At 64.1% G+C, this 56707-nt stretch carries 56 protein-coding genes (2 of these 56 only partly in view); 36 read left to right on the forward strand and 20 right to left on the reverse strand.

All coding sequences use genetic code 11. The features are described from left to right. The 12 genes from J2Y63_RS00495 to J2Y63_RS00550 form a co-directional block, all read left to right on the forward strand. Positions 1-604, forward strand: partial view of an SDR family NAD(P)-dependent oxidoreductase gene (locus tag J2Y63_RS00495; RefSeq protein WP_435264432.1) — the 3' portion only. Its footprint begins 158 nt before the window's first position; the window shows 604 of its 762 coding nt (coding positions 159-762); its start codon lies beyond the left edge, outside the window; its stop codon occupies positions 602-604. A gap of 132 nt (positions 605-736) precedes the next feature. Beyond that, on the forward strand, positions 737-1855 hold the full coding sequence (locus J2Y63_RS00500; RefSeq protein WP_435264433.1) for a branched-chain amino acid ABC transporter substrate-binding protein: 1119 nt from the start codon (positions 737-739) through the stop codon (positions 1853-1855). 68 nt (positions 1856-1923) lie between these two features. Beyond that, entirely contained in the window at positions 1924-2874 is a 951-nt protein-coding gene (locus J2Y63_RS00505) for a branched-chain amino acid ABC transporter permease (RefSeq protein ID WP_256115183.1), read from the forward strand. A gap of 3 nt (positions 2875-2877) precedes the next feature. Continuing rightward, a complete protein-coding gene (locus J2Y63_RS00510) occupies positions 2878-3873 on the forward strand; it encodes a branched-chain amino acid ABC transporter permease (protein ID WP_256115182.1) in 996 nt (331 codons plus the stop codon). Next, positions 3849-4673, forward strand: a complete 825-nt coding sequence (locus J2Y63_RS00515) for an ABC transporter ATP-binding protein (protein WP_435264434.1) — start codon at positions 3849-3851, stop codon at positions 4671-4673. Before J2Y63_RS00510 ends, J2Y63_RS00515 begins: the two co-directional genes overlap by 25 nt. After that, on the forward strand, positions 4612-5313 hold the full coding sequence (locus J2Y63_RS00520; RefSeq protein ID WP_435264435.1) for an ABC transporter ATP-binding protein: 702 nt from the start codon (positions 4612-4614) through the stop codon (positions 5311-5313). The genes J2Y63_RS00515 and J2Y63_RS00520 overlap by 62 nt, the downstream gene beginning before the upstream one ends. 21 nt (positions 5314-5334) lie before the next feature. Continuing rightward, positions 5335-6102 (forward strand): SDR family NAD(P)-dependent oxidoreductase, encoded by a 768-nt coding sequence (locus tag J2Y63_RS00525; protein WP_435264436.1) that lies wholly within the window; start codon positions 5335-5337, stop codon positions 6100-6102. A 115-nt stretch (positions 6103-6217) separates the two neighbouring features. Beyond that, a complete protein-coding gene (locus J2Y63_RS00530) occupies positions 6218-6802 on the forward strand; it encodes a helix-turn-helix domain-containing protein (protein WP_435264437.1) in 585 nt (194 codons plus the stop codon). Between the two features lie 30 nt (positions 6803-6832). Then, the gene (locus J2Y63_RS00535; RefSeq protein ID WP_435264438.1) at positions 6833-7597 is read left to right on the forward strand and encodes an SDR family NAD(P)-dependent oxidoreductase; all 765 of its coding nucleotides are present in this window, start codon (positions 6833-6835) and stop codon (positions 7595-7597) included. Between the two features lie 394 nt (positions 7598-7991). Then, on the forward strand, positions 7992-8180 hold the full coding sequence (locus J2Y63_RS00540; RefSeq protein WP_256115176.1) for a hypothetical protein: 189 nt from the start codon (positions 7992-7994) through the stop codon (positions 8178-8180). A gap of 25 nt (positions 8181-8205) precedes the next feature. Beyond that, positions 8206-9495, forward strand: a complete 1290-nt coding sequence (locus tag J2Y63_RS00545) for an LLM class flavin-dependent oxidoreductase (RefSeq protein ID WP_435264439.1) — start codon at positions 8206-8208, stop codon at positions 9493-9495. Between the two features lie 176 nt (positions 9496-9671). Continuing rightward, entirely contained in the window at positions 9672-11063 is a 1392-nt protein-coding gene (locus tag J2Y63_RS00550) for an FAD/NAD(P)-binding protein (RefSeq protein ID WP_435264440.1), read from the forward strand. A 234-nt stretch (positions 11064-11297) separates the two neighbouring features. On the opposite strand, the gene J2Y63_RS00555 is transcribed toward J2Y63_RS00550, so the two are convergent. Then, positions 11298-12521: a M24 family metallopeptidase gene (locus tag J2Y63_RS00555; RefSeq protein WP_435264441.1), complete on the reverse strand. Its 1224-nt coding sequence runs from the start codon at positions 12519-12521 to the stop codon at positions 11298-11300. A gap of 196 nt (positions 12522-12717) precedes the next feature. On the opposite strand from J2Y63_RS00555, the gene J2Y63_RS00560 reads away from it, so the two are divergent. The 5 genes from J2Y63_RS00560 to J2Y63_RS00580 all read left to right on the forward strand — a co-directional run bounded on the left by J2Y63_RS00560 (position 12718) and on the right by J2Y63_RS00580 (position 17706). Beyond that, the gene (locus J2Y63_RS00560) at positions 12718-14244 is read left to right on the forward strand and encodes an ABC transporter substrate-binding protein (protein WP_435264442.1); all 1527 of its coding nucleotides are present in this window, start codon (positions 12718-12720) and stop codon (positions 14242-14244) included. A 96-nt stretch (positions 14245-14340) separates the two neighbouring features. After that, positions 14341-15294, forward strand: a complete 954-nt coding sequence (locus J2Y63_RS00565) for an ABC transporter permease (protein WP_435265021.1) — start codon at positions 14341-14343, stop codon at positions 15292-15294. Further along, the gene (locus J2Y63_RS00570) at positions 15291-16151 is read left to right on the forward strand and encodes an ABC transporter permease (protein ID WP_435264443.1); all 861 of its coding nucleotides are present in this window, start codon (positions 15291-15293) and stop codon (positions 16149-16151) included. The genes J2Y63_RS00565 and J2Y63_RS00570 overlap by 4 nt, the downstream gene beginning before the upstream one ends. Continuing rightward, the gene (locus tag J2Y63_RS00575; protein WP_435264444.1) at positions 16148-16957 is read left to right on the forward strand and encodes an ATP-binding cassette domain-containing protein; all 810 of its coding nucleotides are present in this window, start codon (positions 16148-16150) and stop codon (positions 16955-16957) included. The genes J2Y63_RS00570 and J2Y63_RS00575 overlap by 4 nt, the downstream gene beginning before the upstream one ends. Beyond that, positions 16954-17706, forward strand: a complete 753-nt coding sequence (locus J2Y63_RS00580) for an ABC transporter ATP-binding protein (RefSeq protein WP_435264445.1) — start codon at positions 16954-16956, stop codon at positions 17704-17706. The genes J2Y63_RS00575 and J2Y63_RS00580 overlap by 4 nt, the downstream gene beginning before the upstream one ends. 50 nt (positions 17707-17756) lie before the next feature. Here J2Y63_RS00580 and ssuD read toward each other — a convergent pair whose 3' ends face one another. Together ssuD and J2Y63_RS00590 are read right to left on the reverse strand one after the other, a co-directional pair. After that, the gene (ssuD, locus tag J2Y63_RS00585; protein WP_435264446.1) at positions 17757-18926 is read right to left on the reverse strand and encodes an FMNH2-dependent alkanesulfonate monooxygenase; all 1170 of its coding nucleotides are present in this window, start codon (positions 18924-18926) and stop codon (positions 17757-17759) included. A gap of 165 nt (positions 18927-19091) precedes the next feature. Continuing rightward, complete coding sequence (locus J2Y63_RS00590) at positions 19092-19295, reverse strand: hypothetical protein (protein ID WP_435264447.1); 204 nt, start codon at positions 19293-19295, stop codon at positions 19092-19094. Between J2Y63_RS00590 and J2Y63_RS00595 the strand changes: the two genes are divergently transcribed. The 8 genes from J2Y63_RS00595 to J2Y63_RS00630 all read left to right on the forward strand — a co-directional run bounded on the left by J2Y63_RS00595 (position 19270) and on the right by J2Y63_RS00630 (position 26223). Continuing rightward, on the forward strand, positions 19270-19425 hold the full coding sequence (locus J2Y63_RS00595; protein ID WP_435264448.1) for a PLP-dependent transferase: 156 nt from the start codon (positions 19270-19272) through the stop codon (positions 19423-19425). The two genes, J2Y63_RS00590 and J2Y63_RS00595, sit on opposite strands and share 26 nt — an antisense overlap. Before the next feature lie 70 nt (positions 19426-19495). Next, positions 19496-19927, forward strand: coding sequence for a PLP-dependent transferase (locus tag J2Y63_RS00600; protein ID WP_435264449.1), 432 nt, complete (start codon positions 19496-19498; stop codon positions 19925-19927). Then, positions 19881-20063, forward strand: coding sequence for a PLP-dependent transferase (locus J2Y63_RS00605; RefSeq protein ID WP_435265022.1), 183 nt, complete (start codon positions 19881-19883; stop codon positions 20061-20063). The genes J2Y63_RS00600 and J2Y63_RS00605 overlap by 47 nt, the downstream gene beginning before the upstream one ends. 289 nt (positions 20064-20352) lie before the next feature. Next, entirely contained in the window at positions 20353-21357 is a 1005-nt protein-coding gene (locus tag J2Y63_RS00610) for a sugar ABC transporter substrate-binding protein (protein ID WP_435264450.1), read from the forward strand. A gap of 69 nt (positions 21358-21426) precedes the next feature. After that, positions 21427-22962, forward strand: a complete 1536-nt coding sequence (locus tag J2Y63_RS00615; protein WP_435264451.1) for a sugar ABC transporter ATP-binding protein — start codon at positions 21427-21429, stop codon at positions 22960-22962. After that, complete coding sequence (locus J2Y63_RS00620; protein WP_435264452.1) at positions 22952-23998, forward strand: ABC transporter permease; 1047 nt, start codon at positions 22952-22954, stop codon at positions 23996-23998. The genes J2Y63_RS00615 and J2Y63_RS00620 overlap by 11 nt, the downstream gene beginning before the upstream one ends. A gap of 1 nt (position 23999) precedes the next feature. Next, complete coding sequence (locus J2Y63_RS00625; RefSeq protein WP_435264453.1) at positions 24000-24977, forward strand: ABC transporter permease; 978 nt, start codon at positions 24000-24002, stop codon at positions 24975-24977. A gap of 31 nt (positions 24978-25008) precedes the next feature. Then, positions 25009-26223: an SfnB family sulfur acquisition oxidoreductase gene (locus J2Y63_RS00630; RefSeq protein WP_435264454.1), complete on the forward strand. Its 1215-nt coding sequence runs from the start codon at positions 25009-25011 to the stop codon at positions 26221-26223. A 121-nt stretch (positions 26224-26344) separates the two neighbouring features. On the opposite strand, the gene J2Y63_RS00635 is transcribed toward J2Y63_RS00630, so the two are convergent. Further along, positions 26345-27556 (reverse strand): acyl-CoA dehydrogenase family protein, encoded by a 1212-nt coding sequence (locus J2Y63_RS00635; protein WP_435264455.1) that lies wholly within the window; start codon positions 27554-27556, stop codon positions 26345-26347. A 193-nt stretch (positions 27557-27749) separates the two neighbouring features. Here J2Y63_RS00635 and J2Y63_RS00640 point away from each other — a divergent pair, with 193 nt between their 5' ends. After that, positions 27750-29165 (forward strand): LLM class flavin-dependent oxidoreductase, encoded by a 1416-nt coding sequence (locus J2Y63_RS00640; protein ID WP_435264456.1) that lies wholly within the window; start codon positions 27750-27752, stop codon positions 29163-29165. A gap of 49 nt (positions 29166-29214) precedes the next feature. Beyond that, positions 29215-30663, forward strand: a complete 1449-nt coding sequence (locus J2Y63_RS00645; protein WP_435264457.1) for an FAD/NAD(P)-binding protein — start codon at positions 29215-29217, stop codon at positions 30661-30663. A 14-nt stretch (positions 30664-30677) separates the two neighbouring features. Here the strand turns inward: J2Y63_RS00645 and J2Y63_RS00650 are convergent, their stop codons facing one another. Together J2Y63_RS00650 and J2Y63_RS00655 are read right to left on the reverse strand one after the other, a co-directional pair. Further along, positions 30678-31178 (reverse strand): nucleoside deaminase, encoded by a 501-nt coding sequence (locus J2Y63_RS00650; RefSeq protein ID WP_435264458.1) that lies wholly within the window; start codon positions 31176-31178, stop codon positions 30678-30680. Between the two features lie 117 nt (positions 31179-31295). After that, the gene (locus J2Y63_RS00655) at positions 31296-32210 is read right to left on the reverse strand and encodes a LysR family transcriptional regulator (protein ID WP_435264459.1); all 915 of its coding nucleotides are present in this window, start codon (positions 32208-32210) and stop codon (positions 31296-31298) included. Positions 32211-32363: 153 nt separating this feature from the next. On the opposite strand from J2Y63_RS00655, the gene J2Y63_RS00660 reads away from it, so the two are divergent. The 4 genes from J2Y63_RS00660 to J2Y63_RS00675 are packed head-to-tail and all read left to right on the forward strand — an operon-like array spanning position 32364 to position 36650. Next, on the forward strand, positions 32364-33380 hold the full coding sequence (locus tag J2Y63_RS00660; RefSeq protein WP_435264460.1) for an amino acid ABC transporter substrate-binding protein: 1017 nt from the start codon (positions 32364-32366) through the stop codon (positions 33378-33380). 10 nt (positions 33381-33390) lie between these two features. Next, on the forward strand, positions 33391-34590 hold the full coding sequence (locus J2Y63_RS00665; RefSeq protein ID WP_435264461.1) for an amino acid ABC transporter permease: 1200 nt from the start codon (positions 33391-33393) through the stop codon (positions 34588-34590). Next, on the forward strand, positions 34587-35657 hold the full coding sequence (locus J2Y63_RS00670; RefSeq protein WP_435264462.1) for an amino acid ABC transporter permease: 1071 nt from the start codon (positions 34587-34589) through the stop codon (positions 35655-35657). The genes J2Y63_RS00665 and J2Y63_RS00670 overlap by 4 nt, the downstream gene beginning before the upstream one ends. 30 nt (positions 35658-35687) lie before the next feature. After that, entirely contained in the window at positions 35688-36650 is a 963-nt protein-coding gene (locus J2Y63_RS00675; protein WP_435264463.1) for a nucleoside hydrolase, read from the forward strand. A 21-nt stretch (positions 36651-36671) separates the two neighbouring features. Here the strand turns inward: J2Y63_RS00675 and J2Y63_RS00680 are convergent, their stop codons facing one another. Next, on the reverse strand, positions 36672-37445 hold the full coding sequence (locus J2Y63_RS00680) for an SDR family oxidoreductase (protein WP_435264464.1): 774 nt from the start codon (positions 37443-37445) through the stop codon (positions 36672-36674). 146 nt (positions 37446-37591) lie between these two features. On the opposite strand from J2Y63_RS00680, the gene J2Y63_RS00685 reads away from it, so the two are divergent. Beyond that, positions 37592-38491, forward strand: coding sequence for a LysR family transcriptional regulator (locus J2Y63_RS00685; protein WP_435264465.1), 900 nt, complete (start codon positions 37592-37594; stop codon positions 38489-38491). Positions 38492-38515: 24 nt separating this feature from the next. On the opposite strand, the gene J2Y63_RS00690 is transcribed toward J2Y63_RS00685, so the two are convergent. The 4 genes from J2Y63_RS00690 to J2Y63_RS00705 all read right to left on the reverse strand — a co-directional run bounded on the left by J2Y63_RS00690 (position 38516) and on the right by J2Y63_RS00705 (position 41888). Further along, the gene (locus tag J2Y63_RS00690; protein WP_256115141.1) at positions 38516-39196 is read right to left on the reverse strand and encodes a GntR family transcriptional regulator; all 681 of its coding nucleotides are present in this window, start codon (positions 39194-39196) and stop codon (positions 38516-38518) included. A 3-nt stretch (positions 39197-39199) separates the two neighbouring features. Beyond that, a complete protein-coding gene (locus J2Y63_RS00695; RefSeq protein WP_435264466.1) occupies positions 39200-40051 on the reverse strand; it encodes an ABC transporter permease in 852 nt (283 codons plus the stop codon). Continuing rightward, the gene (locus J2Y63_RS00700; RefSeq protein ID WP_435264467.1) at positions 40048-40788 is read right to left on the reverse strand and encodes an ABC transporter ATP-binding protein; all 741 of its coding nucleotides are present in this window, start codon (positions 40786-40788) and stop codon (positions 40048-40050) included. The genes J2Y63_RS00695 and J2Y63_RS00700 overlap by 4 nt, the downstream gene beginning before the upstream one ends. A 65-nt stretch (positions 40789-40853) precedes the next feature. Beyond that, complete coding sequence (locus J2Y63_RS00705) at positions 40854-41888, reverse strand: ABC transporter substrate-binding protein (protein WP_435264468.1); 1035 nt, start codon at positions 41886-41888, stop codon at positions 40854-40856. Between the two features lie 126 nt (positions 41889-42014). On the opposite strand from J2Y63_RS00705, the gene J2Y63_RS00710 reads away from it, so the two are divergent. After that, a complete protein-coding gene (locus J2Y63_RS00710) occupies positions 42015-42722 on the forward strand; it encodes a fumarylacetoacetate hydrolase family protein (protein WP_435264469.1) in 708 nt (235 codons plus the stop codon). A 63-nt stretch (positions 42723-42785) separates the two neighbouring features. Here J2Y63_RS00710 and ggt read toward each other — a convergent pair whose 3' ends face one another. From ggt to J2Y63_RS00750, 8 genes are all read right to left on the reverse strand, one after another. Beyond that, positions 42786-44390 (reverse strand): gamma-glutamyltransferase, encoded by a 1605-nt coding sequence (gene ggt / locus J2Y63_RS00715; RefSeq protein WP_435264470.1) that lies wholly within the window; start codon positions 44388-44390, stop codon positions 42786-42788. A gap of 164 nt (positions 44391-44554) precedes the next feature. Then, positions 44555-46051, reverse strand: coding sequence for an amidohydrolase family protein (locus J2Y63_RS00720; RefSeq protein ID WP_435264471.1), 1497 nt, complete (start codon positions 46049-46051; stop codon positions 44555-44557). Between the two features lie 21 nt (positions 46052-46072). Further along, positions 46073-47044, reverse strand: coding sequence for an ABC transporter ATP-binding protein (locus tag J2Y63_RS00725; protein WP_256115133.1), 972 nt, complete (start codon positions 47042-47044; stop codon positions 46073-46075). Further along, entirely contained in the window at positions 47037-48041 is a 1005-nt protein-coding gene (locus J2Y63_RS00730; RefSeq protein ID WP_435264472.1) for an ABC transporter ATP-binding protein, read from the reverse strand. The genes J2Y63_RS00725 and J2Y63_RS00730 overlap by 8 nt, the downstream gene beginning before the upstream one ends. Before the next feature lie 35 nt (positions 48042-48076). Beyond that, positions 48077-49267 carry an amidohydrolase family protein gene (locus J2Y63_RS00735; protein ID WP_435264473.1) on the reverse strand — a complete coding sequence of 397 codons (1191 nt, stop codon included), beginning with the start codon at positions 49265-49267 and terminating at the stop codon, positions 48077-48079. Between the two features lie 7 nt (positions 49268-49274). Further along, positions 49275-50222, reverse strand: a complete 948-nt coding sequence (locus J2Y63_RS00740) for an ABC transporter permease (protein ID WP_435264474.1) — start codon at positions 50220-50222, stop codon at positions 49275-49277. Beyond that, on the reverse strand, positions 50212-51201 hold the full coding sequence (locus J2Y63_RS00745; RefSeq protein ID WP_435264475.1) for an ABC transporter permease: 990 nt from the start codon (positions 51199-51201) through the stop codon (positions 50212-50214). The genes J2Y63_RS00740 and J2Y63_RS00745 overlap by 11 nt, the downstream gene beginning before the upstream one ends. A gap of 74 nt (positions 51202-51275) precedes the next feature. Further along, positions 51276-52853 carry an ABC transporter substrate-binding protein gene (locus J2Y63_RS00750; protein WP_435264476.1) on the reverse strand — a complete coding sequence of 526 codons (1578 nt, stop codon included), beginning with the start codon at positions 52851-52853 and terminating at the stop codon, positions 51276-51278. Between the two features lie 342 nt (positions 52854-53195). On the opposite strand from J2Y63_RS00750, the gene J2Y63_RS00755 reads away from it, so the two are divergent. Together J2Y63_RS00755 and J2Y63_RS00760 are read left to right on the forward strand one after the other, a co-directional pair. Continuing rightward, positions 53196-54383 carry an ROK family transcriptional regulator gene (locus J2Y63_RS00755; RefSeq protein WP_435264477.1) on the forward strand — a complete coding sequence of 396 codons (1188 nt, stop codon included), beginning with the start codon at positions 53196-53198 and terminating at the stop codon, positions 54381-54383. Positions 54384-54465: 82 nt separating this feature from the next. Continuing rightward, entirely contained in the window at positions 54466-55299 is an 834-nt protein-coding gene (locus J2Y63_RS00760; protein WP_435264478.1) for a PIG-L deacetylase family protein, read from the forward strand. 9 nt (positions 55300-55308) lie between these two features. Here the strand turns inward: J2Y63_RS00760 and J2Y63_RS00765 are convergent, their stop codons facing one another. Beyond that, complete coding sequence (locus J2Y63_RS00765) at positions 55309-55926, reverse strand: TetR/AcrR family transcriptional regulator (RefSeq protein ID WP_435264479.1); 618 nt, start codon at positions 55924-55926, stop codon at positions 55309-55311. Between the two features lie 118 nt (positions 55927-56044). Here J2Y63_RS00765 and J2Y63_RS00770 point away from each other — a divergent pair, with 118 nt between their 5' ends. Then, positions 56045-56707 carry the 5' portion of an SDR family oxidoreductase gene (locus J2Y63_RS00770; protein ID WP_435264480.1) on the forward strand. 90 nt of this gene lie beyond the right edge of the window, so 663 of the gene's 753 nt are visible here — the first part of the coding sequence; the start codon lies at positions 56045-56047; its stop codon lies beyond the right edge, outside the window.

Genomic DNA, 56707 nt, shown 5'->3' on the forward strand with positions numbered 1-56707 from the left:
TGGCGGTGCGGCGACAGCCTCCGCCCTCGACGTCACACATGAGGCCGACATCCTGGCCGTTTTCGCGACCATGGAACGCGAGGTTGGCGGTCTCGACATCCTCGTCAACAATGCGGGTATTTCGATCCGTCGCCCCTCGACCGAGCTTTCGCTGGAGGACTGGAACAGCGTCGTCTCGGTCAACCTGACGGGCATGTTTCTCTGCTCGCGCACGGCCGCGCGGTCCTGGATCGGCCGCGGCGCGCCGGGCGTGGTGATCAACACCGCATCCATCATGAGCTTTTCCGGAGGCGGCCTTCACCCGAACGTCTCCTATCAGTCGACGAAGGCCGGCGTGGTGAACCTCACCCGCACGCTCGCCGTCGAATGGGCCGACAACGACATTCGCGTGAATGCGGTGGCGCCAACCTGGGTCAGGACGCCGCTGATCGACCATCTGATGGCCGACCGGGAGCAGATGGACAAGATCCGCAGCCTGACCCCGCTCAAGCGTCTTGCCGAACCCGAGGAAGTGGCATCCGCCATGATCTTCCTCGCCGGTCCGGCATCGGCAATGACCACCGGCCATGTGCTGGCGGTGGACGGCGGTTATCTCGCGAAATGAGGAGGTCGAAGGAAACGTCTGGTCGTCGCATGCCCAGTCACTCTGGTGAAGAACGCTACAAATAATTTCATGCAGGCGTTGCCGGGATGGGAGTTCCGTGCAACGAATCTCAACAAGCAAAAGGGGAACCTTATGAACAGAACCCGTGTACTTCTTTCCGCCGCAGCGCTGCTGTTTGCCTCCAGCGTTATGCCGGTAATGGCCGATGACATCGTGCTCGGCGGCAGCGCACCGATGTCCGGCGCGCAGGCCGAATTCGGCCAGTCGCAGATCGACGGTGCCCAACTCTATTTCGACCAGCTCAACGAGAAGGGCGGCATTAAGGGCAACAAGGTTGTCTTCCGTCCGCTCGACGACCGCGCCGACCCGCGCCAGGGCACGCTCGTCGCCCAGCAGTTCTGCGATGACAGCGCCGTCATCGGCGTCATCGGCCACATGAACAGCGGCGTCACCATGCCGGCCCTCGACATCTATTCCGAATGCGGCATGCCGCAGGTCGTGCCCGCGACCAATCCGGAACTGATGCGCATGGGCTTCAAGACCGTCGTGCGCCCGGTCGCCAACGACTTCATCCAGGGCGCGCTGCCCGCGAAATACGTCACCGAAAAGCTCGGCCTGAAGAATGCCGTGCTGGTGCATGACAAGACGGTGTTTGGCCAAGGCATTGCGGGCGTGTTCCAGGACAATTTCGAAAAGGGCGGCGGCAAGGTCTCCGGCACCTTCGGCACGAACCCGGAAGATGTCGACTTCTCCGCGCTGATCGCCTCGATCAAGTTGGAAAACCCCGATGTCGTCTATATGGGTGCCGGCATGCCGCAGCTGGCGCTCTTCCTCAAGCAGATGCGCGAACAGGGCCTTAAGGCGCAGTTCATCGGCCCGGACATCGGCTTCACCGTCGATTTCATTACGCAGGTGGGTGCCGCTTCCGCTGAAGGCGCGCTCATGACCTTCCAGCTTCCGCCCTATGATTCCTCGCCGGAACTGAAGGACTTCTCCGATCGTCACCAGGCCCGTTTCGGCCGGGCGCCCGGCCCGTATGCCTCGCTCGGCTTCGCCAACGCCCAGGTCATGGCCGCCGCCGTCGAGAAGGCTGAAACGCTGGACCGCGAAGGCGTGCTCGCCCAGCTGCATGGTGTGACGGTGGAAACGCTGCTCGGCCCGGTCGCCTTCGATGAGAATGGCGAAAACACCACCGCGCCGATGTACCTCTATATCGTCAAGGACGGCAAGTTCGAGCTGATCAAGCAGTAATCAGCCGGACGATTGTTCAATGGGGCCGGCGCAGCCCGTGCCGGCCCGTTGTCATAAAGGCGACCCCCTTGTTCGACTATTTTCTTCAACAGCTGATCTTCGCGCTCGCCATCGGCGCAATCTACGGATTGATCGCCCTTGGCTACACGATGGTCTATGGCGTGATGCGGCTGATCAACTTCGCCCACGGGGAGTTCTTCATGCTCGGCCCGTACGTCTATACGTTCATTTTCAGCGGGCTCATCGGCCTGGGCGGCCTGGCGCCGGTGCTGGATTCCGTCATCGCAATCGTCGCGAGCTTCGTCATCGTCGGCCTTCTCGGCGTTGCGATCGAACGCTTCGCCTATCGGCCGCTGCGCGCCTATGGCCGTCTTGCGCCGATGCTGAGCGCGCTTGGCATGTCGATCGTCTTGCAGAGTGCCGTGCGCGTGACCGTCGGCCCGCAGCCCGTGCATTTTCCGGCCATCGTGCCCAGCGCGCCGATCGAATCCCTGGGCGGAATGGTCACGACCGTGCAGGTCGGCATCCTCGCCGCCGCGGTCCTGCTGATGGTGGGCCTCACGCTCTTCGTCAATGGCACCCGCCTCGGCATCTGGATCCGCGCGGCCTCCGAAAGCTGGACGACCTCCAGCCTGCTCGGCATCCGCGTCAATCGCGCCGTCAGCCTCGTCTTCTTCATCGGCCCCGGCCTCGGCGCCATGGCCGGCATCATGTACGCGTCCTACTACGGCATCATGCAGCCGACCATGGGCTCGGTCATCGGCCTGAAGGCCTTCACCGCGGCCATTCTTGGCGGCATCGGTTCCATTCCGGGTGCCATGCTCGGCGGCTTCCTGCTCGGTGCGATCGAAGTGTTCGGTACGGCCTTTTTGCCGATCCTTTCCTTCGGCTACATCGGCACGGAGTACCGTGACGTCTTCGCCTTCGCCGTCCTCATCCTCGTTCTTCTGTTCAAGCCCGCCGGCCTGCTCGGCGAGACGGTCTCGGAAGAAACGACTGTCGCAAAGAAGGATTACTGACCCATGGGGAACTCGGTGATCGTCCGGCGGCTCGGCCTTCTCGCAGTGCTGGCGCTTTGCGTCCTGCTGCTGTCACTGGTGCCGTTCATGCCGTCCTACTATGTCCGCGTCGTGGACAGCATCCTGATCTACATCATCCTCGCCGTCGGCCTGAACCTTGTGGTCGGTTATGCCGGTCTGCTCGACCTCGGCTTTATCGCCTTCTATGCCGTCGGTGCCTATGCTTATGCGCTGCTGGCGAGCGGGCAGTTCGATATCCACCTGCCGTTTATCGTGGTGCTGTTCATTGGAGCGGCAGCCGGGGCGATTGCGGGCGTGCTGCTGGGTTTCCCGGTGCTGAAGCTGCGCGGTGACTATCTCGCGATCGTCACGCTCTCCTTCGGCGAAATCATCCGCATCGCCATCAACAATGCCGATGATATCACCAACGGCCCACAGGGCATTGCCGGCCTCGACCGGGCGAACCTCTTTGGCCTGCCGCTGACGAGCCCGGTGCATTTCTACTGGCTGCTGCTCGTGTTGACCGTCCTCGTCTGCGCCGGCGTCTATTACATGGAGCGCTCGATCCTCGGCAAAGCATGGCGGGCGCTTCGCGAAGACCAGGATGTGGTGCGCGGCCTCGGCATCAACACGACGACGCTGAAGCTGCTGGCCTTTGCGTTGAGTGCCGCAATCGGCGGCGCCGGCGGGGTGATCTTCGGCTCGTTCCAGCGCTTCGTCAGCCCGGAAAGCTTTACCTTCCAGGAATCGTTGCTCGTCGTGCTGATCATCATCATCGGCGGCGTCGGCAATATCGTCGGTGTCATCGCGGGTGCCGTGGTGCTCGTCGTGCTGCCGGAAGTCCTGCATTTCGCCGCGCAATACCGTCTGCTGATCTACGGCGTCGTTCTCGTCACCGTCATCGTGCTTCGCCCGGGCGGGCTCGTCTCGCCCCGTTTCAACCTCGGCTTCATCATTCGAAAGGTCCGGACCCTATGGCTCTCGCCCTCGAAAACGTAAGCAAGCATTTCGGGTCGCTCATCGCGATCAAGAACCTGTCGCTGTCCTTCGATGTCGGTTCGATCTATTCGATCATCGGGCCGAACGGCGCGGGAAAGTCGACCGTCGTCAACATGGTCGCCGGCTCCTACAGCGTGACGTCGGGCACGATAAAGCTCGGTTCTTCGGTTCTCAGCACGCTGCCGAAACACCGCATCGCCCAACTCGGCATATCGCGGACCTATCAGAACCTTCGCCTGTTCGACGGCATGACGGTGCTGGAGAATCTCGAAGTCTGCTTCTTCCCGCAGTCGTGGCTGACTTTCCTCACGGGTGCGAAACGGTTGAGCAAAGACGAGCGGCTGGAAATCTGCCATGCCTGCCTGGCGCAGTTCCATCTGTCCGATGTGGCCGACGTGCTGGCCGGCGATCTGCCCTATGGCCGCCAGAAGATCTTAGAACTCGCGCGCGCCTTCGTCACGGAAGCGCCGATCGTGCTGCTCGACGAGCCGGCGGCTGGCCTCAACCATACCGAAACGAAGGACATGGCGGCGATGATCGCCAGCCTGAAACGCGCGGACCGGGCGATCATCCTCGTCGAGCATGACATGGACCTGGTCATGTCCATCTCGGACCGGATCGACGTCTTGAACTATGGCGAGCTGCTTTGCTCCGGCACGCCGGATTTGGTGCGCACGAACGAAAAAGTGCAGGAGGCCTATCTTGGAACCACGGAAGAACTCGACGACATCCGCAAGCTTGCTCAAAGTCGCCGGGCTCAAGGCGGGCTACGGGCGAACGCAGGTATTGTTCGGCATTGATCTGGAGGTCAATGCCGGCGAGATCGTCACGATCATCGGTGCAAACGGCGCCGGCAAGACCTCGACGCTGCGCTCCATTTCCGGCCTGACGCAGATCTATTCCGGCGAGATCGAATTCAAGGGCCGGCCGATCAAGGGCCTGCCGCCGGAGGAGATCACCCGCCTCGGCCTCGCCCACTGCCCGGAAGGGCGGCAGATCCTCCAGCGCCTGACGGTGGAGGAAAACCTGCTCGCCGGCTATATTTCGAACCGCGGGCGCAGCTTCGACGAGATCCGCACCCAGGTCTACGACATGTTCCCGGTGCTCAAGGAGCGGCGTCATTCGCTGGCGAGCCGCATGAGCGGCGGCCAACAGCAGATGCTGGCGATCGGCCGCTCGCTGATGGCGACGCCGGAGCTTTTGATGCTGGATGAGCCCTCGCTTGGCCTTGCGCCAAAAATCATCAACCAGATCTTCGAGATCATCATCACGCTCTCGAAGTCGGGCATCAGCCTCATTGTCGTCGAGCAGAACGCAGCCGTGGCGCTTGAGATTGCGGACTATGCCTATGTCATCGATGCCGGCCGCTGCTCGGTGGAGGGCGGGGCGAACAATGTGCTCAACGATCCGGACCTCAAGGCCGCCTATCTCGGCGCCTGAGACCGGGCAGGAGGAGAATCCATGTCGACATTCGAGACCTCCATCCTGATCTCGGGCGCCGCCTCCGGGATCGGGCGGGCAACGGCGCTCGGGCTTGCGAAAAGCGGGACCGCGCTGACGCTGTTCGATCTCAACGCATCGGCGCTGTCCGAAGTTGCCAGCGCGTGCCGGAACAAGGGCGCCGCCGCACTTGAGGTGGCGGGTGACGCCTCCTCGGATGCTGACGCCGCAGCCGCAGTGGCGCGTGCGGTCGATGCGCATGGGTTTCTCTCTGGCGTGGTTGCCGCCGCCGGTGTCGCCCGGAAAGGCGATGTCACGACGCTGACCAACGAGACCTGGGCGATCACGATTGCCGTCAACCTGACCGGCCCGTTCCTTCTGGCTCGGCATGCGGTGCCCCATCTCTTGAAGAACCCGGCCTCCGCCTTCGTCGCGGTCAGCTCCGATTCCGGCGTGCGCGGCTCGCGCGGTTACGCCGCCTACAGCGCCTCCAAACACGGAGTGGTCGGCCTGATCCGCTGCATGGCGCTCGATCACGGTCCGGAAGGGCTGCGAAGCAACGTCGTCTGCCCGAGCTTCGTCGACACGCCGATGGCCGACAGCCTCTTGAAGGACAGCGGCGAGGTCTACGATCGCGCTTTCTACGAGCGCCGCGTTCCGCTCGGCCGCTTTGCCCAACCGGCAGAAGTGGCCGACGCCATCGGTCATCTGCTGTCTCCGCAGGCGAGTTATGCCAATGGTATGGTCTATGTGCTGGATGGTGGCACCACGGCGGGAACGTTCGGCTGAAACGCCTGAGATGGGGACAAATTGTCTTGGGGCGGCCACAATGGTCGGTCCGTGTTGACTTCGATGAAGTATTTGCCCAGTTCCATCATTCAAGTGAACTTGTCAGGGTTTTTCAATGAGCAATCCCGTCGCCGCGCCCCAGGCCCCCGATCACGTCGGCAAGACGCTGCGTGAACTGCGGCGGTCGCGTCGCATTACCATTCAGCAGCTCGCCGATGGGCTGAACCGTTCGACGGGCTATATCAGCCAGCTCGAACGCGGTCTGTCGCAGCCGACGTTGAAGGATCTTTACGCCGCCTGTACGATCTTCGGCGTGCCCATGAGCTGGTTCGTCGACCTGGAGGAGAAGCAGCCGGAGGCGGAACGTGAAAAGGACATCGTCGTGCGCGGCGGCCAGCGCCGCTTCATGCTGCACAGGGGTGCGCGCACCGAACTCCTGACGCCGCAGCTCGATTCCGACGTCGAATTCATGATATCGACCTTCGAGCCCGGTCTGGAGACGGAACCCAAAAACGTGCCGACGGCCGGCGCGGAATATGGCTACATCCAGAAGGGGCGGCTCGAACTCTGGGTGGACGAGGAGAAGTTCGAACTTTTCGAAGGCGACAGCTACCGCTTCAACCGCTCCTCTACCTACCGCTCACGCAACCCATCGAAAACCGAGCCGGCCATCATCATCTGGGTCGGCGTCTACAAATAGGCGGCGTCCGCCGCGGCAGATAGGCCAGCCATGACTTCGCCTCTCTTCGATCCCGCCGCCTTCACAGGCAAGGTTGCCTTCGTGTCCGGTGCCGCCTCCGGAATCGGTGCGTCGACGGCCCTCCGACTTACCGATCTCGGTGCAAAACTGGTTCTCGCTGACCGGGATGGTGATCGGCTTGCCGGCTTCGCCGCGACTTTGAGCTCCGACGACGTTCTCCCTCTTGAACTCGACGTCACGTCGTTTGCGGGCGTCGAGGCGGCGGTCGCGCAAGGCGTCGAACATTTCGGTGGCCTCGATCTTGCGGTCAACTCCGCCGGCATCGACCTGCCGCGCTGCGAGACCGCGCAGTATCCGGCCGAACAATGGGACAGGATTATCGCGGTCAACCTCACAGGCGTGTTCAACGCGGTCCGACATCAGATCCCAGCGATGCTCAAGCGCGGCGGCGGCTCCATCGTCAATGTCGCCTCCATCATGGGGTTTCGCGGCTTTGCCGGCCAGCCTGCCTATACCGCGGCCAAACACGGCGTCATCGGCTTCACAAAAGCGGCGGCACTCGACCATGCCGGGCAGGGCATCCGCATCAACGCCGTCGCTCCGGGCTTCATCGACACGCCGCTGCTCGGCCATCTGAGCGATGAAAAGCGGCAGGCCGCGGCAGCCCTTCATCCCATGCAGCGCGTCGGGCAGGCAGACGAAATCACCAACGTCATCCTCTTCCTGCTGTCGGATGCCGCATCCTTCGTCACGGGCGCCTGTTTCGAAGCTGATGGCGGTTATCTGGCGAAATGAATTGAGCGGACCGAGCATCGTTCGGCTGTCTATTCCATCGCGGAGCGCCTTGACGGCTGCGCCCCAATGCCGGTGCGCGGTAAAAAAAGACGCTGCGTAAGCAGCATCGAGAAAATATCTTCCTATCGTGAACGGCAAAATGGAGAATGTTGGATTTTTCTTCCGTCGCTTCGGCATTTTAGCTTGAGCGGAATTGGTGAAAATAGTACATATAAATTATAGAGTATCTGCCCGACAATCGCGGAGAAGACAGGATGACCACTTCCGTTTTGATGCCCGTGGCCGATGGTCGTGGCGCTGTTGTCCGCTGGTCGTGTCGTGCTTGCCTTCGCGTTGGATGTGCCTCTTAAAGCCCTTTCGGGCGTTTCAGCGATAGAGCGGGACGTATTGCATCATGAACAAGCAGACCATTGAATATGCGGGCGTGCCCGTCGGGATAGCGGTGCCGGAAGATGGCCTGTTTCGGTTCATCGCCGTCAAATTTCACGTCTTCGACCTGGATCAGCGCCGGTTTGCGACCCTCGGCCAGCTGAGCGGGGCGGTCCATTCCCATCTGTCGACGGGTGAGCGGCTTGCGGCCTGAAAAGAGGTTACATCTTGGTGCCTTCATGCGCCCGGTCAGCCTCCACACGGGCGCCTGGCGCTATCCGGGGGGCTATCCGGATGCCAATTTCAATTTCCAGCACCTCAAATCCTTTGCGCTGAAGCTCGAGGCCGCAAAGTTCGATGCTTTTTTCATGGCGGACCATCTCGCCGTGCTGAACATGCCGATCGAGGCGCTGCGCCGCAGCCATACCGTCACGTCGTTCGAGCCGTTCACGCTGCTTTCGGCGCTCGCTTCGGTGACCGAGCGAATCGGCCTGGTGGCGACCGCGTCCACCACTTTCGAGCAACCCTATCATATCGCCCGGCGGTTCGCCTCGCTCGACCATATCAGCGGGGGCCGAGCAGGGTGGAACATCGTCACGACCTCGAACCCGGATGCCGCGCGCAATTTCGGGCTGGACGATCATGTGGAGCACGGCGAGCGCTATACACGGGCGCGAGAATTTTTCGACGTCGTGACCGGCCTGTGGGACAGTTTCGCCGACGACGCCTTCATCCGCGATGTCGAAAGCGGCCTGTTCTTCGATCCCGATCGCCTGCACGTTCTCGATCACACGGGGCCGGAACTGAAGGTTCGAGGTCCGCTCAACATTGCGCGACCACCACAGGGCTGGCCGGTGATCGTGCAGGCGGGACAGTCGGAGCCAGGGCGGCAGCTCGCGGCGGAGACGGCCGAGGTCGTCTTCTGTTCGCCGCGCGATCTTGCCGCCGGCCGCGCCCTCTACGCCGACATCAAGGGGCGGCTTGCCGCCGTCGGCCGCGAGCCCGGCGCGTTGAAGATCCTGCCAGCCGCCTTCGTCGTCATCGGTGATACGGTCGAGGAGGCGCGGGCAAAGCGCCTGACGCTCGATAGCCTCGTGCATTACGAGAGCGCGATCGCGTCGCTCTCCATAGCACTTGGCCATGATGCATCGGGCTTCGAACCCGACGCGCCGCTGCCGCCGATCCCGCAGACCAATGCCAGCAAGACCGGCCGCGCGCAGGTGCTGAAACTTGCCGAGGAAGAGGGGCTGACGGTGCGCCAGCTCGCCCAGCGCCATGGCGGTTACGCCGGACTGGCCTTCGTCGGCACGGTCGAGACTGTGGCGGGCGAGATGGCTGCATGGCTGTGGGAAGAGGGTTCGGACGGCTTCAACGTCGTCTTCCCCTATCTGCCGCAGGGCCTTGACGACGTTGTCGAAAAGCTGGTGCCCGAACTGCAGCGGCGCGGTCTTTTCCGCAGCGATTACGAGGGTACGACCTTGCGCGAGCACCTCGGGCTTTCCCGCCCGCAGAACCGGTTTTTCGCCTAGGCAGGGCCGGCTCGCCCGCGGCGCGCGGTCCGCAATTGAGCGGATATCTTGAAAATCACCCTTGCTTTCGCCGGCCTAATTCTATTGTTTTGGTAGAGATATGCCGTGTCACGGTGCGCCCGCTAGGGCCGCCGATGGAAGACCGCCTGGTGCAAATGCAGGAAAGGAGCCGACCGATGACGCTTGCGCCCGCCCAATTCTCATCGCCCTCGCCGCAGGCCGGCTCGCTTGTCAGGATCGCCATCGTCGGCCGGGGGTTCACCGGCCTCATGACGGCGATTGCGCTCCTCAAGGCGTTCCAGGGGCCTTTCCACCTCGTGCTCTACGATCCCTATCCCAAGATCGACGGCGGGGAGGCTGCCGGCCGTTCCGCCTCGACGCTGCTCAACAGCCGCGTCCGCGACCTCTCGATTGACCCGGCCGCGCGGGAGGATTTCCGGCGATGGCTCGAAACCGACGATGTCTGGCGCGAGCGCGCGGCGTCGCCTGCCGGCAATGTCGACCATGCCTTCGTTCCGGGGGAGGTCTTCAGCGCCTATGTCTACCAGCGCTTCTCCGAGGCCCTGCGCGAGCGGACGGATGTCATGGTGCAGGTCCGCGCCGACAGCGTGACGGCGATAGGCCGGCATCCGGGGGGCGGCTTTTCGGTTCTTTCCAGCGACGGGCAGACGCGGTTCGATACGGTTTTCCTGGCGACCGGCTACGGCTTGCGCGACGGCGCCGACTGTGCCTCCACCCAGGGCAGCGTCGGGGAGGCGCTGGTGATCGGTGGAGGCGTCCATGCCGTCAATCGCGCGCTGCGGCTGCTCGCGGCAGGCGAGGCATCCCACGTCACGCTGATCTCGGCTTCGGGCTTCCTGCCGCAGCCGCATACCTCTTCCGCCGTGGGGGCGGTGACCTCCGACCGGCCCTTCCCGCACACGCTGCGCGGTGCCTTCCGCTATCTGCGCGAGGCGGCGAACAGGGCGGCAGCGGAGGGGTCCGGCTGGCAGGGGATCATGAACGACTTCCGCCAGCGCGCCCGCGCCCTCTGGCAGGGGCTAACGCCGGATGAACGCCGCCGCTTCAAGCGCCATGTGAAGCCGATCTACGACAGCCATCGCAATCGCCTGCCGCCGGGCCAATACGAGCGCCTGCACCGAGCGATCGCCGGCGGCGCCATCACAGTGCGCAAAGGCAAGGTCGAACGCATCGCGACGAATGGCGTGCTGCTTTCGACGGCCGCAGGGCTTCAGGTCCTGCCCGCGGACCGGGCCATCGATTGTCGCATCCGCCTGACTGATCTGGATTCGCCGCTGTTTCGCGCGCTGATCGCCGGAAACCTGGTGCAGCGCGACGAACTCGATCTCGGCATCTTCGTCGACCGCGCTGGCCGGGTGATCGTCGAGCCGGAAATCTTCGAGGGGCTTTTCGCGATGGGGCCGCTCGGCCTCGGAAGCCTTCCGGATATCGACCTCGTCCCGGAAATCGTCGTGCAGGCCTATGCGGCAGCCAAGGCTCTGGCCGCATCGCTTCAGGGCGCGCAAACGCGCAATGGCGGGCCTCCGGCCGGTCGGAACGAAGGGTAGGAGCCCTTTGCGCAGCGGCCGGCAAGAGCCGGCCGTTTCACGCGTACAGGCCCTAGCGACCTTGGGCACCGTCACAATGCGAGTGAATCATCGAATAAACCCAAGCTCGACCGCGCTGCTGACAGCCATGCCGTGCCTTTCCGCGTGCCCGCATCTATCAATTAAGAAGGAAAATAATTCCGAATTCGGGGCGAGGCCTGAAAGAATGGCGCGGCCTCGGCATCTGGAGCGTTTTCACCCGAGCGAGACGAGTTCGCGCGGCAGCCTGTTCATGGTCTGCGCGCCCTCCGGCGTGATGAGGAACTGTTCCTCGATCATCAGCGCGCCGATGCCATTGGCATAGAACGGCGCTTCGAGGGCGAGCACCATGCCGGGTTCGATGACGATCCCGTTGCCGTGGGAGAGGAAGGGCCATTCCTCGATGCCGGCGGCGGCGCCGACGGAATGGCCGAAATGGCCGCGGTAATATTCCCGAAAGCCATGCCGGCGCATGGTCGATAGCATGGTTTCATGCACCTCCGCGAAACGGCGGCCGGGTTTCAGCACCTCGACGCCGGCTAGGAACGTCTCCAGCAGCGCCTTGTAGATGTCCTCGGCAAGCGGCGAGGGCTTGCCCCACACGAAGGTCCGTGCCCCGTCTGAGGAATAACCATCGACCAGCGTGCCGACGTCGGCCTTAATGAGGTCGCCTTCGCCAAGCGGGGCGGCGGCATTCTGCAGGTCGGGACCGATGGAGATGTAGTCCCAATGGCCGGACAGCCCGTGTGCGCCTGCCGTGGCGGCCTGACGCGCGCCGGAAAGCCATGCGGCCGAAAGCTCCGCCACGCGCACGCCGGGCCTTGCTGCGCCCATCAGGCTTTCGAGCCCCGCTTCGGCGCAGTGCGCCGCCTTGCGCAGCCGGTCGATCTCCCGGGCATTCTTGATGAGGCGCAGGCGCCGCAGCACGTCGGACGCATCGCGCCAGTCGACGCCGGGGATCGCCGCCTTCAGCCGGGCAAAATCGGCGGCGGGCATGAAATCGAGGTCGACGCCGAGCACGGCTTTGGAAAGCCCGCGTTCTGCGAGGAGGTCGGCCAGAAGCCGGAAGCAGGCCGCCTGGTCGAAGGTTTCCGGGCGGGGGCCGACATTGCCGCTGTCGCGATAGGCCGCATCGATGTCGGCGATCGAGCCGGCGCCTTGGACGGTCACGCCATCGATCCAGATGCGGTGGGTGCGGATATCGATCGTCCCGGCAAGGGTTTTTGCACCCTGCGCGGCATGGTCGCTCATGACCGCGGCAAGCCGTTCCACCTGCGCCGGCACCAGGGCGATGGCGGAGCCGGCGCGGCCCCACATGGTGGCGACGCCCGCCTGAAGGCCGGTCGCATAGCGAAATGCTTCCGGCCGGAACAGCACCATGCCGTCCAGCCCGTCCGATGCCAGCAGGGCCTCGGCCCTCGTGCGGTCCACGTCGCTCATTCTTTCCTCATTCCCATCCGTATGCTGCCCAGCCGCGGGCGCGAAAACTATCCATGGATTTGGCGATCGTTGAAAGACAATTCCCTTTAAATTCCGCAAATTGGAGTGGAACCGGATATCGCGTGGCAACGAGGATACGTACAATCCCCGCCCATGATGGGCCTTTGCATCGGCCCGCTTGAAACAGGAGAACGAGATGAGCGGTTTTGAAACCCGCAACCAGGCGGCAGGGCGCAGCAACCGGGCTGTGACGACGGCACTTGCCGCCGTTCTCGCCATGGGTGCTTTCGGCCCGGCGCTTGCCGCGGAGAGCGATCCGGACGCGACCGTCAATATCGGCTCGCTCTACGAGCCGCAGAACCTCGACAATACCGCTGGTGCCGGCCAGGGCATCAACGAAGCCTTCAACGGCAATGTCTACGAGGCGCTGTTCCGCCTGACGGATGCCGGCACGGTGGAACCGGTGCTCGCGAAGGATACCAAGGTCAGCGAGGACGGCCTGACCTATACGTTCACGCTGCAACCGGGCGTGACCTTCCATTCCGGCGCGCCCCTGACGGCCAAGGACGTGAAATTCTCGATCGAGCGGGTCACCGCCGAAGCCTCGAAAAGCTCGCGCAAGAACAGCCTGAAAACCATCGCCGGTATCGAGACGCCGGATGATGCGACGGTGGTCGTGAAACTTGCCGCGCGCTCGATCTCGCTGCCCTACAATCTGAGCTACGTCTGGGTGGTCAACGACGAGGCGACGGACCTTCAGGCGAAGGAAGACGGAACCGGCCCCTATGCGCTCCAGGAATGGCGTCGCGGCTCGTCGCTGGCGATCGCCCGCTTCGACAAGTACTGGGGCGAGAAGCCGAAGAACGGCGAGGTCGTCTTCCAGTATTTCACCGAGGCGACGGCGCTGAACAACGCGCTGCTCACCGGCTCGGTGGATATCATCACCTCCGTGCAGAGCCCGGATTCGCTGGCGCAGTTCAAGGACAATCCGGAATTCACCGTCAGCGAAGGCAAGTCCACGACGAAGCTGCTGCTCGCCTATAATGACCGTGTCGCGCCCTTCGACAATGTGAAGGTCCGCAAGGCGCTCGCCCGCGCGATCGACGACGAGAAGCTGCTGAAGGCCGTGTGGGGCGACTATGGCACGCTGATCGGCTCCTTCGTGCCGCCGACCGATGCATGGTATGCCGACCTGACGAAGGTCGACGCCTACGATCCGGAAAGCGCCAAGGCGCTGCTCAAGGAAGCGGGTTATCCCGACGGCTTTACCTTCACCATCGATACGCCGAACTACGACCCGCACCCGATTGCCGCGCAGTTCATCCAGAGCGAGCTGGCGAAGATCGGCGTGAAGGTCGAGATCAACGTCATCACGGCCAATGAATGGTACACAAAGATCTACAAGGCGCATGACTTCCAGGCGACCTTGCAGGAGCACGTCAACCATCGCGACATCGTGTTCTACGGCAACCCCGATTTCTACTGGGGCTACAACAATCCGAAGGTCGTGGATCTGATCAAGCAGGCGGAATCCAGCGCCACGGACGCCGAGCAGGTCGAAAAGCTCAAGGAAGCCAATACGATCATCGCGGAGGATGCAGCCAGCAACTGGTTCTACCTCTATCCGCAGATCGTGGTGTCGAAGGCTTCGGTCACCGGCTATCCGCTCAACGGCCTGAACTCGCAGTTCTTCGCCTACGGCATCACCAAGCCAGCCGAGTAACCGCCCGCCCGCAAGCGGCAAGCTCGACACGGTACGCCGCCTGACTTATGGTCCGGCGGCGTCCGCGCTTGAGAGGTCAAGACCATACGTTCCTACATACTCCGCCGCTCCGCCATCCTGGCGCTGTCGGTCGTCATTGCCGCCGTCATCCTGTTCGTGCTGCTGCGCCTTCTGCCGGGCGATCCCGCCAATGCGCTGGTCTCCGTGGGTGCCGACGCGGCGCAGATCGAGGCCGCCCGCAAGCAGGTGGGCTCCGACCTGCCGCTCTACGAGCAGTTCCTGCGTTTTGCCGGAAACCTCGCGCGCTTCGATCTCGGAAATTCCTTCGTCAGCGGTGCGCCGGTGCTTGACGAGATCGGCAAGCGCCTCGTCGTCACCGTGCCACTGACGCTGCTCGCCTTCCTCGTCGCCGTTGCCATTGCCGTGCCGCTCGGCATTCTCTCGGTCGTGCGCCAGAACCGGTGGTATGGCGGGCTGATCTCCGTCGTCTCCCAGCTCGGCATCGCCATTCCGGTGTTCTGGATCGGCATCCTGCTGGCCACGGTCTTCGCGGTCAATCTGCGGCTGTTTCCCTCCGGCGGCTTCCCGTCGCGCGGCTGGCAGTCCGCGGGTGCGGCCTTCCAGGCCCTCGTGCTGCCGGTCGCGACCATCGCCATCGTCATGTCGGCCTCGCTCATCCGCTACGTGCGCTCGGCGACGCAGGACGTGCTCGGCAGTGATTACCTGCGCACCGCCCGCGCGCTCGGCGCCACCTTTTCCGAGGCGCTGGTGCGCCACGGCATCCGCAATGGCGCGGTGCCGGTCATTTCCGTTCTTGGCATCGAACTCGCCTCGACGCTGCTCGGCGCCGTGGTGGTGGAGCGGGTGTTCGCCCTGCCGGGCCTCGGTTCCATGCTGCTGCTCGGCATTGAGCAGCGTGATTACCCCAATGTGCAGGGCGTGCTCTTTGTCTCCACGCTGCTGGTGCTGCTGGTCGGCTTTGCCGCCGATCTCATCCAGCGACTGATCGATCCCCGCCTGCGCGGCCGCGTGACCGGGGGTGGGGCATGAGCGACACGCCCATTGCCGCCGGTGATGCCGCGCATCCAAAATTCTCCATGCCCTGGCCGCTTATGGTCGGCGGCCTGCTGGTCGGCGTGCATCTGGTGATCGCGCTGCTCTCGCTGGTCTGGACGCCCTATGCAGTGGGCGACATGGTCGGTGGGCGTCTCGAAGGTCCCTCCTTCGTTCACTGGGCAGGCACGGACCGGCTCGGCCGCGACCTGATGACCCAGATCATGATCGGCTCGCGCATCGCGCTCGTCGTCGGCTGCGGGGCGGTTGCGCTGGGCGCGCTGATCGGCGTCACCATCGGGGTGCTGGCCGCCTTCGCCACGCGCACGCTCGATGACGTGCTGGCCGCAGCACTCGACATCCTGATCGCCTTCCCGACGCTGTTGCTCGCCATGCTGATCGTCGCCTCCAGCGACGGCGCCAGCCTTTGGACCGCGATCCTCGCCATCGGCATTGCCGGGTCGGCCATCGTGGCGCGGCTGACGCGCATCCTCGCCAAGCGCATCCTCTCCATGGACTACATCACGGCGGCGCGCATTTCCGGCACCTCCTCGCCGGGCATCGTGCGCATCCATGTGCTGCCGAACATCTGGCCGACGCTGATCGTCAATTTTGCCCTGCAATTCGGCCTCGCGGTCATCGCCGAAGCCTCGCTTTCCTATCTCGGGCTTGGCGCGCCGCCGCCCAATGCCTCCTGGGGCAGGCTTCTCCAGGAAGCGCAGGCTTCCGTCTACACCGCGCCGTTCGGGGCCATCGCCCCGGGCCTTGCGCTGGTGTCGCTGGTCATCGGCCTCAACCTGTTCGCCGACGGCCTGCGCGAGGCCGCCGACCCCACCCGCAGGAGGAGCCGGTGAGCCCCTTGCTGTCCGTCGAGGACCTCCAGATCCGCACCGCCGGGCGCCCGCTCGTGTCCGGCATCTCCTTTTCCATCGCCGCCGGCGAAAGGGTCGGCCTCATCGGCGAATCCGGCTCAGGCAAGTCCCTGACGGCGCTCGCCGTGCTGGGCCTTCTGCCGGAGACCATGCGCGTCACCGGCTCGATCACCCTCGACGGTCACCCGGTCATCGGCGCGCGTGACCGCGATCTCGTTCCCCTGCGCGGCCGCAGCGTCGCGGCGGTGTTCCAGGAACCGATGACGGCGCTCGATCCTCTGATGCGGATCGGCGACCAGGTGGCGGAGGTGGTGCGCCGCCGGGCATCGCGGGACGGCACGAAGCCGGGCAGGGCGGAGGTCACGTCGCGCGTCCTTGCCCTCCTGGAGCGTGTCGCCCTGCCGGAGCCCGCGCGCATCGCCCGCGCTTTTCCGCATGAGATTTCCGGCGGCCAGCGCCAGCGCGGGGCCATTGCCATGGCGCTTGCCTGCCGGCCGAAACTGCTGATCGCCGACGAGCCGACCACCGCACTCGACGTGACCACGCAGGCCGAAATCCTGAAGCTGCTGGAGACGGTGGTGCGCGACGAGGGGATGGGCCTGCTCTTCATCAGCCATGACCTGCCGGTGGTGGCGACCGTGGCGGAGCGGGCGCTGGTGATGCGCCATGGCGCGCTGATCGAGGAGGGGCCTGTCGGCACGCTCTTCGGCCGGCCCGCCCATCCCTATACCGAGGGCCTAGTCGCGGCCGCACGCGCCTTCGATGCTGCGCTGGAGTTTGCACCATGACGCTTCTCGCCTTGTCCGGCGTCTCCTTCTCCTATGGCAGGGGCAGCAGGGTGCTGCAGGATATCGACCTTGCCGTCGAGGCCGGCAGCAATCTCGGCATTGTCGGCGAGTCCGGCTCGGGCAAGACCACCATGCTGAAGCTGCTGCTCGGGCTGGAGCGCGCGTCTTCCGGGGCGGTTTCGTTCCGGGGCGAGCGGCTGGACGCCGCCAATCGTGGTTTCATGCGCGGCTTTCGCCGCAGCGTGCAGGCGGTCTTCCAGGATCCCTATTCTTCGCTCGATCCGCGCCAGCGCGTGTTCGATATCATCGCCGAGCCGCTGCGTTCGCTGAAGATCGAGACCGATATCGCCGCCGCGGTCGAACAGGCGCTGCGGGATGTGGACCTGCCGGCCGATGCGGCGCGGCGCTATCCGCATGAGTTTTCCGGCGGCCAACGCCAGCGCATCGCGATCGCGCGGGCGATCGTTGCCAATCCCGACCTGATCATTGCCGACGAGGTGGTGAGTGCCTTGGACCTGACGACCCGCACCCGGATCATCGATCTGCTCCGCAGCCTGTCGTCGCGCATGACTTTCGTCGTCGTTTCGCATGACATAGCGCTCGTCGCCCTGCTGTGCGAACGGCTGGTCGTGCTGGAAAAGGGCAGGATCGTCGAGCAGGGGGCGACGCAAGACATTCTCGCGCGCCCGGCCCACCCCTATACAAGGCAATTGCTGGCCAGCACGCCGAGGATGCCGGAGCGCGTGTGATGCGCCGAGGCCGGCTCGCCGGGCGGCGAACCGGAATCGTCACCTGGCGGCTAGGACGCCGAGGTCAGCTTGACGTTGCCGCCATGGCCGCCGCCGCCGAAGACCTGGCGGTCGCCGAAGGAGGCGCGCAGCTGGCCGCGCGGGCCGGGAAGGCCGAGTTCCGGGAAGAGCAGTTCGGAAACCCGGTAGGCCTCTTCCACATGCGGATAGCCGGAGGCGATGACGGTATCGATGCCGAGCGCCTGGTATTCGCGCAGCCGCGCGGCAACCGTCTTGGGCGAGCCGACCAGCGCGGTGCCCGCGCCGGAACGCACGAGGCCGATGCCGGCCCAAAGGTTCGGCGAGACTTCCAGCTTGTCGCGCCGGCCGTTGTGCAGGGCCACCATGCGCGCCTGGCCGACGGAGTCGGAATTCTTGGTCAGCACCTCCTGCGCCGAGGCGATGGCCTCGTCCGAAAGCCTGGAAATCAGCCGGTCGGCGGCTTCCCATGCCTCGTCATCCGTCTCGCGGACGATGAAATGCAGGCGGATGCCGAAGGTGGCCTCGCGGCCCTTGGCGGCGGCGACCTTGCGGGCATGGGCGATCTTTTCCCCGACCTGTGCCGGCGGTTCACCCCAGGTGAGGTACTTGTCGACGAGGCCGCCGGCAAAATCAATCGCCGCTTCGGACGAGCCGCCGAAATAGATCGGCGGGCGCGGCTGCTGGACGGGGGGCAGGCCGAGTTTGGCGTCGATCGCCTTGATGTACTTGCCGTCGAGCGTCGAGCGGCCGGTCTCGATCAGCTCGTTGAAGACCTGGAAGAATTCGCTCGCATGGTCGTAGCGCTCGTCATGCGGCAGGAAGATGCCGTCGCCGGCAAGCTCCTGCGAGCTGCCGCCGACCACGATGTTGAGCAGCAGGCGCCCGTTGGAGACTCGGTCGAGCGTTGCGGCGAGGCGGGCATAATAGGCCGGCGTCGCCGTGCCGGGGCGGATCGCCACGAGGAATTTCAGCTTCTCCGTGCGCGCGGCAAGGTCGGCGGCCAAAACGAAGGATTCCTCGCAGGCCGCGCCGACCGGAATGAGCACGCCCGAATAGCCGAGACGGTCGACCGCAACGGCGATCTCGCGGAAATAACCCGGATCCGGCGGGCGGCTGAGTTCGTCCGAACCGAGATAGGAACCATCGCCGGAACTCGGGATGAACCAGAGGAAATCGAGGGGCTGGTCGGGCTTGGTCATGACATGTCTTCCTGCCGGGGCGGCTGCCGATCATCTGGAGAGCCCCGCCTGCCGGAGGGCAAGTGGAGCTCCGCGTAAAATAATAAATTCTATAGTTTCAGTAAGGAAATCTATTCTCTTGTGGCGCGCTTGCAAGGATTATTCATCGCGCTCCCCATCGCCCCGTCATGCCTGGCGCCGGCCGGACTGCAGCCTGCGCTCCAGCCATTGGCTGTAGCGAGAGGCTGCAAAGCAGATGACGAAATAGACGGCCGCGACGACGAGATAGGCCTCGTTGTAGAAGCCGAGCCATTTGGGATCGGCGGCAGGGGCGCGGGCGGCGTTGAGCAGGTCGAAAATGCCGATGAAGGCCAGCAGCGATGTCGCCAACAAGCTCATCGCACTGGAAGTCGCCGGCCATCTCTACACCCGCGTCTCTAACCCGACGCAGGATGCCTTCGAGCAGCGCCTCGCCGAGCTGGAAGGCGGGGCGGCGGCGCGGGCGCTTTCCTCTGGCTAGGCAGCCTCTGCCTATGCGATCCTCAACGTGGCGCGGGCGGGCGACAACATCGTCAGCGCTGCCAGCCTCTATGGCGGCACCTGGACGTTGTTCCCGCGACGCTGAAAAGTTCGGTATCGAAACGCGCTTCGTCGACGCATCGGACCCGGAAGCCTTCGAGACGGCGACGGACGAGCGTACCCGCGCCTATTATGCGGAATCCTTGCCGAACCCGAAGCGGGAGGTCTTCCCGATCGCCGAGGTCGCCGCCATCAGCCGCGCGATCGTCGACAGCGGCACCTTCCCCTGGGTCGAGCATGCCGAGCGCCAGCCGAACCTCAACGAGCCCGATCCGAGTTACCAGGACAAGACTTGGATCGAGAAGGCCGCGACGATCGCCTTCCATCCCTACATCCCGCGCCGTCCTGCTGCGCGATCTTGGCGCGGCGATCAGCCAGCAGAACGCCTTCCAGTTCATCCAGGACCTGGAGACGTCGCCGCTGCGCCTGCGCCAGAACAATGAGAATGCCGTGAAGGTCGCGGAATACCTCAAGGGCTACGCGAAGGTGGAGCGGGTGATCTTCCCGAAATTCCAGGACGGGACAACGCAGGTATTTGAGTCCCGCAAACGCTACTCTCGCCGTCAGTCCCACGCGTGACGGGCCTTTTCCCGTTCACGACAGCGATGAGTTGACAATGATGCAGATCGACAATGCTTGGGGCGCTGGTCCCGGAGAAGACTACGAGGTGGTCGCCGCACGATGGACCAGACGCTGAGCGAGCCGGAATACATCATCTGAACGCGCGGCTTATGCCGGATGTCGGCATGCCCTTCGGCAAGCGGATTATTTTCACAGGTCCCCGCGATTTGGAAAATTCTACCTGTCCTGCGCAGATAATGCATATAATTTATAGATTATATCATCAAACGCATGGATGGGGACCATCATGACTGACGAACGCACCGCCGGCGTGAACCGCCGCAACCTCCTGAAACTCACCGCCGTCGCCGGCGTCGTCGCTGGTGCAGGGCTCCTGTCCGCGCGCTCGGCTTCGGCCGCAGGGGAGCTTTCCCTCAAGGGCAAGCGCATCGGCATCAGCGCGACCGGCACCGACCACTTCTTCGATCTCCAAGCCTACAATGCCCAGATCGAGGAAGTGAAGCGCCTCGGCGGCGAGCCGATCGCGGTGGACGCCGGCCGCAACGACGGCAAGCTCGTCTCCCAGCTCCAGACGCTGATCGCCCAGAAGCCGGACGCCATCGTTCAGCTGCTCGGCACGCTGAGCGTCATCGATCCGTGGCTGAAGAAGGCGCGCGAGGCGGATATCCCGGTCCTGACCATCGACGTCGGCTCGGTGAATTCGATCAACAACGCGACCTCGGACAATTGGGGCATCGGCAAGGATCTCGCCCTCCAGCTCGTCTCGGATATCGGCGGCGAAGGCAATATCGTCGTCTTCAACGGCTTCTACGGCGTGACGCCCTGCGCGATCCGCTACGACCAGCTCGTCAATGTCGTTAAATATTTCCCGAAGGTGCAGATCATCCAGCCGGAGCTGCGCGACGTGATCCCGAACACCGTGCAGGACGCCTTCGCCCAGATCACGGCGATCCTCGCCAAATATCCGGAAAAGGGCTCGATCAAGGCCATCTGGTCGGCCTGGGACATCCCGCAGCTCGGCGCCACGCGGGCCCTCACGGCCGCCGGTCGCACCGAGATCAAGACCTACGGCGTCGATGGCAGCCCGGAAGTGCTCCAGCTTGTGGCCGATCCGAATTCGCCGGCCGCCGCCGACGTCGCCCAGCAGCCGGCCGAGCTTGGCCGCGTGGCGATCCAGAACGTCGCCCGCTACCTCGCCGGCGAGACTCTGCCGCGCGAGACCTATGTGCCGGCACTCCTCGCCAACAAGCAGACCGTTGGCGAAGTGTCGAAGAAGCTCGGCATCGGCTGATCCTTTTGACGGCGGACCGCGACCGATCGGCCGCGGTCCCTCCGGTTTCTCGATGCAGGGAATGTGACGATGGTGGATGCGGTAGAGAACGGCGGCGACGCGATCCTTCGTTTCGAAGGGGTCGTCAAGCGGTTCGGCGGTGCGGCAGCCCTTTCCGGCGCGTCGCTCACGGTGCGGCGTGGCACGGTGCATGGCCTCGTCGGCCAGAACGGCGCCGGCAAGTCGACGCTGATCAAACTCCTCGCCGGCCTGCACCGGGCGGACGAGGGTACCATCGAGATCGACGGCAAGGCCTATGACCGGCTGACGCCGCATCTTGCCGAAGCGCTCGGCATCCACTTCATCCACCAGGATCGCTTGCTGGTGCCGACCTTCACGGTTGGCGAAACGCTTTTCCTCGGCCGCGAACCGCGCATTGCCGGCACGCCCTTCCTCGACCGCGCTGCGATGCGCCGGAAGGCGGCGGAGATGCTGGATCGTTATTTCGGCCTGCAATTGCCCGCCTCGGCCCTCATCGCGGATCTCTCCGCGGCCGAAAAGCAGATCGTGCAGATCACGCGGGCGCTCATCGCCAATCCCAAGGTGCTGGTCTTCGACGAACCGACGGCGGCGCTCGTGCGGCGCGAGGCGGATCTTCTCTTCCGGCTCATCCGGCGCCTCAGCGACGAGGGCATCACCATCCTCTATATCTCGCACTATCTCGGCGAGATCGTCGATCTCTGCGACACCGTGACGGTGCTGCGCAACGGCCGCGACGTCGCAACCCTGCCGGTAGCCGAAACCTCGGCCGCGAAGATCGGCGCGCTGATGGTCAACCGCGCCATCGGCGAACTCTATCCAAAGCCACAGGTCACGCCCGGCGAGACGCTGTTGCAGGTGGAAAACCTTGCGCTTGTCGACCGCTACGACGAGGTGTCGTTCACGCTGCGCCGGGGCGAGGTGCTGGGGCTCACCGGCCTCGTCGGCTCGGGCGCCAAGGAGGTCGTGCGCACGCTTTTCGGCCTCGACCGGCCGACTGGCGGCACCGTCTCGGTCAAGGGCGAGGCCGTCTTTGCCACTGATCCGGCGAAGGCCACGGCAAAGCGGATCGCCCTCGTGCCGGAAGACCGCCGCCGCGACGGCGTGGCGCTCGACCTTGCGGTGACGGAAAACACCACGCTCGCCAGCCTCGGCCGGTTTTCCAGAGGCCTCATCGACCGCGGCGCCGAGCGGCGCCAGACCGAGGACCTCGTCAAGCGGCTGGAGATCAAGACCGACGGCATAGACGCGCTGGTGCGCACGCTTTCCGGCGGCAACCAGCAGAAGGTGGCGATCGCCAAATGGCTGAGCCGCCAGTCGGAAATTTACCTGCTCGACGAGCCCACCGTCGGCGTCGACATCGCTGCCAAGGTCGAGATCTACCGGCTGATCGGCGAGCTTGCCGAGCGCGGCGCGGGCATCCTCGTGCTGTCCTCCGATATCGAGGAACTGCTCGGCATCACCGACCGGGTCCTCGTCTTCTTCCGCGGCCGGGTGACGCGGGAATTCATCTCCTCCGAAACGAGCCCCGATCAGGTCCTCACCGACGTGACGGGCGCCCACGAGACGCTGCGCCATGCTGGTTGACGCCCCCTACATCCCGCCCTCCGTGTTCGGGCTCGAAGAGAAAACGTCACCGGAGCCGGACAAGTCCGGCCCGGCGCTGGGGCGGCGTCTGGCGACGCTTGCGCTGCGCGGTGGCTCGCTCGCCGTCTTTGCCGGCGTGCTGGTGTTCTTCTCCATATCAGCACCGTTCTTCCTGACGGTCGGCAATATCGGCAACGTGCTCGGCCAGTCCGCTATTGCCGGCGTGCTGGCCATCGGCCTCACCATCGTGGTCATCGCCGGCGGCTCGAATGTCGTCACGGGTGGCATCGACCTGTCGCTTGCCGCCAATATGGGCCTGAGTGCTGCCGTCTATGCGACGCTGGCGCAGGCGGGGCAGGGCGATGCGGTGGCGATCCTCGGGGCGCTTGGCACTGGGCTTGCCATCGGCGCGGTCAATGCCGCCGCCGTCACGCTTGCCGGCATCGTGCCGCTGCTGGCGACGCTTGCCGTGATGAATGTCGTCGCCGGCCTCGAACTCGTCCTGACCCAGAACACCGTCGTGCCGGCCTCCGGCGAATTTCTCTCGACGCTTTCCGCAAGCGGCCCGTTCGGCGTTCCCGTCCTCGCCTATGTCCTGCTCGGTTTCACGCTGGTCGTCGCGGCCATCGTGCAATATACGCCGCTCGGCCTCCGGCTTTATGCGGTCGGCGAGTATCCCGATGCGGCGCGCGCCGCCGGCCTGCCAGTCCGCTCCTTCGTCGCCGGCTCGTTCCTGGCCAGCGGCCTCTGCGGTGGTTTTGCCGGCATCCTGTCGGTGTCCTATCTCAGCGGCAGCACGACGGGGGCGGGCGAGATGCTGCTGCCGGTCGTCGTGACGGCGCTGCTCGGCGTGGTGTTTTCCCGCCGGCTGGTGCCGACGATCACCGGAACCTTGCTGTCCGCGCTCTTCGTCGGTTTCCTCATAAACGGCTTCCAGCTCCTCAACATTTCCAGCACGCTGGTGAGCGGCGTGCAGGGCCTGCTGATCCTGCTCGTGGTGTCCGCTACTACGCTGCTGCGCCGGGAGACGATCTGATATGGCGACGGCATCCCTCTCGGCCTTCACGCGCGGCATCGGGCGTTATGCGCTGGTCGCGGCGCTTGCCGCGGTCTTCGCCACTTTCGCAGCCCTTGCCCCTGGCTTCCTCTCTAGCGCCAATCTCGTGAGCGTGCTGGTGAATAATTTTGCGCTGCTGGCCATCGTCGCCGTCGGCATGACCTTCGCCGTCTCGGCCGGCGGCATCGACCTGTCGGTCGGCACGGCCATCGATTTCGCAAGCTTCGCCTTCGTCTCCCTCGTTCTTGCCGGGCAGCCGATCCCGCTGGCAGCCCTCGGCGGGCTTGCCGGCGGGGCTCTCGTCGGCCTGTTCAATGCCGTGCTGATCGCCGGCATCGGCATTTCGCCGTTCCTCGCCACGCTCGGCACGCTGTTCGTCGGCCGCAGCGTGCAGCAATTGCTGACGAACGGCGGCAATCCGGTCTACCTGCCGCCCGCTGGCGTGCCGGAGGCCTTCCGTTTCCTCGGCCACGGCTCGGTTGCCGGCCTTCCCGTACCGCTGCTGGTCGCCGCGCTCGTGATTGCCGGCGCCTGGCTCGTCCTGTCGCGCACCCGCTTCGGCCGGGTGGTGCTCGCAACCGGCATCCAGGCGAGCGTCGTGCGCTATTCCGGCATCCGGCTGTCGCGCGTCACCGCCGCCACCTATGTGCTGGTCTCGGCGATCGCCGCGATTGTCGGGCTGATCCTCACCTCGACGGTGACGGTCTACATCCCGTCCTCCGGCAATGCCTTCCTGCTCAACGCCATCGGCGCCACCTTCATCGGCACGACGTTCGATCCGCATGGCCGGCCGAATGTTCCAGGCACGGTGCTCGGCGTGCTGCTGCTCGGCATCGTCGCCAACGGCCTGCTCCTCTCCGGTCTGAACTTCTACTGGCAGCAGGTCGGCACCGGGCTCCTCATCTTCTCGGTCCTTGCCATCGGCTTCGCCAACCGCAAGGCCGCCGCCCGGGCGTAAGGCCGGGCTGCCTCTCTCGAAAGGAACGATCATGAGCAGTGTCACCCAGCTCGCCCGACCGCAGCAGACCGCCCACCGCATCGCGAGCGAAGAGGAAGCGCTCGCCGTCGCGCGCACGCTTGCCGACGAGTTCGCGGCCGGTGCGAGCCGACGCGACTACGAGCGTGCACTTCCCTACGAGGAGCTCGACCGGCTCTCCGCCTCCGGCCTGCTCGCCATCACGGTGCCTTCGGATTATGGCGGCATCGACGTGTCGAACGTCGTGCTTGCCGAGGTCACGGCCATTCTTTCCGAGGCCGACAGCTCGATCGGCCAGATCCCACAGAACCATTTCTACATTCTCGAAGCGCTTCGCCACGACGGCAGCGAGGCGCAGAAGCGGTTCTATTTCGGCCGGGCGCTCGCCGGCGACCGCTTCGGCAATGCGCTCTCCGAGGTCGGCACCAAGACCGTCGGCAACTACAACACGCGCATTGCGCCTGATGGCGCGGGCTTCCGCATCAACGGCCGGAAATTCTATTCGACGGGCGTGCTTTTCGCCCATTGGGTGGTGATCTTCGCGCTCGATGGCGAGGAGCGGCTGACCATGTCCTTCGCGCCGCGCGAGACGGAGGGCATCGAGATCGTCGACGACTGGGACGGTTTCGGCCAGCGCACGACCGGCAGCGGCACGACGATCCTGCGCGACGTCTATGTGCCGGCCGATGCCGTGGTCCAGCACCAGAAGGGTTTCGAGCGTCCCGGTACGATCGGCTCGGTCGGGCAGATCATCCATGCCGCCGTCGATCTCGGCATCGCCCGGGCGGCGCTGAAGGAAACCATCGGCTTCGTGCGCGACAAGGCGCGGCCCTGGACGGACAGCGGCGTCGAGCGCGCTGCCGACGATCCGCTGACGATCTCGCGCATCGGTGAACTCGCCATCCGCATCGAGGCGGCGGAAGCGACGCTGGAGCGGGCAGGGCGCAGGGTCGACCAGGCGCAGGTCAGCCTCAACCAAGAGAATTCCGTGGCGGCGACCCTTGCGGTGGCCGCGGCCAAGGTGCTGACGACGGAACTCGCCATCGACGCGACGAACGTGCTGTTCGAGCTTGCCGGAACCGCCGCCACGAAACGCGGCCTCAATCTCGAACGCCACTGGCGCAATGCGCGCACGCATACGCTGCACGATCCGGTGCGCTGGAAATACCACGTCGTCGGCAACTATCACCTGAACGGCGTCACGCCGCCGCGCAACGGCGCGCTCTGAAATCCAACCCTCGTGGTGGGGGGTGGTCGCCTGGCCGCAATCCTTCGGGATTGCGGCCCTTTTTATGCGCGAACGAAAAAGGCGGCCAGCGGCCGCCCTTCCGTCCTAGGGGCAGATGCGTTCAGCTATAGAGGCTCGGCTCCGGCACGCGGCCATTGAGGGCGAAATCGCCGACTTCGCGCGCCTTGTAGAACACCGGGTCGTGCAGCGTGTGGGTGCGCACGTTGCGCCAATAGCGGTCGAAACGGTAGTGCGAGGCCGTCGAGCGGGCGCCGGTCAGCTCGAAGACGCGGGCGGTAACGTCGAGCGCCACATGGGTGGCGTTGACCTTGGCCGCATAGGCCTCGATCGCCGCTTCGCCGCGCTCCTGCGCGGTGACAGTCCGGCCCCGCGCGAGCACCGACTGCACGGTCGTCGCGGCGGCATCGGCAAGTGCTGCGGACGCCTTCAGCGCCGCGCGAAATTCGCCGATGCGCTCCAGAATATACGGGTCTTCGCTCGCCTTCTCGACGCCGGAAGTCAGCCAGGGGCGGGTCGTCGTGCGCACATAATCGATGGCCGCATCGAGCGCGCCTTCCGCCGTGCCGATGTAGAAGTTGACGAAGACGAGCTGGATGAGCGGCGTGTTGAAGGTCGCTTGCACCGCAGGTGCGGTATCCCTGGCCGCGAGCGGCAGCAGGAAATCGCTGTCATAGACCGGGAAATCGCGGAATTCGACGCTGCCGCTATCGGAGAGCCGCTGGCCGATATTGTCCCAGTCGTCATTGGCCACATAGCCCGGGCGATCGGTCGGCAGCACGAGATTGGCGATCTGGTCGCCGAAAGCTGCATTGGCGTTGAGCCGGTTGGAAATATGGGCACCGGTCGAGAATGTCTTGCGGCCGTTCAGCAGATAGTGGTCGCCATCCTGCGTCAGCGTCAGGCCCGGATCGCGCGGGTTGACGGCGGCACCCCAATAGAGCGACTTCGCCACCGTCTCGACACCGAGGTCCCAGGCCTTGTCCGGATCGTCCGCCGCCCAGTAGATGTACTGGCTGTTGACGAAATGGTAGCCGAGCAACTGGCCGACCGAGCTTTCGCCGCGCGCGAGAATGCGCACCAGCCGAAGCCCGTCCAACCAGTCGAGTCCGCCGCCGCCGATTTCCACCGGGTGCAGGGCGTTCAGCAGCCCGTCCTTCTTCAGCCGCTCGATTTCCGCAATCGGCGGCCTGCCTTCCGCGTCCAGTTCCGCGCCGCGGCGCGCAAGATCGGCGGAAATTTCCTCCGCCCTGGCGAAGAGCCGCGCGCGGTCGTCCTGAAGATCGGGGTCCTTGAGAAGGTGTAGGGCGTTCATGGCGGATCTCCTGTTCCAGCGCCGTTCGGCAGCTCGGCCTGCATTTTCCCCGACGCGCCATCCCGGAGCCAGCAAAGCCATTTCCGAAACTAATCTATATAAAAGATAGAATTTCTGTATTTGTGCGAAGCAGGCGTTATCCTCCCCCCAAAGTTCGATGCCTTCAGGCATCCTCAAGACGCTGGAGAACCCCATGGCCCGCCCCATCCGTTTCAACGCCTTCGACATGAACTGCGTCGGCCACCAGTCGCCGGGGCTATGGGCGCATCCGCGCGACAAGTCCTGGAAATACAAGGATCTGGATTATTGGCAGGATCTCGCCCGCACGCTGGAGCGCGGCGTCTTCGACGGCATCTTCATCGCCGACGTCATCGGCTATTACGACGTCTACAAGGGCTCGAACTACCACGCCATCCACCAGGCGGCGCAGCTTCCGGTGAACGATCCGATGCAGCTCGCGGCCCCCATCGCGCTTGCCACCGAGCATCTCGGCATCGGCATCACCGCATCCACCTCCTTCGAGCATCCCTATACCTTCGCCCGGCGCCTCGCGACGGCAGACCATCACTCGAAGGGCCGCGTCGGCTGGAATATCGTCACCTCCTATCTGGAAAGCGGCGCGAAGAATGTCGGGCAGGGCGGCCTTCGCCGGCATGACAACCGCTACGAGGTGGCCGCCGAATATGTCGAGGTGCTCTACAAGCTGCTGGAAGGTTCCTGGGAGGAGGGGGCGGTGGTGCGCGACGGCGAGAAGCGCATCTTCACCCATCCGGAAAAGGTCCACGAAATCGCCCACAAGGGCAAGTTCTTCGAGGTGCCGGGCTACGGCCTGACGGAGCCCTCGCCGCAGCGCACGCCCGTGCTCTATCAGGCGGGCGCCTCCGGCCCGGGCAAAGCTTTTGCGGCTGCCCATGCGGAATGCATCTTTGTCGCCGCGCCGACCAAATCCGTGCTGAAGGCCTATGTCGCCGATATCCGTCAGCGTATCGCCGCCGCCGGCCGCGACCCCAAAAAGGTCTTCATCTATACGCTGATCACCATCATCACCGACGAGACCGAAGACAAGGCGCAGAAGAAGTTCGAGGACTATAAGAGCTACGTCTCCTATGACGGCTCGCTCACCTTCATGTCCGGCTGGAGCGGCATCGATTTCGGGCAATATGCGCCGACGGACGTGGTGGAGCGGATCGAGACGAACGCCATCCATTCCTTCGTCGAGCACATTGCCGGGGGCGACAAGTCGTGGACGATCGACGAACTCGCCCAGTTTGGCGGCATCGGCGGCATGGGGCCGGTCTTCGTCGGCTCGCCGGAGCGCATTTCCGATATTTTGCAGGAATGGGTCGCCGACACCGATGTCGACGGCTTCAACATCGCCTATGCCGTGACGCCGGACAGTTTTGAGGATATCGTCGCCCATATCGTGCCGGAATTGCAGAAGCGGGGCGCCTACCCGACCGAATACAAGCCTGGTACGTTGCGCGAAAAGCTTTTCGGCGATGGTCCTTATCTGCCGAAGACACATCCGGCCGACGGCTACCGGGACATCGAGGCGGTGAAGCGCCGCGAGGCCGAAGCGGTGCCGGCCTTGAAGACAGTGGGCGCCTAAAATGCCGACAGGCTTGGCGTTCGATGAAGCACAGGCGGGTTTTCAAGCCGTGAGCAATGGATCAGCCGAACCTGTCGTTGCGGTCATTGGTGGTGGTTTCACCGGGGCCGCACTCGCCTATCATCTCGCCCGCCTGCTTGGCCCAGGAGCCGCGAAGATCGTGGTCTACGAGCCGCGGGCCGTACTGGGCGGCGGCGTCGCCTATGATACGGACGAGCCCGTCCACCGCATCAACGTGCCGGCGGCGCGCATGACGCTGGTTCCCGGCGACGACGAGCATTTCCAACGCTGGCTTTTCGAAACCGGCGCGCTTCTGGACGATCCGGCCGCGACCACCGCGGACGGCCACGTCTTCGCGCGCCGCTCGGCCTTCGGCCGCTACGTGTCCTCCCAGCTCCAGCCGCTCGTCGCGGCAGGCGCGATCGAGCATCGCCGCAGCCGCGTTCGCGCCGTAACGGAGGCTGAGGGCGGCGAGTGGCGTATAACGGCCGATGACGGATCGGAGCTTTGGGCCGACCGTCTGGTGCTGGCGACAAGCCATCCGAGCCCGCAGCCCCCGGCGGCTCTCGACACGGTGCTCGCCGGGCACGACCGCTACATTCCCGATGCCACCCTTCCAGCGGCCCTGTCATCGATCCGGCCGGATGATCGTGTGCTCGTCGTCGGCACGGGCCTGACCGCCGCGGATGTGATCGCCACCCTCGACGCTGCCGGGCACCGGGGCCTTGTGACGGCGGTGTCGCGCCGCGGGCTGCGCTCCCGCGGCCACAATCTCAGCCCCCAGGACCCGTTCGGCGACTTCGTCGATTTTCCATCCCGCTCGGCGCGTGCCCTGCTGAGACGGGTTCGCCGTACCCTTGCCGAGGCTGAAGCATCGGGCGTGACCTGGCATGCGGTGTTCGACCGGTTGCGCGGGCAGGGCGGCGACATCTGGCGGGCACTGCCCGTGGCCGAGCGGCGGCGCATCGTGCGGTTCCTGCGCCCCTATTGGGATGTGCACCGTTTCCGTATCGCACCGCAAATGGAAGCGGCCATCGACCGGCGCAAGGCGGCCGGCACGTTCGTCCTCCACGCCGCCTCCATCGCCCGCGTCACACGACAAGCGGATGGCGAAATCGCCGTGACATTCCGGCCCCGCCACGGACGCGAACCGTTCGAAGGGCGCTATGACGCGGTCGTCGTTACGACCGGCCCCGGTCACCGCTCGATCCTCGCGAGCCAGCCGTTCCTGGAGGACCTCGCCCGGGCCGGCGTGCTGCAACCCGACAACGTCGGCCTCGGCATCGCCGTCGACGAACAAAGCCGTGCCATCCGCCCGGGCGGGCGCACAGCAAAAACCCTCTTCATCGCCGGCCCGCTGGCGCGCGGCACGTTCGGGGAACTGATGGGGCTACCCCAGGTGACCGACCACGCCGTTTTCGTCGCAACGCGCATCGCCGATGAGCTTGTCGATGTTCTCGATACCGTGCTCACTGCGGGACGAGCTGTCGAAGTTTGAGGCCGCAGCTGCGATCACCAGAAACCTTCGTGCGCCTTCGCAATCTCCCCTTCGAGCGCGGGAACGGGGCCGATGACCTCCACCTTGCGCTGCCCAGCGTCGAAAATGCGCTCGCAGGGCATGTCCATCGTCAGGTTCTCCGGGTTGTCCCCGGTCAGTTCCGCAAGGCGCTTTTCCGTCATCCCGTAGACGAGGCGACCGATGCCCGCCCAGTAAGTGCCGCCCGCGCACATGCAGCACGGCTCGACCGAGGTGACGAGTGTGCATTCGGCCAGGAATTCCGCCGAATAGGCTTTGGCGGCGTCGCGCGCGACGTTCATCTCCGCATGGCCGACGCCCTTGTCGTCCTTGAACGTGTTGCCGGAGGTCAGCAGCACCGCCCCATCCGGCCCCGCCAGCAGCGCGCCAAACGGGTGATTCCCCGCGGCGCGACTTTCCTCCGCGATCCTCATCGTCTCGCGCAGATTGCGCAGATCGATCTCCGTTGCCTGCCTCTTGTTCTGTTTGTCGCGCATCGGTCGCTCCTCCTCAACGCTGGAAATTTGCGCAATCAGAGTGCCCGAGATGGAGCCTCGCGCCAATTGGAATGAATTGCATAGGAACGCGGCTATGTAGCGACAGCTTCGGCAACCCTAAGCGGTGTTCCCGAGGCGGCGTCCTGAGCGGATGATGAAGTCCCTGAACTCGCGGCCGAACGGGCGATCGAGCGCTGCCCTGTTCCAGGCCAGCGCGTAAGGCTCCGAAAGGGCGATCCAGCAATTGCAGGCGACGACGAGTTTTCCCTGTGCGAGGTCGTTGGCGATCATGGAGGTTTGGCCGAGCACGAAGCCCGCATCGTTGACCGCGGCATCGATCGCTGCACTGGAAAGCGAGAAGGACAGGTCGCATTGCGGTTCGCGCCGGGCAAGGCCGGCCTGGGCGGCCCAGTCGGACCAGGTGGGTGGGGACTGGTAGGGGTTCTCCCATTCTATGCCGATCAGGGGGCCTTTGAATATGTCGGCGGGCGTGGTCACGGGGTGCTTTTTCAGGAACGCGGGCGAGCACAACGGCGCGACCTTGTCGACGAACAGCTCGGAAAAATGGGCATAGCGATGGCGCGCGCTGCCATAGGAGATGCGGAAATCCACCTGCTCTTCCTCGAAGACCGGCTCGTCGTCCTCGCCGATCAGCCGCACGCTCAAGCCCGGCGAGATGGTTTGCCACTCCGCGAGAAGGGGGCCAAGCCATCGTATCGTCAGCGACGGCGGGGCGCTCACCACGATGCCCGACTTCAGGCGCGCCCTTTGCAGGACCGTGCTGGCGGCGCGCAAGTGATCGAAACCGACCCGTATTCTTTCCAGATAGATCTGACCCCATGAGGTGAGGACCAGGCTGCGGCCTTTCCGCTCGAACAAAGCGACGCCCACTTCCTCTTCGAGCCGGCCGATATGCTGGCTGACGGCCCCGGACGATATGCCGAGATCGCGGGCGGCGGCGGCGACGCTGCCGAACCGGCCGATTGCCTCGAAGGCCTGCAAGGCGCGCAATGTGGGAAGACGAACGGACATGACGGTGCTCCTCCATCCTATTTAGATTAGAAAAACTAAAGAGAAAAGCAGAGGTTGGTTGATTGACCGGACCAATGGTTACGATTTCTAATGAAATACGAAAAGCGGTGCTGGGTAGCCGCACATCGGGAAAAAGCAAAAGAGGGGATGACGATGAAAGTATTTCTGGCAACACTATTGGCTTCGACGGAGGTTTTTTCCGCCGCGCTGGCGGGGGAAACACTGGACAAGGTGAAGGCGCGCGGATCGCTCGTCTGCGGTGTCAGCGAGGGCATAGCCGGGTTCTCGGCGCCCGACAGCACCGGCACATGGGCGGGCATGGATGTCGACTTCTGCCACGCACTGTCGGCCGCGATCCTGGGCGATGCGACCAAGGTGACCTTCAAGCCCCTGACCGCGCAGAACCGCTTCACCGCGCTGCAATCCGGCGAGGTCGACGTCCTGTCGCGCGTGACGACTTACACGCTGACGCGCGATACCGCGCTCGGCTTGGATTTCGGCGCCGTGCTGTTCTATGACGGCCAGGGCTTTATGGTTCCAGCCAAGCTGAACATCACGTCCGCCAGGGAACTCGACGGCGCGACGATCTGCATGCAGACCGGCACCACCAACGAGCTCAACGTCGCCGATTTCTTCCGCTCCATCGGCAAGCCCTTCAGCCCGCTGGCGATCGAAGACGTCAACGAACTGAACAATGCGTTCTTCAACAGCGGCCGTTGCGATGTCTATACCGGCGACACGTCGGGACTTGCGGCATGGCGCTCGTCGCTTGCCCAGAACAAGGACGATTACGTCATTCTTCCGGAATTGATCTCCAAGGAGCCGCTGGCCGCAGCGATGCGTCATGGCGACCAGCAGTTCGGCGATATCGTCCGCTGGGTCGGTTTCGCGCTGATCGAGGCGGAGGAAAAGGGTATTACCCAGGCCAATGCGGACGAGATGAAGTCGAGCGCAGATCCGACGGTGCAGGCGCTTCTCGGCGTATCGCCCGGCAACGGCAAGGCGCTCGGCCTTGACGAGGCCTGGGCGCTCAACGCCATCAAGGCGGTCGGCAATTACGGCGAGATCTTCGAACGCAATGTCGGTGCCAAGACGCCGCTTGGATTGCAGCGTGGTACGAACGCGCTGTGGAACAAGGGCGGCCTGATCTACGCGCCGCCGGCGCGCTGATCGACGGTCCATGTCCCATCCAGCGGAAAACAAACCGGCGGCGGGGCTCTTCGAGAGCCTCGCAGCCCTCCTGCGGGACAGGACGGTGCGGCGCTGGGTTTTCCAGCTCGCCGTCACCCTCTCCCTCTTGTCGTTTATCGGCCTCTTGGTCGCGATCGCGGCGGGCAATCTCGCCCGGCAGGGCATCGCGACGGGATATGGCTTTCTCACTGGTGAGGCACGGTTTGAAATCAGCGAAAGCGTGATCGCCTATTCCGCAGCAAACAGCTACGGCCGGGCGCTGCTGGTGGGCTTTCTCAACACGTTGAAAGTGTCGCTGCTGGCGATCGTGCTGGCAACGGTGATCGGCACCGCCGTCGGCATTGCCCGGCTTTCCAGCAACAGGCTGCTGGCGGGCGTTGCCGGCGCCTATGTCGAGGGGCTGCGCAATATTCCGCTGCTGCTGCAACTGTCCTTCTGGTACGGGCTGCTGACCGTCACCTTGCCGGTGCCGCGGGCGGCGCTCAATCCGTTGGAAGGTGTGTATCTCAGCAATCGGGGCGTCGTTCTGCCGATGCTGGAGCCGCATGCGGCCTTTGGCTATGCAGGGATTTGCCTTGCCTTCGGCGTCGCTGTTGCCGTGCTTTTGAACCGGCTCGCCGCCCGCCGCCAGGAGAGAACCGGCCGCCGCACCGTGATCGCGCCGGCGGTCCTCTTTGTTCTGGTCATTCCGGTCCTTGCGGGCTGGTATTTCGGCGGGGCGCCGGCAGCGCTGGACATGCCGCACCTGCAAGGCTTCAATTTCGTCGGCGGCGTGCGCCTCTCGCCGGAATTCGCCGCCTTGCTGTTCGGCCTGACGGCCTATAGCGCCACCTTCATCGCCGAAACGGTGCGCGGCGGCATCGAGGCCGTCAGCGCGGGTCAATCGGAGGCCGGGCGTTCGCTCGGGCTGCGCCCCGGCCTCGTCATGCGCCTGATCATCCTGCCGCAGGCGATCCGGATGATCATCCCGCCGATCACCAGCCAATATCTCAACATGACGAAGAACAGCTCGCTTGGTGTCGCGATCGCCTATCCAGATCTCGTCGCGGTCGGCAACGTCACGATGAACCAGACCGGCCAGGCGATCGAGGTGGTCTCGATCTTCATGATCGTCTATCTGACGATCAGCCTCGCCATTTCCGGGTTCATGAACTGGTACAACCATCGCATGGCGCTGGTGACGCGATGACCGGGATGCTCCGCCCATCGCTCCGTCGCAGCGGCGACTTCCTGCGCTCCCTGTTCAGCACCTGGTACAATGCGCTGATCACGCTGGCGCTCCTGTTCATCGCCTTCAAGGTCGTGCCTCCACTCGCAAACTGGCTCGTGCTCGATGCCGTCTGGAGCAGTCCGTCTGCCGATGCATGCCGCGTGGCGGCAGGTGCCTGCTGGGCGTTCATCCGGGAAAAGGCCCGTTTCATCCTGTTCGGCCTCTATCCCTATGGCGAGCAGTGGCGTCCATTCCTCGCGGTGCTGCTGCTTGTCGGCCTCGTGCTGGTCAGTGCCAACAAGCGGTGCTGGACGCCATGGCTTCTGGCCATCTGGCCGGCCGTCATCTCGGCGGTGCTCGCCGTCATGACCGGCGGGTTTGCCGGAATGGCGGCCGTGCCCACAGCGCAATGGGGCGGCCTGCCGCTGACCTTGCTGCTCGCCGTCGTCGGTTCGGCATTTGCCTTCCCGCTCGGCATCCTGCTCGCCCTCGGCCGCACCTCGGACATGCCGCTCATCCGCTCCGTTTGCGTCGGCTATATCGAATTCGTGCGCGGCGTGCCGCTCATCACGGTTCTCTTCATGGCGTCGGTCATGCTGCCCCTGTTCATGCCAGCGGGCGTGGAAATCGATGCCGTGCTTCGCGCCCTTGTCGGCATGACGCTTTTCGTCGCCGCCTATTTTGCGGAGGTCATCCGGGGCGGATTGCTGGCCGTTCCCAAGGGGCAGTTCGAGGCGGTCCATGCGCTGGGCCTCGGCTATTGGGCCAGCATGCGGCTCGTCGTGCTGCCGCAGGTGCTGCGCATTTCCGTTCCGCCGCTCACCAACACGCTGATCGGCCTCATCAAGGATTCCTCCCTTGTCGCCATCATCGGCCTCGTGGACTTGCTCGGCGCGTCGAAACGCTCGCTGTCCGATCCGGAATGGCTGGGTTTCTATCGCGAGGCCTACGTCTTCGTCGCGCTCATCTACTTCGCCATCTGCTTTTCGGTTTCGCGCTATTCCCGTCGGGTCGAGGCCGACCTTTCCGCGCGCCAGAAGCACTGATCCATCTGCCCATTTTGAAAGGAAGCCTCCGTGCAGGCACGACACCGCATAATTCTCGATTGCGACCCCGGCGTGGATGATGCGATCGCCATGCTGCTCGCTCTCGCCTGCCCGGAAATCGAGCTGCTCGGCATCACCTGCGTCACGGGCAACAAGGACCTGTCGTTCACGGCGAACAATGCGCTCAGGATATGCGCGCTGGCGGACCGCAGCGATGTCCCGGTCTATGCCGGTTGCACCCGGCCGCTGATGGGGCCGTATCAGCGCAAATGGCCCTCGGTGCATGGAACGGATGGCCTGTGCGACCTCGACCTGCCGGGCAAGCCGGGTGTCCTCGTCGAGGAACATGCGGTGGATTTCATCATTCGCCAGGTGCTGGCGGCGCCCGGCGAGGTCAGCCTTTGCGTCATCGGTCCGATGACGAACATTGCGCTCGCCATCGTCAAGGCGCCGCATATCGCACCCTTGATCCGTTCCGTGGTTTTCATGGGCGGGGCGGCCTTTTGCCCGGGAAATTCCGGTCCGCTCGCCGAGTTCAACATCCTCGTCGATCCCGAGGCGGCGGAGATCGTGATGTCGTCCGGCATTCCCCTCGTCATGCTGGGGCTGGATGTCACGCAGAAGGTGCGGATCGGAGAGGCGCATATCGCCGCGCTGGAACAGGCGGGGACGGCGGCTGCAGTGGCGATCGGCGCGATGCTGCGGGACTATGGCAGCAACGACCCGTGCCTGCATGATCCCTGCGCGATCCTCTATTACATTGTGCCAGACCTGTTTTCCGGCGTGGAGGCCCATGTCCGGGTGCTCGCAAATCCGCCGGAGGCGCGCGGCGCGACGGTCGCGGCCGTGAGCGAGCGCCATCGCGATGGCCGCCCGCCGAATTGCCTCGTCGTCACGGATTGCGATGCCGAGAAACTGCTGTCGATTCTGGTCAATCGGATGGGCGACGGCCGTCGCTGGTCACGCCGGATGACCATTGCGGCCGGGGGATGATGCTCCCGGCCGCATGGCGTCTTACTTCGTCGTGTAGCCGCCATTGACGAGGATGGTCTGGCCGGTCATCCACCAGCCGTCCGTGACGAGGAAGCGGATGAAGGGCACGATGTCCTCGATGTCGGTCAGCCCCGTCTTGGAGAAGCCGGAAAGGGCTGCCGCGGTCTTGTGATAGGCCACCGCGTCGGCGCCCTCGGCGGGATAGAAGAAGGGCGTGTCCATGGGGCCGGGGCCGATCGCCGTCACCGAGATGCCGCGTTCGCCGAATTCCTTAGAAGCCGCCCGGGTGAAATGTTCCACCGGCGCCTTGGTGCCGGCATAGGCGGCGTAGAAGGGCGTGAAGGCGCCGAGCAGCGAGGTGACCAGCGTGCAGACCTTGCCGTTGTCGCTGACATGTTTGCCGGCCTCCTTGAGGAAGAAGAAGGCGCTCTTCGAGTTCACACCCGTCATCTCGTCATATTCAGCTTCGGAGATCTCGACGATCGGCTTCTTCAGCACCTTGCCGACCGTGTTGATGGCGATGTCGATGCTGCCCATCGCGGCCTTCGCGTCGGCAAACAGCGTCTCGACGGCGCTGGCGGCGGTGAGGTCGCCCTGGAAGGCGAAGGCTTGCGCGCCTGCCGCCTTGATCGCGGCGACCGTCTCATCGGCGGCGGGCTTCGTGGCGCTGGTGTTGTAGTGGACGGCGACGGCCTTCGCGCCCTGTGCCGCGAGGTCGCGCGCAATCAGCCCGCCAAGATTCTTCGCGCCGCCGGCGATGAGAACGGTTTTTCCCTTGATGCTGTGGTCGGTCATGGTGGTGGATCTCCTTGGCACTACCCGAGCAGCCGCGAGCGCGGCCACTTCCTAAAACGCAGCATATCGTCTACGCTACGCCTATAAAGTTCCCCATTCTGACATCACTTGTCAGGAATCGCGCACAATCAAACGGACTGCCGCGCTTGGACCGTATCGATCTCTTCCGTACCTTTTGCCGTGTCGTCGAATGCGCGAGTTTTACGCGTGCGGCCGATACGTTGGGCCTTCCGCGTTCGTCGGTATCGGCCGCGGTCATCGATCTCGAAACACGCGTCGGCGCGCGGCTGCTTCATCGCACCACGCGAAAAGTCTCGCCGACCCAGGACGGCGCCGCGTTCTACGAGCGCTGCCTGCGCCTGATCGCCGATGTGGAGGAGACGGAGGGCCTGTTCCGCCAGACGGCGGTCGGCCTTTCCGGAAAGCTGCGCATCGACGTGCCCGGGCGCATCGGCCGCCTCATCCTTGCGCCGGCGCTCCCGGAGTTTCTCGCACGCTATCCGCAACTCGACATCGAGCTGCGGATCACCGACCGCACGGTCAACCTTGTCGAGGAGAGCGTCGACTGCGTCCTGCGTGTCGGGCCGCTCAGTGATTCAGGCCTTGTCGCGCGCAAGATCGGCGACCTCGCCTTGATCAATGTCGCCAGCCCCGCCTATCTGGCCGCCTATGGCACGCCCAACGTACCCGACGATCTCGGCGGCCATCTTGCCGTCAATTATGCATCGCCCTCGACCGGGCGCGTCGAGGACTGGGAGTGGATCGAGGGCGGGGAGGTGCGGATGGTGCCGATGCGGGCGCGCGCCACGGTCAACAGCGCCGAAGCCTACATCGCCTGCTGCCTAGCCGGCCTCGGCCTCATCCAGATTCCGGCCTATGACGTGCGAAGCCATCTCGACGCGGGCGAGCTCATCGAGGTGATGCCGGATCACCGGGCCGCGCCGATGCCGATGACATTGCTCTACCCGCATCGCCAGCATCTCTCCCGCCGGCTCCAGGTCTTTGCGGACTGGCTGGATGCCTTGATGAAGCGCGCGCTTCTGTAGTCCTGCCGCGATGTCGTCCAAAGGTCAGTTGGCGATTTCGGATTCGATATATTCGAGCGTCCGCATATAGTGCGCGACGAGCAATTGCTTGGCTTCCGCGACATTTCCGTCGAGGGCGGCGTCGGCGATGCGCTTGTGTTCGTCCTGGCCGCCGCGGCGGGGATAGGCGGCACTCGCCGATATGAAGATGTAGCGCTGCGCGTGGTCCATCAGCACTTCGCAGAACTGCACGAGCCACGACGAGCCGCAATTGGCGATCAGCGTGAGGTGAAAATCGCGGTGAAAGCCTTCGAATTGCTTGCGGCGCTCCATGTCAGGGTCTTCCTGTGTCCATGGCGTGCGCGACAGCCGGTGCAGGGCGAGCACGACCTGCTCTTCCCATTCGGTGGTGCGGCGCAGAATGGATTGTTCGAGCGCCAGCGGTTCGAGCATGCAGCGCGTTCCCACCAGCTCCCGCCAGTTTTCCAGGCTGATTTCCGGAACGGAGAAGCCGCGCTGGTCGTGCCGATCGACCAGTCTTTCGGACGAGAGGCGGTTGAGCGCCTCGCGCACCGGATTGGTGCCGACGCCGTAACGCTGCGCCACGACGTCGATCGCCAGCTTCTGCCCCGGCCGCAGGTTGCCGCGCAGGATGTCGCTGCGCATCTGCTCGTAGGCCAGCGTCGCCGTCGTCGCCTTTTCCGATTTTTCGTTTACTTTTGTCATGCCTCAGCCATTACCGATTGAACTGCTACGATGCCAGAAAACAAAGCGTCGTTGCACCCAGGCCACCAGCCCGAAGGTCATAAGTCCCATGACACTGAGATAGCAGATCAGCGAAAAGACTCGAGGTGTGTCGAGCTGGGAGGCCGCGACGCGGATCAAGGCGCCGAAACCCTGTCCGCCGCCGACCAGTTCTCCGGTGATGGCGCCGCCGACGACACCGATGGCCGCGATTTTCAGGCCTGTGAAGAAATGCGGCAGGCCCATCGGGATGCGAAGGCGCACCAGGGTCTGCCAGGGCGTTGCACCGATGCTGCGGAAAAGCATGCGCGCGTTCTCGTCCGCCGCATGCAGGCCCGCCGCGGCACCGACGATGATCGGAAACAGCGCGATGAAGGTGGCAAGCGCGACCTTGGAGGCAATGCCGAAGCCGAGCCAGCTCAGGAACAGGGGTGCGAAGGCGACTTTCGGCATGGTATCGATGGCGACGATGACGGGCATCAGGGCGCGTTCGCCAAAGGCCGTGCCGCCGACGATCATACCCAAGGTCGCGCCGATCGCCGTTGCCATCAGGAAGGAGATGACCACCTCCTGGAGCGTGATGAGGAAGGCGCTGAACACGTAACCGCCGGTGAACAGGCTCGCGCCGACCTCGACGATGTCCTGCGCGGTGCGCGCCGGCGAGGGCAGGATGATCGGCGAAACCGTGCCGCTCATGGCGACGAGCTGCCAGATCGCGAGGATGGCAAGCACGAGAAGCGTGATCGCCACGGGCTGCGGCAGGCGGTTGATGAGGGAGACGCGCTGGGTCCAGACGGTCTCGGGAAACTCGTGCTGCCGGTCGGTCGCTATGGTCAAAGGAAGGCCCCCTTGTCGAGATGGTTGCGGATCTCGCTGACGTAGGCGCCGAATTCCGGCTGGGTCATCATGTCGAGCGTGCGCGGGCGCGGCAAGTCGATTTCCAGCCGCTTGACGATGCGGCCGGGGCGCGCCGCCATGACATAGACCGTATCGGAGAGGATGACGGCTTCGGAAATGGAATGGGTGACGAGCAGCGCCGTCGCCTGGCGCGACATGCAGATGCGCTGCAGCTCCATGTTCATGAAATCGCGCGTCAGTTCGTCCAAGGCGGAGAAGGGTTCGTCCAGGAGCAGCATTTCAGGATCGGTGATCAGCATGCGGCACATGGCGGTGCGCTGCGCCATGCCGCCCGACAGTTCGCTCGGATAGGCATTGTCGAAACCGCTGAGGCCGACCAGCGACAGCAAATCCAGGGCGCGCTGGCGCGCTTGCTCGGCCGCCGCCTTTCCCGATTTGATGCCGATGGGAAGCAGCACGTTTTCGATTGCCGTGAGCCAGGGAAACAGCGTCGCCTGCTGGAACATCATGCCCGTCTCGACGCGCGGCCCCATCACCGGCTTTCCGGCGAGCATGACGCTGCCCGATGTCGGCGGGGTGAGGCCCGCCATGATTTTCAGCAGTGTGGACTTGCCGCAGCCGCTGGAGCCGATGATCGAGGCGAAGCTGCCGCGGGGCAGGTCGAGATCGATATTTTCGAGGGCGACGAAATTGCGTCCGAAATAGGACTTCGTCACCCTGCGCACTTGAAACAGAGGGCGATCGCTGACGCGATCGCCCAATACACTTGCAGAGGATGCCGTCACGGATTGACGCCTTCGTTCCAATAGCTGACGAACTCGCTTGTATAGGCCTTGTCGAGATCTGGCAGCGGGGCCTTCAGGCTGCCGGAGGCGACGAGCGAATCTTCCCAGGCCTTCCATGCCTCAGGCGAATAGTAGCCCCAGCCCTTGGACGGATCCAGCGGCTGGACGCGCAGCCGGATATTGTCGAACAGCGCTTCGAGCATCACCCTGTCCTCAGCTTCCTGCGGGTTTGCCTTGGCCGAGCATGCGAGCACTTTCTCGCGGTTTGCCGGGTCCGATCCGAAGATCGCGCCCTGCACCAGCGCCCGGCCGAAGCCCTTGATGACATCCGGGTTGGCATCGATATAGGCGCGGGTGGCCATGTAACCGTTGCCGAAGAAGCCCTGGAAGGCCTCCGGCGTGAAGTCGCGCACTTCCATGCCGCGCGTGCGCAGGATGGCGGCATCGGCGGTGGCAGCCGCATAAGCCGAAATGTCGCCGCGCTGGAAGGCAACGGCCGCCGGGCCGGAATCGCCGACCGGCAGGAACGTGTAGTCCGTGCCTTCGGTCATTCCGGCGGCCGTTAGCATCGAACGCGCGAAGGAGACTTCCGCGCCGTCGGCCGTTCCGACGCCGATGACCTTGCCCTTCAGTTCGGTCAGTTCCTTGAACGGTGCGTCCTGGGCGACGAGAATGCCGAACTGGCTCTTGGCGAAGTGATTGTAGAACATCACGACATCGACGCCCTGGGCGCGCGCCGAGAGCAGCGGGCCGGGGCCGGGATTGCCGATATCGCCCTGGCCGGCGGCAATGGCCTGAATGACTTGCCCCGAACCGTCGACCGCCTGGACGGTGACGTTGAGACCCTGTTTTTCGAAGTAGCCTTCGCACCGCGCCACATGCATCGGAAAATGCCCGATCGCGCCCGGATGCGGCAGGACCACAGTCACCTGCTTGAGTTCCTGGGCATGGAGCGGCGTTGCGGCGATGAAGCCGCAGAGTGCCGTTGTCAGTGCAGCGCAGAGCGCCGTGCGTCTCGTTGTCATAAGCATGTCCACCTCCTTATAATGTATGATTTTGGAAAATGTAATGAAATATGCATTGATCAGTCAATCCATATTCGGTATGAAAAAGTGAAATCGTACATTATTTTTGCAAGAGTGAGGATTCATACAGATATGAGCAGCGCCGAAAAATTCGTGGTCGATCTCGGCGAACGGCCGTCATTGCCTGTCTCCGATGCCGAGGGGCGTTATCCGGTTCGCCGCATCTATTGCATCGGCCGCAACTATGTTGCGCATGTCGAGGAAATGGGCGGCGATCCGAAGCTGGATTTCCCGATCGTCTTCCAGAAGCCGACCGACAGCATCGAGCAGGACGGCGCAATCCTTCCCTATCCGACGATGACGGACAACTATCACTATGAGCTGGAGCTCGTCGTCGCCATGAAGTCAGGCGGCTACAACATCCCCGTGGAAGAGGCGCTGGACCATGTCTATGGTTACGCCGTCGGCCTCGACATGACGCGCCGCAGCGTCAATGGACAGTCGGACCGTCCGAACCAGCCGTGGGAGCTTGGCAAGGCGTTCGACAATTCCTGCCCCGTCGGCACCATCCATCCCGTCGAAAAGGTCGGCCATGTCGATGCCGGCGCGATCCGGCTCACTGTCAATGGCGATGCGAAGCAGGATTCGGACCTTGCGCTGATGATCTGGCGTACGCCGGAGATTATTTCGAACCTGTCGCGCTATTTCGCGTTGCAGGCGGGCGACATCATCCTGACCGGCACGCCGAACGGCGTCGGCCCGGTCGTGCCCGGCGACGTGCTTGTCGGCAGCATCGACAAGCTGGGCTCACTCTCCGTCACCATCAGCGACCCGGTCTAAGACCGGCGAAAAATCCGATCATGAAAAGACCCGGGCGAGTTCATCGCCCGGGTCTTTTCTGTCTCATAATCCGAGTGCAACACCGTCCTTGCGATGGTCCGAAGCGCCCCACAGCACATTGCGCTCGCGATCGATCCAGATCGCCTGGCAGCCGCCGAGCGGTTCGTCCGCCCAGCGCGTCGCGTGGCCGCGCCGTTCAAGCTCATGTTTCACCTCGGCGGGGATGGTCGGCTCCAGGCTGATCGCGCCGTCGGTGAAGAAGCTGCGCGGCTGGTCGCTCGCCATCTGCACGTCGAGGCCGCGATCGACGATCTGCGACAGGATATGGACATGGCCGACCGCCTGGTACTGGCCGCCCATGACGCCGAAGGACATGACGGGCCGCCCGTCGCGCATGACGATGGCGGGAATGATCGTATGGAACGGCAGCTTGCGCGGGCCGATGGCATTGGGGCTTTCGGGATCAAGCGAGAAGCCGCAGCCGCGGTTCTGAAGAAGCACGCCGGCTTTGGGCGCATAGATGCCGCTGCCGAAGGCGAAGAAGATCGAGTTGATCAGCGAGATCGCATTGCCCTCGGCATCGACGACGGTGACATAGACCGTATCGCGGTGCACCGGCATGTCGTAGTCCGCCACAGCGCTGGCGCGCGCCATGTCGATCTTGCCGCGCAGGCCGGCGATGAAGGGTTCGGCCAGAAGATCCTCCACCGAATGGCGCATCGCATCCGGGTCGGCAATGTAGAGGTCGCGCTGGCGGTAGGCCGCTTTTGTGGCTTCGGCAAACAGATGAATGCGATCGGCTTCGCTCAAATCGGGATCGGCAAGATCGAACCCGTCCAGAATGCGGGCGATGATCAGGGCTGCAAGCCCTTGGCCGTTGGGCGGGCATTCGAGCAGCTCGTAGCCACGATAGGCGGCGGCGATGGGCTGCGTCTCGAAGGCCGAATAGGTTGCGAAGTCCTCAATCTTGTGCAGGCCGCCGAGGCTTTGCAGCGTGGCAACCATGTCTTCGGCGACCGCACCCTTGTAGAAAGCGTCGCGACCCTCGCGGGCGATGTGCTCTAGCGTTGCGCCGAGCGTCGGATTGTCCAGCCGCGCACCGACGGCAGGCGGCAGGCCGCCCGGCAGGTATTGTGCGACGGAGGCGGGGTAGGGGCGCAGCCGGTCGGCATAACGCGCCCAATCGTGCGCCACGCGCGGGGTGATGACGAAGCCTTCATAGGCGGCGTCGATGGCGGGCTTCAGGATTGCCGCGAGCCCGAGCCTGCCGTAGCGCGTGCTGAGCTGGCTCCAGGCATCGACGGCGCCAGGGATGGTGACGGCATGAATCGAGCCATCGGGTATCGCTTTGAGGCCGAGGGCGGTCAACCGCTCGACCGTCGCGGCGGCCGGTGCGCGGCCCGAGCCGTTGAGGGCGATCGGTGTTTTGCCGGCTGGCGCGTAAAGCGCAAAGCAGTCGCCGCCGATGCCCGTCATGTGCGGATCGATGACGCCCTGCAACGCAACCGCTGCAATCGCCGCGTCCACCGCATTGCCGCCGGCCTCCAGGATGCGCAACGCCGCCCTGGTGGCCTGCGGATGCGAGGTCGCGACCATGGCCTTGCCTGCCAGGGCGACAGACTTTCCAGGGCGCATGAAATCGCGTTCGACAATGGTCTCGCCAATCATGGCAGATCCTCAAGATATGTGGCTGCTGCGGTGTCGCAGATGGAAGCCGCGCGCAGCATTTTGGCGCAAAGAGAGGACGAACTAAATAAGGATGGGGTCGTTGGCGTCAACACATATCATGACGAATTTTTGCATAAATGGCAAAATCATACATTTTTCTCAAATCACCCGCGGGTGGGTGAGTGCGATTCGACGAGAGGATAGGCCGATGAGAAAATCTCCGACATGGGCGGGTGATGCACGGTGCGGTCGGGATATTTGGCGGTCATGGCATCGAACTGCCGTTGCGCCTGGCGTCCATAGGCATCGAAATCCACACCCGGGATGACACGCTCCTCCATGACCGGTCTTCCGTCGATGAAGACGCTCCTGACGTCGCGGCCGCTGCCGGTGAGCATCAGCGTCTGGATCGGGTCGATCACTGGGCCGACATCGGGGGTCGCGAGATCGAACACGACGATATCCGCCCGTGCGCCGGGTTGCAGCCGTCCGAGATCAGGCCGGCCGAGCGCGTCGGCGCCGCCCACTGTCGCGGCGTCGAAATAATCTTCCGACCGCACCGTCGTCACGCTGCGGTCGAGCACGCGGTTGACCAGCATGCCGACCTGCATGTTCAGAACCATGTCCGGCGGCGCGGTATCGGTGCCGAGCGCCAGCCTCATGCCCTTCTCGCGGAAGCTGGAGAAAGTCGCGAGCGCGTCTCCGTGGCGCGCCGCCACAAGCGGGCAATGCACGATGACCGATCCGCGCTCCCGGATGATATCGAGATCGTTGCCGGCCTCATCCATGTTGCGCGACGGGCTGACATAGGTGCCGTGCGGCAGAAGCGTGCGGCGGTTCAGGAAGCCGAGACTGTCCAGCCATTCGACGGAGGTCTTGCCGTGCAGGTGCCGAACCGTATCCCGCTCGAAGCGACCCTGGTTGCAATGAAGCCGGACCGGCACCGCAAGGTCCGTACCCGCCAGCGCCGTTTGCGAGAGCAGCGTTTCGGTGCAGGTCTCGATGCGGTCCGGGGCAAGCATGGTTCGAACACGGCCGAAGGACTTGCCCTCAAAATCCTTGCAGAACCGCACCGCGTCCGCGAGCCCGCGAAGACCTCGCTCTTCGTCGAAGAACAGGGACACGGCACCATTGTCGGAAACGACCGGGTTGCCGGTTCGATAGGCAGGTCCGAGATAGACCCGCATGCCAAGGTCTTCGGCAGCCGCGGCCGCGGCGGAAAATTCGGCATAGGTCTCGCCCCACTCCCGGTAATAGAGAGAGGCGATCGGCAATGCGGTGGTGATGCCGTTGCGGATCAGCCGGGCAAAGGCATAGCGCTTCTGGAATGCGAGTTCGTCGGGCGAGTACATTTCATAGGGGCCGCGGTCCATGTAGCTTTGCGGCCATGTCCGGCCTTTTTTCCATTCCGGGTGGTTGTCATAGGAGAAAACCGTGGTGTCGAGGTCCGACAGGGCATCGAGATCGATCATGCCCGGCGCGATCAGCGCCTCGCCATAGTCGATGCGGCGCGCCACCACACCGGGAAAACCATGGCCCACGAAGATCACCTGGCCGCGCTCGAAGACAATCTCGCCGCGGTGCACGAGCGTGTGACGACCCTCGGCGTGCCCGACGATCCAGCGTGCCGAAAGCATGGTGCGACCGGTCTGCTCATTCATGTTCATGTTCCTTCGATGAGATCAGGGCGTTGCCGGCTGGAGCGGAAAATGGCAGGCCACCCGGCGACCGTTCTGCTCCTCCAGGGCGGGTGCGACCCGTTTGCAGATGTCCTGGGCCTGCGGGCAGCGGGGATGGAAGCGGCATCCCGAGGGAGGATCGAGGGGGCTTGGCACCTCGCCGGCAAGCTGTTTGCGTTGCCGGTTCGGAGCCTCCAGATCGGGGATCGTGTCGATCAGCAGCCGTGTATAGGGATGCCGCGGATTGCGGAACAGCTGTTCGGTCGGCGCCTGTTCCACGATGCCGCCGAGATACATCACGGCGATATGGTCGGAGGCATGCCGCACCACCGCAAGATTGTGGCTGATGAACATATAGGTGAGGTGAAACTGGCCCTGGATTTCCTTCATCAGATTCAAGATCTGCGCCTGGACGGAGACGTCGAGCGCTGATGTGGGCTCGTCGCAGACCAGGAATTCGGGCTCGGTCGCAAGCGCCCTTGCGATGGAAATACGCTGCCGCTGGCCACCCGAGAAGGCATGCGGATATTTTTCGCCGTCGCCGCGCATCAAGCCCACAAGACCCAACAACTCGTCGACGCGCTTTCCGATCGCCGCACCCTTTCGGATCCCGAGCTCACGGATGGGCTCGGCGATGATGTCCTTGACCCGCCAGCGCGGGTTGAGGCTCGCATAGGGGTCCTGGAAGATCATCTGGACGCGCATGCGGCCGCCCGAGCCTGCGCCACCGGAATAGGTCAGGCTGCCGTTGGTCGGCGTGTAAAGCCCGACCGCAAGGCGCGCGATGGTGGACTTGCCGCAGCCGCTTTCCCCGACGATCGCGAATGTGCTGCCGCGCGGAACTGCAAAACTCACCCCGTCGACCGCCTTCAGGGTGCGCTTGGGCTTTCGCCCCAGCATGCGGACCAGCCATGGCTCCGAGGCATCGAACCAGAGGGCGAGGTCAGAGGCTTTAAGGGCGATGTCGTCATGCATAGGAATGTCCTTCTCCTGCGCGCCAGCAGGCCGCCTGACTGTTGCCGATGGGCAAGAGTTCCGGGCGCTCGGCGCATTTGTCGATGCGTTTCGGGCAGCGGGGCGCGAAGGGACAGCCGGACGGGACCGAACCCGGCCGGGGCATGGCGCCATCGATCTGCACCAGCCGCTCGCGCCGGCGATTGAGGCTGGGGATCGAGCCGATCAATCCGGCGGTATAGACATGCTTGGGTGCCCTCAGCACCTCCTCGACCGGGCCGATTTCCACCAGGCGCCCGGCATACATCACCGCCACGCGGTCCGCGGCTTCCGCAATGACGCCCATGTCGTGCGTGACCAGTAGGATCGCCGTCTGGTGCTCGCGGCACATGGTCTTGAGCAAGGAGATGATCTGGGCCTGGATCGAGACATCGAGAGCAGTTGTCGGCTCGTCCGCGATGATCAGCTTGGGATCGGCACACAGTGCCAGGGCGATCACGACACGCTGGCGCATGCCACCCGAGAACTGGTGCGGATAGTGGTCGATCCGCAGCTCCGGTGCCGGGATGCCCACGGCACGCAGGAGGTCGAGCGCACGCTGCCGCGCCTGACGGCGGTTCACCGGCAGATGCGTGAGGATCGTTTCCGTGATCTGGTCGCCGATGCGCATGAGCGGATCGAGGGAGGTCAGCGGATCCTGGAAGATAGCCGCGATCGAGCGGCCACGAAGCTTGCGCATGTCGCGCGGCGCGAGCGTGTCGATACGCCGGCCATCGAGCGAGATCTGGCCCTCGGCGATCCGTCCCGGCGGGTCGATCAGGCCGATGATGGCATTACCCGACAGGGATTTGCCGGCGCCGGATTCTCCGACCAGGCCGAGTATTTCGCCCGGCGCCATATCGAAGCTAACCCGGTCCAGCGCACGCACGCTGCCGCGCCGCGTGACGAAGTCGATGCTGAGGTCGCGCACGGTGAGAAGAGGGGAGGGATCGGGTCGGTCCGTCGGTGTGTTCGTCATGGGATTGCCGCCTGGCCTTTCGAGATCCACAAGCATCAAGGCGCCTCCACCAGGGCCTTGCCGTCGCGCGCCACCACGCGACCGCGTTTCAGCACCAGTTTGCGCGGCGGAAGCGTCACGACGGCTTCCGTGACATTGCGACCGGCAACGACGACGAGATCCGCAAAGGCGCCCACGGTGAGGCCGTAATCGGCCAGTCCCATGACCTTCGCGCCGCCGTAGGTGCACACGTCGACGGCGCGCTCGATCTCGATGTCCTGGCTCAGATTGTTGCGCTGGCTGAGGATTTGCGCGCGTTCCAGCATGTCGGCATTGCCGAAGGGCGCCCAGAGGTCGCGCATGCCGTCCGTGCCCGAACAGACCGTGATGCCGGCATCCAGCGCCCGGATGAGCGGCGGCACGGGAACCATGGAGGGGCCGGTCGACATCAGCGCGACGCCGGCGGCTGCGATCTCGTCGAGCAGGCGCGAAATGCCGAGATAGTCATTTGCGCCGAGCGAGAAAGCGTGACTGACCGTGACCTTGCCGGAAAGGCCGTGCGCCCGTGTGCGCTCAAGGATCATCCGGAACGAAAACATGCCGAGTTCGCCCGGCTCATGCAGATGGATGTCGATGGGCTTTGCATGTTTGACCGCGAGATCGAACACCAGGTCGAGATGTCCCTTGGGGTCGTGGTCGATCGAGCATGGATCGAGCCCGCCCACCACGTCCGCACCCTGCCGGAGCGCTTCGTTCATGAGTTCCGCCGTGCCCTTGCGGCTCACGAGACCCGATTGCGGGAAGGCGACGATGTCGATGTCGATGACATCGCTGTATCGGCTGCGCGTCGCGCTCACGCCTTCGAAGTCTGCAAGCCCGTTCTCGGTGTCGATGTCGACATGGCTGCGGATTGCCGTCGAGCCCTTGGCGATGGACATGACCACCTGGCGCGCGGACTGCCGCGCGGCATCGAGGCCGACGACCCGCTTCATCTGCCGCTCGTTGTCGATCTTTTCGCGGATCTCCGGGCCGAGCCTGTTTTCCACCCAGTCCATGCCGAGAAGCGTCTTGTCGAGATGCGTATGCGCCTCGACGAGGCCGGGCAGCAGGAGCGCGTGGTCGCAGCCCTCGACGGCGGCGCCGGTGCGGTCCAGGCGAGGCGCGATGGCTGCAATGCGGCCGTTGCTGATGCCGACGTCGGTGATCGCCTTGTCCACGCGGACGTTTGAAAGTACGAGGTCAAACATATCGAGCCTATTTCAATTTCGGGTTGAGGGCGTCGCGCAGCCAGTCACCGAGCAGGTTGACGGCGAGGATGATCAGCGTCAGTTGAAGGGCGGGGAACAGCACGATCCACCAGGTGCCCGAGAAGAAATACTGGTTTCCCAGCCGGATCAGCGTTCCAAGCGACGGCTGCGCGCTGGGCATGCCCACGCCGAGAAACGACAGTGTCGCTTCCGCCAGGATCGCCAGCCCGAGGTTGAGCGTTCCCGTCACCAGAGCCGGCGTCATGACATTCGGCAGGATGTGCTTGAGGATGATGCGCCGCCGCGGCACGTTGATGATGCGCGCGGCCATGACATATTCCTTGCGCGCCTCGACCATCGTTACCGCGCGCACCATGCGGGCATAGACCACCCAACTGGTGAGCGAGAGGGCGAGCACGAGGATCAGCGGGGCGAAGGTGTCGCGATACTCGACCGGCAGCAGCCCGCGAAAGATCGCGCTGACGAGGATGGCGACGAGCAGTGTCGGGATCGACATGACGGCATCGGCAAGCCGCATCAGAAGATTGTCGAGTGCACCGCCGATGTAGCCGGCCAGCAGCCCGACGAGCACGCCGATCGTCATCGACACGGCGACGCTGGCCACGCCGATGACAAGCGAGATGCGCGATCCGTAGACGATGGCCGAAAGAACGTCCCGGCCCTGCATGTCGGTGCCGAGCACATAGGGCATCGCCCCGCCTTCCGACCAGACGGGCGGGAGGTTCGCCTTGTCCAGGAAGAGCTGCATGATGTCGAACGGGTTCTGCGGCATCAGCACGCCGGCGAAGATCGACGTGAAGGCGATGACCAGGAGAACCGTCGCCGACACCACGGCCAAGGGGCTGTTGCGGAAATTCCAGGCGAGATCGGAATCCCACAGCCGGGCGACATGGACGCGCAGGGTCTCGCGTTCGACCTTGGGTTCAACGGACATTGCTGCCTCCAATCGCCGTGGCGCCCATGCGCGGATCGACAACGACATAGATCAGGTCGGTGATGAGGTTGATCAGGATGAAGATGCAGCAGACGATCATGAGGTAGGCCGCCATGACCGGGATATCGACGTACTGGACCGATTGCACGAAGAGGAAACCCATTCCCGGCCACTGGAAGACGATCTCGGTGACGAGTGCGAAAGCGATGAGGTCGCCGATCAGCATGCCCGTGATGGTGACCACGGGCATCAGACAGTTGCGAAGGCCATGGCGGAAATAGATGGCGCGTGCCCGCAGTCCCCGTGCCCGGGCGAAGCGGATGAAATCCGTTCGAAGGACTTCAAGCATTTCCGACGTCACCAGCCGCATGATGAAGGAGATCTGGAACAGGGCGAGCGAGATTGCCGGCATGATCAGGGCGTAGCGCCCGCTGCTCGTCAGCAGCCCCGTGGTCCAGAAGCCGAGATCCACCACCTCGCCGCGCCCGAAGGCGGGCAGGACCTGAAGCTCGATGGAGAAGGCCAGGATCAGCAATATGCCGATCACGAAGGCGGGCACCGATACGCCGATCATCGAGATGATATGCGCCACGCGGACTATGAAGGAGCCGCCATTGATCGCCGCGAAGACCCCGAGCGGCAGCCCGATGAGCAGGGCGGCGATGGAGGAGACCATCACAAGCTCGAAGGTCGCGGGGAAGCGTTCCGCAATCACCCCCATCACGGGCAGCTGGTTTCGGTAGCTCATGCCGAAGTCGCCCTGAACGGCATTGGCGACGAATTTCACGAACTGCACCGGCACCGGATCGTTCAGGCCGAGGCGCTGCGTGAGCGCATCACGCTCTTCCTGCGTCGCCTGCGGGTTCAGCATCAACTGCACCGGATCGCCGAGGAACTTGAAGATCGTGAAGGCGAGCAGGGCCACGAAAAGGAGAACGACGACGGCATTGGCCAGTCGCTTGAGGACGAGAAGCAGCATCCGTGATTTCCCGATGTAATTGCATGATGTCCACGCCGCCGCGCGCAATGGCACGCGGCGGCGTGGTCAGGGCGCTATTCGGCCATGTGGGTCAGCCAGTGACGCGCTTTGTTGTCGGACAGCTGAAGCACATCCTTGACGTTCGACCCGACCGCCCAGGCCATGGGCTGCTGGTGAACGGGAATGAACATCGACAGGTCGTTGGCGCGTTGCAGCGCCTTGGACTGAAGCGCGAGCCGGGCGGTGCGGTCGATGGTGCGGCCGGCCTCGTCGATCAGCCCGTCGATCTCGGCGTCCTTCCAAGCACCCCAGTTAAAGACGCCGGCATTGCCCGTCTTGGAATGGACGACCTGGACCAGGATGGAATAGCTGTCGAGCATCGGTTCATTGGCCCAGCCAAGCGTGCCGACGTCGAATTGCAGCGTGTCGAACTTGGCATCCTGGATGGTCGTCGGTCCGACATTGAGGTTGGGCCGAAGGCCGACGCGCGCCCACATGGCGGAGACCGCCTGGCAGATCTGCTCCTCGTTCACGAATTCCGTGTTCCTGCACAGGAAGGAGAACGAGAAGCCGTTCGGATAGCCGGCTTCCGCGAGCAGCGCCTTGGCCTTGTCGGGATCGTAGCTCAGGCGCTTGTCGAGCTCGGGCACGTAGCCGGGAATGGCCGGAGCGACCAGCGAGCCGGTCGTGCGCGACAGGCCGCTCATGACGACTTTCTGGATCGCGTCCGCATCGATCGCGTGATACAGCGCCTGGCGCACCTTGATATCCTGCAACGGGTTCTTGTCCGTGACATCGGATTCGAACGCCTTGGGAGACTGGTTCATGACCAGGAAGATCGTGCGCAGTTCGTTGTTCGAGAGCACCTTGACGTTCGACGATGCCTGCAAGCGGGGAATATCCTGCAGCGGCGCCTGGTTCGTGAAGTCGATCTCGCCCGAGATCAGGGCGGCCACGCGCGTCGCCGGCGAGGTGATCGGCGTCATGACGATACGGTCGATATTGTGCTGCCGCTTATCCCACCAGTCCGGGTTGACGTCGAAGACGGTTTCGACGTCCGGCTTGCGGGAAATGAACTTGAACGGGCCGGTGCCATTTGCATGGCTGGTGGCATAGCCCTCCACGCCCTTGGCCACGTCGGTGGGCGCCTCCGCCTTGTTGGTCACCAGCCAGCCTTGGTCAAAGATGTGGATGTTGGTGAGGTCGTTCAGCAGAAGCGGATAGTTTTCGGTGACATGGATATCGACGGTATGGTCGTCGATCTTTTCCGAGCTCACATAGGCCGGCAGGTTTCCGCGAAGGGGCGACGTCTGGTCGCTCACCCGCTTCAGCGAGGCAAGCACGTCGTCGGCGGTGAAGTCCGCGCCATCATGGAACTTCACGCCCTTGCGCAGATGAAACCGCCAGACCGTCGGGCTGACGACTTCCCATTTTTCGGCCAAAGCCGGCTCGATCTGCAACGTCGCGTCATAGCGCACGAGGCCTTCATAGACGTGGTTCAGAACGGAGAGCGTGAACGTATCCCCGTACGAATACGGATCCATGGATACGATGTCGCGCTGAGGCGCCCACCGCATCGTGGCGGCGATAGCGGGTGCCGCCATCGCTGTCGTGAGCGCAAGCGCCATCGCTGCTGATTTTATAGTCAACATTCCCACCTCCTGTTTGACAGTTAGTCTGTCTTGACGTTCCCGGTTTTTGTGTTTGCCCGCATCGCGGGGTGAATGGGCTGCCGTATGCGTTCAGCGCCAGTTCACAATTTAGTGTCATGAGGAATGTATGAAATGTCAACGCTACTTTGTATAATTTTTTTGTATGCAATTATTGCAAATAAAACGCGAATACACCCTCCGCTATACATCCGTAAGCGGAGTCATTTCTTGAAAATGGGTATCGGTCGGGCGTGTTGCCGAGGGCCTGGAAGGTGCCTTGACAACCTCGCAAGGGGAGTCGTATCAGACTGTTAGGAAAGTTACCAGACGGTTTGTGTGAAAATGGATGTTCTTGCCGGCAGCCCCCGCGTGTTGCGAACGCTCAACGAAAAAGCCGTGCTGGAAAGGCTGCTTTCGGCAGGCCCCCTGACCCGTACGGAACTCGAAGCCTTCACCGGCCTTTCGAAGCCGGCGATGTTCGAATTGCTGCGGCGGCTGGAGGCGGCCGGGCTGATCTACCGGGACGGTGAAAAGGCCGGCACGTCCGGCCCGAAGGCCGGCCTCTGGTCGATCGAACCGACATCGAGCTTCGTCGTTGGCATCGATGTCACGCGCCACGGCATCAATGCCGCGCTGGCCGATTTGACAGGCAAAACCATTGCCACGGCCTACCGGGCCTGCGAGCCGGACGAGCGCTACGACGCGCATGACCGGCTGTTCAACGTCGTCGAGGAATTGACGCAGCAGGCCGCCGTTCAACCCGGGGCGATCGACCAGTTTGTCGTGGGCCTGCCTGGCATCGTCGACATCGAACACGGCAATCTCCGCAAGGGCCAGCAACTGCCGAACTGGGAAGGCTTCCATATCGCCGATGCCATCAGCGAGTGGATCGGCCATGGCCATGTGCTGATCGAAAATGACGTCAACCTGGCTGCCCTGGAGGAAATGTCGTCCGGTGTGGCGCGGGGCATCCAGTCCTTCATCCTGTTTTGGATGGGCGATGGGGTGGGCGCGGGCGTTGTGATCGATGGCAAGCTCCTGCGCGGTACGACCGGCGCGGCGGGCGAGCTGGGCGGTATCGTCGTCGCGCGCCGGACCGACGGTTCGCACCCCGATGGCATGGCGCCGCTTGAGAACCTTCTCAGCCAGTCCGCAATCGAGGAATTGGCCGCGAGTTACGGTTTGACGGGCGCGGATTGTGTGGATGCCATCCGCAGGGCTGCCAAAGCCCACGAACATCCCGGCTTTTTTGCCGAGCTGGCGCAGCGCGTGACGGCGGGCCTTGCCGGTGCGATCGGAATTCTCGATCCGCAGATGGTGGTGCTGGGCGGCGTCATGGGCCGGGCAGCCGGCGCGCCCTTGGTGGAGCATGTCATCGAAAATCTCCGCCCGCTGATCGTCTCCCTGCCGGTGATCGTTCCGTCCGCCGTCAAGGAGAGCGGCGCGCGCGACGGCGCTGTCGCGCTGGCGCTGCGCCATGCGCGCGAGCGTCTTTTTTCCGGGGGCAGCGCCGCACGCGGGCAGCCGTAAACATCCCCCTCATCAGTCAAGCGATCGCCCGAGCGGTTCGGGAACGGTTCTTTGCGCCCATTCATTTTCCAGGAGTTTCAGAATGTCTTATCCCCTCAAGGTCATCGTCGTCGTCGCGCATCCCGATGAGGCGGAGCTCTACACCGGCGGCACGACGGCCCGACTGGCGCGCGCCGGCGCGGCGGTAAAATATCTGTCGCTCACCAATGGTGACGCGGGGCATCACCAGGTTTCACGCAAACCCCTGCGCCGCCGAAGGGCGAACGAGGCCTATGCGGCGGCACGCCATCTGGGTGTGCTGGACTACGAAATCCTGAATATCCACGACGGCGAACTGATGCCCGACGCAGCCCTGCGCAGAGCCCTCATCGCATCGGTGCGGCGGTGGCAGGCCGATATCGTCATTACGTTCCATGACGATTGTCCCGGCCATACCGACAACCGCATGGCCGGGCGGGCGGTGCGCGAGGCCGCCGGGTTCTTTGCCAATGCCAATGTCGTGCCCGGCATGCCCGCACTTGCAAAGCCGCCCATCTGCCTCAAGATCACCGACCACTGGGCCATCGAAGCCCATCGCCATGATGTCGTTATCGGCGTGGATCCGTTTATCGACCAGAAACTGAAGGCGTGCGACGAACATGCCAGCCAGTTCTACGAATTCGCCCTCTACGAGCGGGGCATGCGCAACGACACGATCGCTCAATCGAGCTGGGAAGAGCGCCGCGCCTTCATCCTGAAAAACTGGGCGGAATTCATGTATGCCAGCCCGGATATGCTCACGGCGCTGGCCGCGCTCGACAGCGAAGCCGAAGCGCCGCGCTTCGCGGAGAGCTTTCAACTGGCCGACTACGGACGCGAGACGACGGCCGCGGACGTATATGATCTCCTGTGCACCGGCAGGCCGATCAAGGAATAGGCGCTGCTCCTATTTGTCGCCCGCGCCGCGCCGCATGCCGTCCAGCATCAGCCGCATCATATTGTCGGTAAAGTCTGTGCCGACGTCCGGCGCGGGATTGGAGAGGCTGGCGACCGCGCGCAGCAACTCGTTCGGCTTCAGGCCGTCTCGGATCTCGCCAGCCTCGACCGCCCTGTCGAGAAGCCCCTGCAGGGCGGGGCGCAGCTTTTTCTCGAAATAGGCGGGAAGGGCTTCATAGGCAGGGTCGCCGGAATGCAGCGCTGCGGCGAGACCCCGCTTGGCTGCGATGAACGCGACGTAACGGTTCATCCATTTGGCCAGCGCCTCGAAGGGCGCGTTGTCCTGCGAAAGCGTTGCGGCCGCATCGGCGCAGGCATCGATCTCGCGCCGGAACACCTCCTTGATGAGATCGGAGCGCTGTGGGAAGTGGCGGTAGAGCGTGCCGACGCCCACACCGGCTTCCTTCGCGATTTCCCGGACCGGTGCATCGACACCTGACTTCGAAAAGACCGCCATCGCCGCAACGAGAAGGTCGTCGATGTTGCGCCGCGCGTCGGCGCGCAGGTGCTTGCGGTCGGCGCCGTCACCATCCCCGAATGTGTTCGCAATTTCGGAACCGTCGTTCATCACAGTTTCCCACTTGTTAAACGGAACAACGTTCCATATATTCGGATCATGGTTCCGGTTACCTTTGTCTAAACCAACAGCGCGCGGTTGGCCATAGGAACAATCCAGGAGAACGAAAATGCACGACAAGCCAGTCGCCCTTGTCACGGGCGCCAATAAGGGTATTGGACGCCAGATCGCAAGGGAGCTTGCCGCCAAGGGCCTGACGGTCCTCGTGGGGAGCCGCGACCTTGCGAAAGGCGAGGAGGCGGCCGCCGACATTGCCGGTGACGCCATCGCCATCCAGCTCGATGTCACGAACGAGGCGTCCATCGCAGCCGCTGCCGAACGCATCCAAACGGAATTCGGCCGCCTCGACGTGCTTGTGAACAATGCGGGCATAGCCAGCACGGCGGAGCCCGGAACCTCCTTCGAGGAGCGCCTGAAGCAGAATGTCCCGAGCACGGCGTCCATGGACTATATCCGGGCAATCTACGAGACGAATGTCTTCGGCCTCATGGCCGTGACGAAGGCCATGCTGCCGCTCCTCCGGCAGGCGCCCGCCGGCCGGATCGTCAACCTCGGAAGCTCGTCCGGATCCCTCACGCTGAATGCAAACCCGACCTTCGAATACCGCCATGTCTTCGGCGCGGCATACAGCCCTTCCAAGGCCACCGTTCACGCCGTGACGCTGGCTTTCGCAATCGAGCTTGAGAACACCAACATCAAGGTCAACGCAGCATGCCCCGGCTTCACGGCCACCGATCTCAACGGTTTCCGCGGAACGCGCACGGTCGAGCAG

This window comes from Shinella sp. BE166 (genome assembly GCF_051201095.1).
Lineage (GTDB): Bacteria > Pseudomonadota > Alphaproteobacteria > Rhizobiales > Rhizobiaceae > Shinella > Shinella lacus.

Coding starts and splice junctions, on each gene's coding strand:
- J2Y63_RS00725 (WP_256115133.1), bottom strand. CDS start 47,044: ATGCATGACGACATCGCCCTTAAAGCCTCTGACCTCGCCCTCTGGTTC.
- J2Y63_RS00630 (WP_435264454.1), top strand. CDS start 25,009: ATGAGCAGTGTCACCCAGCTCGCCCGACCGCAGCAGACCGCCCACCGC.
- J2Y63_RS00720 (WP_435264471.1), bottom strand. CDS start 46,051: ATGAATGAGCAGACCGGTCGCACCATGCTTTCGGCACGCTGGATCGTC.
- J2Y63_RS00740 (WP_435264474.1), bottom strand. CDS start 50,222: ATGTCCGTTGAACCCAAGGTCGAACGCGAGACCCTGCGCGTCCATGTC.
- J2Y63_RS00705 (WP_435264468.1), bottom strand. CDS start 41,888: ATGCTTATGACAACGAGACGCACGGCGCTCTGCGCTGCACTGACAACG.
- J2Y63_RS00625 (WP_435264453.1), top strand. CDS start 24,000: ATGGCGACGGCATCCCTCTCGGCCTTCACGCGCGGCATCGGGCGTTAT.
- J2Y63_RS00530 (WP_435264437.1), top strand. CDS start 6,218: ATGAGCAATCCCGTCGCCGCGCCCCAGGCCCCCGATCACGTCGGCAAG.
- J2Y63_RS00665 (WP_435264461.1), top strand. CDS start 33,391: ATGTCCCATCCAGCGGAAAACAAACCGGCGGCGGGGCTCTTCGAGAGC.
- J2Y63_RS00555 (WP_435264441.1), bottom strand. CDS start 12,521: ATGAGCGACGTGGACCGCACGAGGGCCGAGGCCCTGCTGGCATCGGAC.
- J2Y63_RS00510 (WP_256115182.1), top strand. CDS start 2,878: ATGGGGAACTCGGTGATCGTCCGGCGGCTCGGCCTTCTCGCAGTGCTG.
- ggt (WP_435264470.1), bottom strand. CDS start 44,390: ATGATTGGCGAGACCATTGTCGAACGCGATTTCATGCGCCCTGGAAAG.
- J2Y63_RS00620 (WP_435264452.1), top strand. CDS start 22,952: ATGCTGGTTGACGCCCCCTACATCCCGCCCTCCGTGTTCGGGCTCGAA.
- J2Y63_RS00570 (WP_435264443.1), top strand. CDS start 15,291: ATGAGCGACACGCCCATTGCCGCCGGTGATGCCGCGCATCCAAAATTC.
- J2Y63_RS00655 (WP_435264459.1), bottom strand. CDS start 32,210: ATGTCCGTTCGTCTTCCCACATTGCGCGCCTTGCAGGCCTTCGAGGCA.
- J2Y63_RS00535 (WP_435264438.1), top strand. CDS start 6,833: ATGACTTCGCCTCTCTTCGATCCCGCCGCCTTCACAGGCAAGGTTGCC.
- J2Y63_RS00670 (WP_435264462.1), top strand. CDS start 34,587: ATGACCGGGATGCTCCGCCCATCGCTCCGTCGCAGCGGCGACTTCCTG.
- J2Y63_RS00750 (WP_435264476.1), bottom strand. CDS start 52,853: ATGTTGACTATAAAATCAGCAGCGATGGCGCTTGCGCTCACGACAGCG.
- J2Y63_RS00525 (WP_435264436.1), top strand. CDS start 5,335: ATGTCGACATTCGAGACCTCCATCCTGATCTCGGGCGCCGCCTCCGGG.
- J2Y63_RS00550 (WP_435264440.1), top strand. CDS start 9,672: ATGACGCTTGCGCCCGCCCAATTCTCATCGCCCTCGCCGCAGGCCGGC.
- J2Y63_RS00760 (WP_435264478.1), top strand. CDS start 54,466: ATGTCTTATCCCCTCAAGGTCATCGTCGTCGTCGCGCATCCCGATGAG.
- J2Y63_RS00680 (WP_435264464.1), bottom strand. CDS start 37,445: ATGACCGACCACAGCATCAAGGGAAAAACCGTTCTCATCGCCGGCGGC.
- J2Y63_RS00660 (WP_435264460.1), top strand. CDS start 32,364: ATGAAAGTATTTCTGGCAACACTATTGGCTTCGACGGAGGTTTTTTCC.
- ssuD (WP_435264446.1), bottom strand. CDS start 18,926: ATGACCAAGCCCGACCAGCCCCTCGATTTCCTCTGGTTCATCCCGAGT.
- J2Y63_RS00650 (WP_435264458.1), bottom strand. CDS start 31,178: ATGCGCGACAAACAGAACAAGAGGCAGGCAACGGAGATCGATCTGCGC.
- J2Y63_RS00515 (WP_435264434.1), top strand. CDS start 3,849: ATGGCTCTCGCCCTCGAAAACGTAAGCAAGCATTTCGGGTCGCTCATC.
- J2Y63_RS00610 (WP_435264450.1), top strand. CDS start 20,353: ATGACTGACGAACGCACCGCCGGCGTGAACCGCCGCAACCTCCTGAAA.
- J2Y63_RS00600 (WP_435264449.1), top strand. CDS start 19,496: ATGGCGGCACCTGGACGTTGTTCCCGCGACGCTGAAAAGTTCGGTATC.
- J2Y63_RS00635 (WP_435264455.1), bottom strand. CDS start 27,556: ATGAACGCCCTACACCTTCTCAAGGACCCCGATCTTCAGGACGACCGC.
- J2Y63_RS00580 (WP_435264445.1), top strand. CDS start 16,954: ATGACGCTTCTCGCCTTGTCCGGCGTCTCCTTCTCCTATGGCAGGGGC.
- J2Y63_RS00730 (WP_435264472.1), bottom strand. CDS start 48,041: ATGACGAACACACCGACGGACCGACCCGATCCCTCCCCTCTTCTCACC.
- J2Y63_RS00765 (WP_435264479.1), bottom strand. CDS start 55,926: ATGAACGACGGTTCCGAAATTGCGAACACATTCGGGGATGGTGACGGC.
- J2Y63_RS00710 (WP_435264469.1), top strand. CDS start 42,015: ATGAGCAGCGCCGAAAAATTCGTGGTCGATCTCGGCGAACGGCCGTCA.
- J2Y63_RS00560 (WP_435264442.1), top strand. CDS start 12,718: ATGAGCGGTTTTGAAACCCGCAACCAGGCGGCAGGGCGCAGCAACCGG.
- J2Y63_RS00690 (WP_256115141.1), bottom strand. CDS start 39,196: ATGACAAAAGTAAACGAAAAATCGGAAAAGGCGACGACGGCGACGCTG.
- J2Y63_RS00735 (WP_435264473.1), bottom strand. CDS start 49,267: ATGTTTGACCTCGTACTTTCAAACGTCCGCGTGGACAAGGCGATCACC.
- J2Y63_RS00745 (WP_435264475.1), bottom strand. CDS start 51,201: ATGCTGCTTCTCGTCCTCAAGCGACTGGCCAATGCCGTCGTCGTTCTC.
- J2Y63_RS00595 (WP_435264448.1), top strand. CDS start 19,270: ATGAAGGCCAGCAGCGATGTCGCCAACAAGCTCATCGCACTGGAAGTC.
- J2Y63_RS00545 (WP_435264439.1), top strand. CDS start 8,206: ATGCGCCCGGTCAGCCTCCACACGGGCGCCTGGCGCTATCCGGGGGGC.
- J2Y63_RS00640 (WP_435264456.1), top strand. CDS start 27,750: ATGGCCCGCCCCATCCGTTTCAACGCCTTCGACATGAACTGCGTCGGC.
- J2Y63_RS00615 (WP_435264451.1), top strand. CDS start 21,427: ATGGTGGATGCGGTAGAGAACGGCGGCGACGCGATCCTTCGTTTCGAA.
- J2Y63_RS00500 (WP_435264433.1), top strand. CDS start 737: ATGAACAGAACCCGTGTACTTCTTTCCGCCGCAGCGCTGCTGTTTGCC.
- J2Y63_RS00540 (WP_256115176.1), top strand. CDS start 7,992: ATGAACAAGCAGACCATTGAATATGCGGGCGTGCCCGTCGGGATAGCG.
- J2Y63_RS00755 (WP_435264477.1), top strand. CDS start 53,196: ATGGATGTTCTTGCCGGCAGCCCCCGCGTGTTGCGAACGCTCAACGAA.